Source organism: Rothia nasimurium, from assembly GCF_928381415.1.
Classification (GTDB): domain Bacteria; phylum Actinomycetota; class Actinomycetes; order Actinomycetales; family Micrococcaceae; genus Rothia; species Rothia nasimurium_H.
This window is the reverse complement of the sequence record NZ_CAKMSF010000001.1, coordinates 230,439-288,109: the sequence shown is the minus strand read 5'-3', so window position 1 is coordinate 288,109 and position 57,671 is coordinate 230,439. Positions and strand designations below refer to the sequence as shown.

The window sequence follows — 57,671 nt, the reverse complement described above, 5'->3', positions numbered from 1 at the left end:
GCGAGATTGCAGCTGTGCAGTCAGCCACCGCAGCCCAGCAATCTGCCCTCATGATGCAGGAAACAGATAATTCGCTGGCTGAGACCCTAGGACGCAATCTTTCCGTAGCCACCGGCGGCGACGGCTCCACCCAGGGCGCAATAAGTGCAATCCACGATGCCCTAGCCTCTGCCGGTCTACCCACCAATTACACCCAGATGGACCTCAGCGGCCTTTCCATGAACAACAAGGTCAGTAACGAACTGCTCACCAGCATTGCCCTGCGCGCGGTCAAGGGAAACACCAGCGAACGCCTCGCCCTGCAGGGTCTACCGGTAGCCGGCTACAGCGGAACCTTGGGGCTTGCAACCCGCTTTAACGACGCCGACGAGGTCGGCGGACGCGGGGTCGTCCGCGCGAAAACCGGAACCCTGAACTCCGTGCTGTCCCTCACCGGCTACACCGTCACAGAATCAGGGCGGGTACTGGTTTTCTCGGTTATCATGAACGACCTTGAAGACACCGATTCCGCCAAAAACACCGTGGACCGGTTCGCAGCGACCCTCAGTAACCAGTAGCTGTAGGCGGATACAAGAAGGGCGGCCCCACAGATGTGGGGCCGCCCTTCACATGTAGGTCTAAAAGCGGGGACTAGCTTACCCAGACGCCGCGGGCTTCAGTCCAGTTAATGGTGGTACCGCTAGAGAAGGTCACACGGGTGACGCCATCAATCCAGCGCACCTCATCGGTTACAGGGAAGCCGATAGCTGCGGGGCCACCCAGGGCGTACCAGTGGGCAGAGATAGCTCCAGTCTCCATGATGGCGCGGGCACCGGTGGAGGGGGTCCAGTAGACCGAGGTAACAGAGCCGTTCTTGATGAAGTCCTGACGCATGCTACCAATAAACTCATACTCTGAGCTTGCGGGGTAGCCCCAGCTACCATTTTCGTAGTTTTGACCTGCGTAACGGCCACCAATGGCGCCTCCCCAGTAAACATTCTGAGCGCCAGTTGCAGCAGTCCAGTAGATAGTGCGGTCCTGAGTGAAGTTCTGGACGATGCCACCGTCAACAGAGGTAAAGAAGTTGCCAGCGGGTAGACCGAAGGTCGCCACGCCACCGTTTGCGTTGTAGTGGTCGGCCAGCTTGTCGTTCAGTGCATAGGCGCTTACTTCAGAAGAGCCGCTGGAGAGGGTGCTGACGCTGGTGATGGTAGAGACGTAGTCGTTGGGGCCCTTGCCTGCTTCGTAGCGGTAGATACCAACGTTGCCCAGGACGCGCCAGGGCAGGGAGGTGCCGTGGCCGTAGCAGAAGCCGATGCCGATGACGTTGGCCTGGGGGGCTAGGATAGCGGCACGGTGGGGAGGCGAGCTCTTCCAGAAGTTGAGGAGCTGGTTGAGATCGTCATTGTAGGAAAGAGCAATGACTTCGCGTACGAAGCTGTAGCCCTGCACCTTGGAATTATAAAGGAACTCGGTGCCATGGGAGAAAGCTCCACCCTTGAACTGGCGAATAGCCTCGCCCTCCATGACGGACGCAACGGTGGCTGAGTGCTTGACTGCCCCCAGGCCGTTCTGGGCGCGGTAGGCATTGATGAGGTTGAGCAGGGTCTGCTGATCAGCAGCGCGCTGGGCGGCAGTGACAGTGCGAATGTCTGATGCGGCGGCAGTTGCTGCGGTGATTGCAGTGGTAGCTGCCAGGCCGGTTAGGGCAAGGACGGCCGCCTGGCGGCGAGTCGGCTGAACAGCTCGCGCGGTTTCAAGAATGCTCTTCATTCAGATTCCTCTTTTTCGAGTGGTAATGATGCAAAGGGGGATTTTGCTGAACACAACTTTATAGAATCGTGACCTATTTTTGATCATTTTGTGATGTTTTTTTGGGATTTAATTCAGGTCTGATGATCGACCGAGAGTTGCAGAATCTCCCATTCATTACATACCCGCAAGCCAATCGCAGCAAGCAAGCTCCGCGCAAAAAGAGAGGGGTCTGATATGAGCAAAATTTGTATATATGATTCAGATTACATCTTCAAAGTTTTTGTTCTATACCTGATAGTAACTTATAGAATTTATGTTCTAAATACCTCAAATGGTACGGACCAATTATGCGTGGGGTGAGCGTCCCCTGAGCTCCCTAAAATGTCAGTCTCCCTTGCTAGCCTTGAAGACAGTAACCTCTAGGAGCCCCATGTTCTTCATCGATGCAGATTCCGCACCGTCGCCGCTAGCGTCTGGCCTTGAACCCCTTGGTAAATCGCTGGTCTACTCAGCCTCTGACCTGGTGCTCTCAGCCCAGTGCCAATTTGCCGCCCTCTATGCTCTTGACCAGGCGTTAGGCAGGGTGCCCCGCTTAGAGCGCATTGAAGACCCTCAGCTTCGCAGAGCTGCGGCCCTGGGAGAAGCGCATGAGCAACGTATCCTACAAAACTTTAGAGACACCTACGGCAGCTGGAGCCCTGCAACGGGGCAGGGGGTATATGAGGTGAATCCGCCTCAGGCTTACACCCGGCAGGCCCTTGAAGAGAAGCGGGTAGAGACCCTGGAAGCTCTGCGTGCAGGCGCAGATGTTGTCTTCCAGGCCAGCTTCTTCGACGGGTCCTTTCACGGGCGTGCCGACTTCCTCGTCAAACAGCCCAACGGGAGCTATCGAGTAGTTGATACTAAGCTGGCACGTACAGCCCGCGTCCCTGCTCTCCTTCAGGTCGCTGCCTATGCCGACCAGCTGCATAGAGAGGGGATCCCCTGTGACCCCTACGTCTCGCTCATTCTGGGCAATAACGTGGAGTCCCTACACGAGCTTGCTACCCTTACACCGGTATTCGAGCAGAAGCGGCAGCGTCTTATAGAGCTCCTCACCGCCCATCGGGAGCCAGGGGCTGCCCCGGTGAGCTGGTTTATAGAAGCCGGTAGCCCAGAGGTTACCAGGTGCGGGCGTTGTGATACCTGCCAGGTGATGGTGCGAGAGCACCGAGATATGCTCCTGACTTCGGGTATGACGGCGAAGTCACGGCAGACTATCTACGAGCGCTGTGGTGTTCAGAGTATCGACGAGCTGGCGGCCCTGGCAGGCCAGCCTCAGCTTCCGGCTCTCGTACGCCGCTATGCAGAGCAGGCCGCCCTACAGACCGGCGTATCAGAGCCAGACGGGGCAGTAGTGGTAGAGCGGGAGGGGCAGGAACATACTGTCTCTTACAAGCTCCTGCCCCGGCACTCCTTACGGATGCTTCCGCGAGCGAGCGCGGGCGACCTTTTTATAAGTCTGCGGTCTGACCCGCTCTGGCGCGATGGGAAGGCAGCCCACCCCGAGTTAGCTTGGGGGCTGGTCTATACCTTAGGTGCTGTTCACCTTGCTGATCAGCCTGGCGAGGAGCCCCTCTTTAGCCAGTTTTGGGCGTCTGACCGGGCGGCGGAAGGGCGGCTGTTAGCCGATTTTCTCGGTATGCTGCACCATCAGCGCCAGCTGAACCCCGGTTTGCGGGTCTACTACTTTGGGGCGTCTGTTATAGCTGCTCTTCAGCAGTTAGCGTCGATGCACGGGATTGGCGAAGCTTATCTCACCGATATGCAGCGGGAGGGTGTTTTCATTGACCTTTCTGAGGTGCTGCGCCGGTCGATGCGTTTGAGCGAGGGCACCCGGGCACTGACCGCTATTGAGCCCCTCTACGCTCAGGGGCTTGAGCCTGCCCCTGATATTCCGGTGACGGCCTTTGCCGATGTGGTACAGGCCGAGAAGGAAGGGCGTGCTGAGCAGGCCGAAGCTATGCGCTCTGCACTTGCTCGTAGTCTGTATCGCACGGGTCTGTCTCTATCTCAGTTACGTGCCTGGTTATTGGGGTTAGCGGGCCGATCGGTCGACGATGAGCTGGTGCAGCCCGCTCCCCTGGCTGATCTGAACGAGCTGCTGGTGCAGGCGGGGAGGGCTGAAGACGAGACGGATACCGAGCGGGTTCTACGCGGGTTTGTTGAGGCCCTGGACGCCGGTGGCGAGCTAGAGCCCCAGAAGCAGGCTGTTGCTATGGTGGCTACGGCGACGGGCTACCATCGTCGCGAGCGCCGTCAGTTCTGGTGGGATCATTTCAATCGGCTTACGGCTCCCCGTGAGGATTGGGAGGACGCCCGTGATGTGGTTTTGCTGGGGCGATTGCAGGTGGTTGCCGATTGGCATCGTCCGGAGCGGGCACGGTCCACGGTGCGTTTGCTGAGCGGGGTGGCGAGACTTGCTCCGGGCTCGTCGGTGAAGGTGGGCGCTAGCAACCTCTTTGCCATGTATACGCGCCCTTTTCCGCCTTTTTTGGAGCGGGAGGCTCGGCAGCAGGCTTTAACCTATGCGGCTCTGCATGAAGGGGTACTGCCGGTGGAGGCTGAGCGGGCCGGTGCCTTTAATACCGAGATTGTGGAGTTAGAGGAGATTCCGGAGCATGAGGCGGGTCAGCCTAACCTGGTGCGGATTACGGTGCGGGAGAGTTTGAAGACCTCAGACGGTGAGCCACCTGAAACCTACTCACATCTACCGATGGCGCTCACTCCCGGGCAGCCCATTCCGACACAGGCCCAGGAGCAGGCTCTACTTGAATTGGCGGCGCGTACCGCCCGGGTGCTGCCTGAGTTACCGGCGTCAGCGGGTACCGATATGATTCGTCGTGTTCCGCCGCGGCTGGTTGGGGGCGGTGTTTTGCCGCGTCCGCAGGATTTTGTAGAGACGCACGGTTCTCTTGCGACGGTGCAGGCTATTTATCAGGCGGTGAGCCAGCTGGATCGGTCGTATGTGGCGGTGCAGGGCCCTCCGGGGTCGGGCAAGACCTTTGTGGGTTCGCACGTCATTGGCCGTCTGGTAGCTGCCGGGTGGAAGGTGGGCATTGTGGCTCAGTCGCATGCGGTGGTTGAGAACATGCTGCTGGGTTGTATCAGTAATGGCGGGGTTGACCCCGACCAGATTGCTAAGGGGGCGGGCAAGAGTCAGACCCCGAATTTCCCCTGGCGCGAAGTGCGTAATCCTGAGGTCGCCCGGTTTATGGACGAGCCCGGTGGCCGTATCTTCGGCGGTACGGCCTGGGATTTCGCCTCTGACCGCAAGTTCCGGTTTGAGGGGCTTGATCTTCTGGTCATTGACGAGGCGGGCCAGTATTCCTTAGCCAATACGCTGGCGGTGGCCCGTTCGGCCAAGAACCTGCTGCTCCTGGGCGATCCCGCCCAGCTACCCCAGGTCACGCAGGGCACTCACCCCTACCCGGTGGACGAGTCTGCCCTGGGCTGGCTTTCAGCGGGCCGTACGGTGCTGCCCGAAGAGTTTGGCTATTTTCTCGATGTCACCTGGCGTATGCACCCTGCCCTGTGCGCCCCGGTCTCGGCCCTGTCGTATGAGGGGCGGCTGGCGTCCGCTCCTTCGGGCACTGAGAGGCATCTGGAGGGGTGGGAGCCCGGGGTCTACCTGCGCACGATAGAGCACCGGGGTAACTCAACGGCTTCAGTCGAAGAGGCTGATGAGATTGTGGCTTTGGCCCGCGGCTTCCTGGGGCACCTGTGGACTCCCCACCTGGCTGCCCCCGAGCAGGCAGCGCCCCTGGCCCCCTCAGACATTATTGTGGTGGCAGCCTATAACGCCCAGGTTGATACGATCCGGGCGGCCCTGCTGGAGGCGGGGCTAGCGGACGCCGACGGCGGGGGTGTGCGCGTCGGTACGGTTGATAAGTTCCAGGGGCAGGAGGCTCCGGTGGTGCTGGTGTCGATGGCTGCTTCGAGTGCCGGTGATAGCCCCCGCGGAACCGATTTTCTGCTCTCGCCCAACCGGTTGAATGTTGCCCTGTCCCGCGGCATGTGGGCGGCGGTAGTGGTGTGTTCAACCCGGTTTACCGACTTTCTGCCCACCAGCCCCGAGGCGCTAGCCCTGCTGGGTGCCTTTATCCGCCTTGAGCGGGCAGCCCTACCCTTCCCCGATGAGGGGGAGGCGGGCGTCCGCCCCGATACCCCCACCGTTAGGAGTTAGCATGCCCCTCTCCCCCACCCACCGTAAGCATTCCCCCTATCTCTTTCACTTTGACGGGCAGACCGTGGCCCTGGGCGAGCCCCGCTACCTGCAGCGTATCGACGAGCGCCTGCGCGAGCAGGGGTATGCTACCAGGCCCACCTACTGGGATCAGGCCTACCTGGCTGATTTGGCAGCGTCCAGCCCCGAGGACGCCGAGCACGGCCAGTTTGCGGCGCCGAGCGACCCGGCCCAGCTCAACAGCGTGGGGGTTTCGTGTAGCAGTAGCGAGTTCTGGTCTGCCATGTATGCCCGCAGTTTTGACGCTACGCCCTGGGGCGGGGAGGGCGACACCCTCTATATGCCCCAGCTGCCCGACTGGCTAGAGCGCACCCGGGCCTGGACGCTCGACCCTCTAGCCCCGCAGGACGGCCCCGGCGACCTCGACCCGGCAGGCGGCTGGGTGCGGGTACGGGACCAAGCGGGAGCCGGTGCTCCCCTGGGGCTGTTTCAGCTCACAAGCCCCGACTATTTCTGGGTCTTTGGATCAGCGCCCGACCTCAAACAGGTGGTGCACCTCTGCCGGGATCTGGGGCGGGATCTAGCCGGTTTCGATGCAGCGACCGCCTACCTGGGCTATGACCTGACCTGCAGCAGCATCCGGCTTCCGATTGAGTGCGCCCAGCCGCTCCAGGAGCAGCTCTTCTTAGCTGGGGTGGACGCCGAAACCCTGCTCTGGGGTGAGGGCTAGTTTCCTGCCAGGTCGCTCTAGGGCATACTGAAAGACATGTTTGTACTGACCTTCATCACCCGCTCTGCTCGGGCGGATCTCACCGACCTGGAGAACCGTCTCGAACAGCTGGCTCCCACTGTTGCTTTTACCCGCACCTACCCCGATGAGCTGCAGGGGGCTTTCGATCAGGCCGAGGACGCCCTCACCGCCGCCCTACTCGGGGCCCGTTTTGGTGGCTTCTGGGTGGGTATCGGGGCCGGTGAACTGGTGCGGCCGCGCTTCGCAGCGGCCCTGGGGGCGGTTTCTACCCCGGAGTGTTCGGGCTCTGCCTTGAGCCTATCTCGGTCGGCCGTGGAGCAGGCCCAGACCGGGGCACCGCCGCGCGGTATCTGTGTGCATGCAGCTGGTCAGGGGGTGCGGGCGGATCAGGTGACCGGCCTGTTGCGCCTGCTCTACCGGGTGGCGTCCGCCCGTACCGAAGCCGAGTGGCGGGTACTTGACCTGCTGGTGCCCGGGGTGCGCGGGCAGCAAAAGGCGGTGGCTCAGGCTCTGGGTATTACCTCCCAGGCGGTGAGTAAGACCCTGGTGCGCTCCTACTGGCACGAGGAGATTGCCTCTCACGCGCTGGTCGCCGAGCTGCTTGAGGGCTTGGAGGGGCAGAAGCGGTAGGCCAGGCACCGGCAAACTGTCAGTGCAAGAGGAATGAAATCACCAGAATCACGGGTATAGCACCCAGGGTGCTGAGCAGCACGATATCGCGGGAGAGCGTGGTTGCTACGTTGTACCGCACCGCGTAGTTATACATGTTCTGGGCGCTGGGCAGGGCTGCAAGAATGGTGGCCGCGAAGATATCGCTCTCACTGAGGTGGAAGACGTAGCGGGCCAGCAGGTAGGCAACCAGCGGCATTAGAAGGTTCTTAAAGCTGGCGGCAAGCACGGTTTCGAGGCGCTGGCCGGTAGTATCGAGCACCTTGGAGCCCCGCAGCGACATGCCGAAGGCCGCCAGGATCAGCGGTACGCCCGCACCACCCAAGATGCGGAAGGGCTCCATCACCACATCGGGAACCTGCAGGTTGAGCACGTTAACCAGCAGGCCCAGGGCTGAGCCGATAATCAGCGGGTTTTTGATGGGTTGGGTGGCAACGGCTTTCATGGAGACCGCCCCGTGCGAGATGGCGTCCAGAATGGAAAGCACGATGGGGGCGGCAATCAGGAGCTGGAAGAGCAGGATAGGGGCTACCTGGGCAGCGTCGCCCACGATGTAGGTTGCTACGGGCAAGCCCATGTTGTTGGCGTTGATATAGCCGCTGGCTGCGGCACCCACGGTGACGGTACCGGCGTCCTTTTTGAGCAGGAACCTGGCGATAACGGCAAAAAGCAGGGCGACCGTAGCGAAGCTCAAGATAGCCACGGGAAGGCGGCCGGAGAAGATAACGTGCAGGTCAGCCCCGGCCATGGTCACGAACATGAGCGGGGGCAGGGCTACGAAGAAGGCAAAACGGTTGAGGGAGAGCCCGGAGTTGGGCGGCAGAATGTCGAGGCGGGCGACCAGGTAGCCTACGCCCACCACGACCGCGATGATGGTAAAGCCTTCAAGGACTGCGAGCATGCTGGGCTTCTTTCTGCCGTCGAGCCGTTAGGGCTTGAGCTGGCAGGCGGTGGCGCGGTTGATGGAAATACGCAGGTAGACTCGCTCAGCTAGCGGGCGCAGCAGGGGGTTCTTCAGGGCGGACGCCGCCACCCGCACGGGTGCGTACCGGCTGGTGGCCAGGGCTAGGGCGATGGCGAGCGCCCCGTAGGCCACGTGCCCGGTGGGGGTGATGAAGGGGATTTGGCGCATGAAGCGCTCAAAATCGACGCCGTGCTCTTCTAGGCGGTCGTAGTGGCCAGGGCACACCTGGGCTTCTAGCCCGAGGTGAGTGAGTACCCTTGCGGCTTTTTGGCAGATGCCGCAGTCGGGGTCGTAGAGCAACAGGCCTTTAGCTGGTACGGAGGTGGTCACGGTGGCCCTTTCTCTTCCGGGTCAGATGTAAGACCACCATAGCAAGCAGGGCCAGCAGCACTATAGAGGAGCGCATTATTTCAACGGGTATGATGGGCCAGCCGGCATGAGCTGCTAGGTCACCTAGGTCTGTGAGCTGAGCTAGGCAGGCTAACATCCAGATAATGGCCAGAGCACGTACAGCTCGCCCACGGGTAACCAACACTGCAAGAGTGGGTATAACCCAGACCCAGTGGTGTAACCAGGACACCGGGGAAAGCAGGCAAGTAGCACAACCGAGTACTGCGGCGGCAGCAAAACCATCACCACACGCTAACTCTCGGTGGGCCTGGGAAAACGCTACCGCTACAACAGCTAGCAGTAAGGGTGCTAACAGGAGCAGAGAATGGGTACCAACCCAGCGTTCAGCCACCCCCTGCAGAGAGCTGTTACCCGAAGTAGCAAAGTTGGTTCCTAAATCGACAACATTTTCCAGGCCAGAGAGTTTAGACCCAAAATAGGTTGAACTGGGTTCAGGCAGGAGCAGGACCCCCAGGACTACGGTAGCTGAGGCTGTCGCCGTTGCCGTCAAAGCCGGGTGCAGGCGTCCGCTTACCCAGAAGAAAAGAATAAAAAGAGCCGGAGTCAGTTTGATCCCGGCTGCCAGCCCGATCAGCACTCCGCGAGGTAGATAGCGGGTCTGTGGGCGAACCATGTCGATGAGGCAGAGAGAAACAAGAAGCAGATTAATCTGCCCAAAGATAAGATGCTGAGCTACGACGTTCAGGGGTAGGGCAAGCAGGTAGGTGGCGGAGAGTGCCGCGGCCAGGCGGACGCCGGTGAGGTGCGGGCGCACGTAGATGAGACTGAGCAGGAGCAGGATGCCCAGCGCCAGGCAGTTGAGGAAGGTCCAGCCCCCAATCCCTAGCGGTTCCGGCAGCCAGGCTAAAGGGATCAGTAACAGAGCGGTAAAGGGCGTGTACACGAAGGGGAGCCCCTGGGGTACGTACACCCCGGTAATGTTCTGACTATAAAAGTCAGCCCCGGCAAGCACTGCTACCCCGGTTCCACGGTAGACTCCGTAGTCAGCTGGATTAAAAATGAGGGTTGAATCCAGGAGTAAGCAGCGCGCCCAGGCGGTAGCCAGAGCTAAAAGGCAGAGAGTAACCGCTCCTGCACAATAGTTCTTAAGGACGGAACAGTTTGCCCCCCCCTGAGAGCCCTGATGCTGGTTAGCAATGATGACGCTATCTTCATCAATCATGAGTTCCTACCCATCTGCGCAAGGCCATGCCACAGGGTTAAAATTGGTTTTTACTCTGTATGTCATGGGCTGAATCATAGATAAAGAATATCCCCCTACACCCAATAGGTATAGAGGGGATATATGGGGGCTTATTCATTAGGGTAGGTGGAGCAGGCTCACAGCGAAGCTGCTGGCTCGGCGGCTGGCGTGAATCGCATTGTGAGCGAAGCGAACCATGCGAGAGGGTCGGCAGCGAGCGTGAGCCTGCGGAACCCCTTATGAATAAGCCTCATGGTTTTAGAGCAGGTCCCGCAGGATCGGCACCGTGCCGTCCTCGTAGACCGAACCGGTGACGTCCGTAGCCAGCTCTGCCACCTCGGGTAGGGCCTGGCCCATAGCCACGCCGCGGGCGGCCCAGTGGATCATTTCCTTGTCATTCAGCCCGTCACCGATGGCGATGGTGTGGCGGGGGTCCACGCGCAGTTTGCGGCGGATCTGCTCCAGGGCGGTTGCTTTAGAAACCCCGTGGGCAGCTACATCGAGCCAGGCACTCCAGCCCACTGCGTAGTTGACCCCGTGCAGACCCGAGTCGTAGATAGCGCGCTTGAAGTCATCGGGGGTGTCGGTGGGTGAGCAAACCACCACGCGCACGGCCGAGTTCATAGCAGCCATCTCGGTGCGGGTGGTCTTGACGGTGTTAACCCCAAAGGACCAGTCCTCAAAGTTGTCGGTGGCGTAGACGGTGCCGTCGGGTGCTTCAAGGGCTAGGGAGGCATGTGGCAGCTTAGCTTTGAGTAGCTTAATAGCGTTGGAGGGGTCGAAGCTGACCTTGTCGATAATGCGGTAGCCAGCCTCAAGGGAAGGGTCGATACTGAGAGTAACCGCGCCGTTGGAGCTCACAGCGTAACCGCGGGTCAGCCCAATCATCTCGACGATGGGCAGGGTGGCGCCCAGGGAGCGTCCGGTGGAAATGACCACGTGGTGGCCGGCATCCACGACGTCCTGAGCGGCCTTTTTGACAGCTTCGCTCATGGCGCCGTCATGGTTGACCAGGGTGCCATCAACATCGATAGCGACCAGGTACTTGGCACCTTCTTCTTTCTGCCAGGTGGAGCGGCGTAGTGGCAGGGTTTGCATGTCTTTGATCTCTGAAATCATCGGTGTCTCTTTTCTTCTCGTGTAGACCAGACTATACAAAAGCCGGGTTAAGGCAAGGTGAGCGCCGCGTGAAGCCTAGTGGTGAGGACGCCCCCGCCCCCCCTGACAGAACTCATTGAGTAAGCGCAGTAAAGGCCACCACCTTGACGCCGTCCTTTCGCTGGTAGGACAGGCCGCCGCCCGTCAGTACAATAAGCTCTGGGCTGTACTCGTAGCGGTTAAGGTCAAGCTGGTCTCTGAAGTTCTTTAAAGAGGTAGCTGCCTTCTCCACCGTTTCGTCGCGGGAACCCAACTTGATTTCTACGAGGGCCCATCTGCCATCGTGTCGCTCTAGCACGGCATCCACTTCCCTGCCTGAAGAATCTCGGGCATGAGACACGGTGCCCTGATCTCCCATATACACCGAAAGGTCATGCACGACCTGCGATTCAAAGAGCTGCCCCGCAAAATCGAGGTCCTGCAGCACCTTCTGAGGCGTGGCTCCCAGGGTGGCGACTGCCAGAGCGGGGTCGGCCATATGACGTTTGGGGGAGTTCCGCAGGGTCGCTTTAGACCTCAGGTGGGCAGACCATGCGGGTTGTTCGACCTGAATAAAAATGCGAGAGAGCGCAGCGATATAGTCAGTGGCTGTATCTCTATTGATTCCAGCGTCTTGCGCCAGCGTAGAAAATTTGAGTTCAGTGCCAACGCCCCTCCCCAGGGATCTCAGCAAACGCCGCACCTGGGCAGGGTCACGGCGTACCCCATCAGGTGTGCGGATATCTACGTCGGCAACGGTTGATACATAGTCCCGAAGGTTCTCTAAAGCCGCATCTAGGGGTAAGTGAATAAAGGCGGGCCAGCCGCCCCTGCACATGCGGTCTACAAGTTCGCTGATACTCACGTCCGGGGCTGCGGCCCGTGGAGCCTGCCCCTCCAGCAGTTGCCCTAACGAGACCTGGCGCGTTGACTCTCCCGATTCGGTATTTGAATGTACTGTCCGGGCACGCCTATACCCCTATTCCGCACTTTGCAACAATTTCATTGGGCAGTTTAGAGATATTTTATTCCGCACTTTGTGATTAATCTATTCCGCACTTTGATGAAGTCCTGTTGGGCAGTTTAGAGATATTCCGTTCAGCTCTTTGCCTAGCCCTGCCCGGCCTCCACCGCCCGCTTAGCCCGGGCAGCGGCCAGCAGGCCGTGGCGGGGGGCGAAGAGGTAGGCCAGGCCGAAGAGGACGCCGAGGGCCAGGACGACGGTACCGCCGGCTGAGATATCGAGCAGGTAGGCCAGGAAGAAACCGGCCAGGGCCGCCAGCAGGGAGACCGCCGACGAGATCAGCAACATGGACGTGAAGCGGTCGGTCAGCAGGCGGGCTGTTGCCCCGGGGATTACCAGCAGGGCAACCACCAGCACGACGCCCACAATCTGAAGGGCCAGAACAGAGGTCAGGGCCAGGGCGACCAGCAGCAGGCTGGAGAGCAGGCGGGGGCTAAGCCCAATGGCGTGGGTGTAGCCGGGGTCAAAGGCGTAGAGCACCAGGTCACGGCGTTTGACCAGCAGCACGGCAACGACCAGCACAGCCAGCAGACCGATCTGCCAGACGTCCGCCCACGATACGCCCAGCACGTTACCGAAAATCACCGAGTGCAGGTCAACCTGGGAGGGGAAGGCTGAGAGGAGCACCAGCCCCAGGGCGAACATGACGGTAAAGACGATGCCGATGGCGGCGTCCTCCCGCACGCGCCTGCGGGCGGCAACCGAGCCGATAAGGGCAACGGCTACCAGGGCGGCAAGTAGGGCGCCCAGGGCGAAGGGGGCACCCAGAATGTAGGCGAGGGCAACACCGGGCAGGACGGCGTGGGAGATACCATCTCCCATGAGCGACCAGCCCATGAGCACCAGCCAGCAAGAAAGCAGGGCGCAGACTAAAGCCGCCAGTACGGTGACCAGCAAGCCCCGCTGCATGAAGCCGTAGGTAAGGGGTTCGATGAAGAGTTCGTACATTAGTTTTCCTCTGTCAGCGGGTTCATTCCGAAGGCTCGCACGATGTTCTCGGGGGCCAGCACGGTAGCGGGGTCGCCGGTGAGCAGCACTTCGTTGCGGAGCAGGACGGCGGTGTCGGCCAGGTCTGCCAGGTTGGCCAGGTCGTGGGTTGAGATGAGTATGCCAGCGCCGTCGGCGCGTAGCTCTTTGAAGAGACTCACGAGCATGGCTTCGCTCTTTTTATCGACGCCGGCGAAGGGTTCATCGAGTAGCAACAGACGGGCTCCCTGGGCCAGCCCGCGGGCAACGAAGGCGCGTTTGCGCTGGCCGCCGGAGAGGTTGCCGATTTGCCGGTGGGCTAGGTCGGTGAGCCCGACCCGTTCGAGGGCGGTATCGACGGCGGCCCGGTCGGCAGCGCCCAGGTGGCGGGTGATGCCCAGTCGGCTGTAGCGCCCCTGGCTGACCACGTCGCGCACCGAGACCGGAAAAGTGAAGTCGATGTCCTCGCTCTGGGGCACGTAGCTGACCAAGCCCTGTTTGCGGGCCTCACGCGGGGCGAGCCCGTCAACCCGGACGCTGCCCGATGCGGGCACCACGCCCATGATGGCCTTGAAGAGGGTGGACTTGCCAGAGCCGTTCATGCCGACCAGCCCGCAGATGCTCCCCGGGGCAACGTGCAGGGACGCCCGGTTCAGGGCGCGTACGGCCCCGGAGCCGGGTGCCCCGTAGGTGACAGTTACATCGGTGAGCTGGAGCAGCGGTGGTGCAGTCATAGAACCTCAGTTTAGGGCGGTTATTGGCTGAGGGCCTCAGCCATGAGGCGGGTATCGTAGCGGATTAAATCGAGATAGGTGGGCACGGGGCCGTCGGCGTCAGACAGGGAATCGACGTAGAGGGCTCCGGCGTAGGTTGCGCCGGTGTCGGTGGCGATTTGTTCCATGGTGCGGGTGGGCACGGTGGATTCGCAGAAGACGGCGGGCACGGCGCTGCCCGCTACCTTGTCGGAGAGTTCCATCATGCGGCGGGCACCGGTTTCGCCGTCGGAGTTCACTGCCCAGAGGTAGGCTTCATCGAGACCGGCGTCGGCGGCCAGGTAGGAGAAGGCGCCCTCGCAGGTCACCAGAAGCCGCTGGTGTTGGGGGAGATTACTGATGGCGGAGATGAGTTCTTGGTGTACCTGGCTGAGTTCCTGCTTGTAGGCTTCGGCGTTGGCCCGGTAACTGTCGGCGTGGGCCGGGTCGAGGTCGGCCAGGGCCGCCGCGATGTTATCGGCGTAGGTTTTGGCAGCAACCGGGCTCATCCAGGCGTGGGGGTTGGGGTAGCCCTCCCCCTCCCCTTCGGCGATGCTGAGGGGCGTAATTCCCTCGGTGACGGTAACAGCCGGGGCGTCGGCGTCCTGCAAAAATTGCTCAAGCCAGGCTTCGAGGTTGAGGCCGTTGGCGAGGATCAGGTCGGCGTCCGCTGCCTTGCGCACATCCGATGGGGTGGGCTCGTAGCCGTGGATTTCAGCCCCGGCTTTGGTGAGAGATTCAACCTCAACGTGCTCGCCGCCGATGGCGCTAGCCATGTCTGCGAGTACGGTGAAGGTGGCAAGCACCCGGGGCTTTTCCTGAGTTGCGCTCTGCGCGGACGCCTGCCCGGCGGCGTCCTGCCCGGTGCCGCTCGGGGTGCAGGCGGCAAGGACGCCCGCCACCAGCACCAGCACACTGGCCAGTAGGGCACGGGTACGGTTGGGCATGGGAGCTCCCTTCCTCGGTCACGCTTAAAAGCAGAAGGTACCATCTACGTCGGTTATACCCACAAACGAGGTGGTCTTTTCCGAAGTAGATGGTACCTTACGGGGTTAGGCTGCTACGGGGATAACCTCAAGGCCGCCCATGTAGGGGCGCAGGGCCTCGGGGATACGCACGGAGCCGTCTGCCTGCTGGTGAGTTTCCAGGATTGCAACCAGCCAGCGGGTGGTCGCCAGGGTACCGTTCAGGGTGGCGACAGTGCGGGTGCCGCCCTTCTTGGTCTTGCCATCTGCGGTGACGGTGTCGGGCATGCGCTCACGCACGTTCAGGCGGCGGGCCTGGTAGGTGGTGCAGTTGGAGGTTGAGGTCAGTTCGCGGAAGGCGCCCTGGGTGGGTACCCAGGCTTCGCAGTCGAACTTGCGGGCGGCGGACGAGCCCAGGTCACCGGCAGCGGTATCGATGACGCGGTAGGAGAGCTCGCACTTGGCCAGCATTTCTTCTTCCCAGGCCAGCATCTTGGCGTGCATGTCTTCTGCCTGCTCGACGGGGCAGTAGACGAACATTTCGGCCTTGTTGAACTGGTGCACGCGGATGATACCGCGGGTGTCCTTACCTGCGGAGCCGGCTTCGCGGCGGTAGCAGGAGGACCAGCCCAGGTACTTCTTGGGGCCCTTTTCGAAGTCGATGATTTCGTCGGCGTGGTAGCCGGCGATAGCGACCTCGGAGGTGCCGACCAGGTAGAGGTCGTCGCGCTCGAGGCGGTAGATTTCGTCGTCGTGTTCGACGTTGAAGCCGGTGCCGTTCATGGTTTCGGGGCGCACCAGGGTGGGGGTGGTGAGCATGGTGAAGCCGTTGGCGGTGGCCTGGTCGAGGGCCATCCACATGAGGGCCTGCTCCAGGCGGGCTACGTGGCCCTTGAGGAAGTAGAAGCGGGAGCCTGAGACCTTGGCGCCACGCACCATGTCGATGCCGTCAACCAGTTCGCCGATTTCAAGGTGGTCGCGGGGTTCAAAGCCGTCTGCTTCGAAGTTGCGGGGTTCGCCTACCTGCTTGACGACCACGTAGTCGTCCTCGCCACCGGCAGGAATGCCGTCAATAATCAGGTTGCCTACGCCGGCGACCAGTTCTTCCTGGCGGGCGGCAGCGGCGTCGGCGGCAGCCTTGGCTTCTGAGACCTTCTGGGAGAGTTCCTTAACCTCAGCGAGCAGGGCCTGCTTTTCTTCCTTGGCGGCCTTGCCGATCTTCTTGGAGAAGACGTTCTGTTCGGCGCGTAGCTTCTCGAACTCGTTGATGGAGGTGCGGCGGGTGGCGTCCGCTTCGAGAATCTGGTCGATGACGGTTTCGTCAGCGCCGCGAGCGCGCTGGGAGGCGCGGAAGGCGTCGGGGTTTTCACGCAGGAGGTTAATGTCAATCATGCCTCTAAATTTACCGTAGTTGTCGCTGCGATGACAGGCGCGCGGACGCCGGGCGGTGGCACACGGTTTTCTTCAGTATGCTGGTGATATGGTTTCGCGTACAACTCTCGGTGTATCCCTTACTGCTGCTTCTGCTCTTGCCCTGGGCGGGGTGGCGCTGTCTGTGCGCAAGGGCAGGCGGGAACGTCCTGATCTTTTCCCGGTCTACCGGCCCCTGCACCGTATGTTGGAACCGGGTGAACCGAAGCAGGTTGCGGTGGTCTATAACCCCACCAAGGATCGGGCTGATTCGGTGATTCGCATGATTACAGCCGAGCTGGGCCTGGCTGATTGGCCTCGGGCTAGGTTCTATGAGACTGAGGCGGACGACCCCGGCTTTGGTATGGCCCAGCAGGCTGTGGCGGACGGGGCTGAGATTGTGCTGGCTGTCGGTGGTGACGGCACCGTACGCGCTGTAGCGGACGGCCTGGCGGGCACCACTGCCACCTTAGGCATTGTGCCCTTGGGCACGGGTAATCTGCTGGCTCGCAACCTCGACATGGACGTCAATGACCTGCACGCCTGCATCAATATTGCCCTGCACGGGCAGAGCCGCACCATCGATATGATTCGTATGGATATGAAGGGTGAGCAGGATTTGCCCCCCGTTAATTTTGTGGTCATGGGCGGGGCCGGGTTCGACGCCCAGATTATGACTGATACTCGCGAAGATTTGAAGGCTCGTATCGGCTGGCTAGCCTATGTTGAGGCCAGCACCCGGCACATGTTCACCCGCCGCCGCCCAGCGGTGATTACGGTGAATAACGGTGCGCCCGTTCGCCGCAAGATTCGGGCTGTGTTGGTTGCCAATACCGGCAAGATTCAGGGTGGGGTGAATCTTGCGCAGACAGCTCAGCTCTCCGATGGGCAGCTTGAGGTGATTGTGCTGACTCCGCGCAACCTGGGTAGCTGGGTGCGTATGGCGGCTCAGTTTATTCTGCGCCCCACCCGGGTGCGCTACCCGGTTGTCGAGCACTTTGTGGGTACGGACGTCCGCGTCTACTTCCCCAATACCAGCTTGCCCGTTGAGGTGGACGGGGACGTGCTCGGTGACGTCAGCGATTTCCACGCCCAGGTGCTCCCCGCTGCGGTCAAGGTGCAAGTTTACCCTGATGACATGCAGATTCGTTCGCTCAGTGATTTTGTGAATGCCCGCGAGGAGCTAGTAGAGCAGCAGCGCCTCTGGTGGCAGAGGCTCTTGCGGCTCTAGATATTGTGCTTGAGCGCCTCGGGCCGCCCGCCCGGGAAGAGGGTTTCCACCCAGTCGCGGGCAGCGTTGAAGGACTCTTCATCGTGCATGGGGTCTACCGCTGCCAGGCGCTTGTCGGCTCGCGGGTAGGAGCCCAGGTAGAGCACGCCGGGTGAGACCCTGTGGATGCCGCGCAGGGCATCGCGCACGCGGGCGTCGTAGAGGTGGCCGTCGATGTCGATAGAGAAGAAGTAGGCTCCCAAGAATTCGCCGGTGGGTCGGGACTCAATGCGGGAGAGGTTGATTCCCCGGGTGGAGAACTGTTCGAGCAGGTCGAGCAGGGCGCCGGGGCGGTCCTGGGGTAGCGGGATGACCAGGGTGGTTTTGTCGGCCCCGGTCGGTGCGGGAGTTTCAGCGTCGCGGGCGACGAGCACGAAACGGGTGACAGCGTTTTTATTATCGCCGATATTGTGGGCCAGCACCTGCAGCTCGGGGTGAGCCTGGGCCACAGCGGGCGAGCAGATAGCAGCCTCGTAGCCGGGATTCTCATTCAGCAGCCCCAGGGCGGCACCCGCGGTGGACGAGCCCGGCAGGTAGTTCACGCTGGGCTTGTTCTCAGCCACCCAGGAGCGCACCTGAGCCCAGGCATGCGTATGGGTTGAGATAGTTTTGACGCTCTCTAGGGTGGTGCCGGGGCGGGCAACCAGCACAAAGGTGATGGGCACCAGCACCTCCCGGACGATACGCAGGGACCCATCGAGGGCTGCGATGGCGTCGAGGGTTGCGGTCACACCACCTTCAACAGAGTTTTCGATGGGTACCATGGCGGCGTCGGCGGTGCCGTCGCGCAGGGCGTCGAGGGCTGCGGGGACGGACGTTGCGGGTATGCGTTCGGCGTCGGGGGCACCGGGGACGGTGAGGAGGGCTGCTTCGGTGAAGGTTCCGGACGGGCCGAGGTAGGTGTAGCGCATGGGGTCTAGTTTAGCGGGTGGACGCTGCACCCCGGCTTCTTGCCGGAGGGTTAGTGGAGGTTTGTACCGGGGGCTGCCCATATAGCGGGATCAGAAGTTTGAAAGAGGTGAAACAGGCTTACGCTCGCTGCCGATTCTCTCACCCGGTTCGCTTCGCTCACGAGGCGATTCACGCCCCGCCTTGCGGCGGATTCCATTCGCTCTTGTGTGCTCGCATGCTCGCACCCGCTCACTCCATCGAACCAGCAGCTTCGCTGTAAGCCTGTTTCATCTCAATGCCTCTGCACGTCATAAAGCCACTCCATAACGCAATCTGTATAGCTAGTTTCTCTCAGCACAGTGTTAGAACATATGAAAAGACCAACCGACTTCATTCTGTTACCCAGAACACTTAGTATTGATGTTATGTCAGCCCAGTTCACCAAGCCTCAGCCCATACTCGATAAGAGCCTTCTACAGTCTGGGGCAAAGACTTCATCAGCACCTCGCATCATGGGTGTTTGGCTAGCAGCAAATCTCGTGGTTACGACGATGCTCACAGGCACCTTATTTGTGCCTTCTCTAACCTATGGGGCAGCACTTCTTGTGATTACGTTAGGAACCCTTCTAGGCGCTCTAGTTCTAGTTACCGTAGGCAGTATGGGAACAAGAACTGGGTACGCCACCATGGAGCTCACGAAGTTCTCATTTGGTATAAAAGGTAGCCTTATTCCCGCAGTGGGCAATATTGTGGTCCTAATGGGCTGGAGCTGGGTTCAGGCTATCCTTGCCGGTGTAACAGTAAACGCGCTAGTTGCAGGAGCGACTGGATACTCTAATCCGGTGCTTTGGTCTGTAATCTGCGAAGTAGTAGTTGTTGCGCTGGCACTGTTTGGCCATAGCGCTATTGCCAAAGTAGAACCTGTTTTTGCCGTGCTGATTCTCGCGTGCATGGGCTATGTGCTGTGGCTATGCTTCAAAGAGGTCCCTCTAAGCTCATTTCTTTCAGTCTCAGCGACTGAAAATCCTTACACTTCTCGCCTAGCATTCGATGCAGTCTTTGCAACAGCTATTTCCTGGACGGTACTTTCAGCAGATTTCAACAGATTCGGTTCTCATACGGCTAAGACATCTGCGGGTAGCTTCATCGGTTACTGTGCATCAACAATTCTTGCAATGTCTTTAGGTGCGACTTTGGCCCTCTATTTAGTCATTGCACGCGGTGTTGAAGCGCCTTTTGACCCTGTTCCGCTTGTAGAGGCTTTTGGGCCTGCTTTTGCTGTTGCCGTATTTCTATCTGTGATGGCAACAAATTCTATGGTGGTCTATGGGATGGTGAACTCAGCCATGACCGTACTGCCGAGTAAGGCACAAAACTATAAGATAGTCGCTTCCGTTATTGGCTTGATTTCTATCCTGGGGGCGAGTCAGATAGCTTTGCTTGACCACTTTACAAACTTCTTACTACTCATTGGGGCTTTTTTCGTGCCCGTATTTGCTGTCATGATATGCGACTACTACTTGGTTAAACGTGGTGAATATTTGCCCCTCACCACATATCGATTTGCAGTTGGGTACCCTGCAGTAGGAGCTTGGGTGCTGGGGTCACTGACAGCCTGGGTTTTTGCATATAGCCTCTTGTCTCCGATAGGCGCCACCATGACGTCCTTCCTCGTTACAGCACTTGTATATCTAGCAATAGACAAAGTTACGTCCGAAAGACGCTCATAAAGTAGTTATAACAGCTATGTAATCGGGCAGGGGCGCCAGCCCATCTCGTAAAGATACTTCTAGATATCAGGGTGATGCTATGTCGGTTGATTTTAATTTGAACCAGAAAATCTCAAACTCACTCAGCGCACTTAAAGAAGATGGTTTCAAGGATGCTGAACAAATTGTAGATTATGCGAAGCTCCTCAGAGGTCTGACCTTCGAGGATGTCCTTTCGCTCAAGCTCTCAGAGCACTTGCCAGCTCCGAACTACACAGACAAGAATCGTAAAGGTGCACTAGGCAACCTACTTGAAGAGCACTACTTCGGTTATACAGCTAACTCAGAGTCGGCTCCTGACTTCGCAGAAGCAGGCATGGAGCTCAAAGTTTCCCCGGTAGAGTACGGCAATAACAGAAAAAAGCAGAGAGTTATCAAAGCCGGTGAACGCCTGGTGCTCTCCATGATTCCAAATAACTCTGAAATTCCGCTCGACTACGAAGATTCTTCGCTAAAGAAAAAGTCCTCCGATATTCTGCTTATCAGCTATCTTCGAGACCGCTCCGTCAAAAGTACCGAGCAACGCATCAGCCTCATCAATAGACTTCAGATTTCGGGTGAGGACCTTGAAATTATCAAAGAAGACTACAGAAAAATCGTGAGCATGATTCAAGCTGGCCGAGCTCACGAGTTGAGTGAGGGTATGACTAACTACCTTGGGGCTTGCACGAAAGGGGCTACGGCTGAGAAAAGTTTACGAGCCCAGTTCTACCCACTAGTTCATGAAGATGGGTCTCTTGAATACATACCGGCGAAGAGCCGCGCTTTTTCTTTCAAGCAGTCGTATATGACCGCCCTAGCTCAACGATTTGAGAAGGAGCAGGAAGAGGCTGATCGACTCATCAACGATTCTCAGCTTCTTGAAGATAACACCTTTGATGATGTTGTCCTGCAGATGCTGGCACCTTTTGAGAACCGGTATTCCCATGAGCTAGCGACAGAGATAGCCCCAGACCTCGACTCCACTGCCAAAAACTTTCACAATGCACTCACTTGGCGTCTCTTTGGCTCAAAGAGGGAACGTATTGAGGAGTTCGAGAAAGCCGGTATCAGTGTTCGGACTGTTCGAGTTCAGAAGAATGGGACGATTAAGGAGAAGCTAAAACTTAAAAACTTCAAGTTTGCTGACCTTCACGCTGAGACCTCGTGGGAAGACTCCGAATGGTACTCGCTGCTCGCAGGCCAACGTTATCTGTTCGTAGTTTTCCAGGAGGACGATAATGGGTACTACCTTCGGGGTGCTTTCTTCTGGTCTGTTCCAGTTCACCTAATTGGCGGTGTGGAATTCAAAGATAACACCGGCACTGCCTATGAATACTGGCTTGATACCAAGCAGAAACTTCGAGATGGCGTCAAGATACGCCTTGAAGGCGGAACCTACAAAAACAACTTCATGAAAGCATCGGAAAACCCTGTATGCCATATCCGTCCCAGCGCCAAGAAAGCAGCATACCGTTTTACAGATGGAAGGCCTGATGTAGGTAATGTAGAGCGTGATGCCAATCAGCTACCTGACGGCCAACGACTAACAAACCAGGCCTTCTGGATTAATACAAACCTTATCAAGCAAAAAATAGCAGAAGAGATATAGAAAAGAGATAATCATGAAGTACGAACTATATTCACACAGATATGGATTGGAAATAATTAGAGGCGACAAGGAAGCCAAAAAAGTTTTTGAAAAACTTGAAAAAATAATTCAAAATATCAATGAGGATGAAATTTTAGATAAATTTATCAAACGAATAAGAGACGATAAGAAAAACGACAAAAGTATTTCTATAATATTAAACGAAACACTAAGAAATAAGCTTCTGGAAAACGGATGGGAAAAAGAAGTTTACATATTCAAAGACAAAAATTACTCAGATGTAGAAAAGGGATCTAAGAATAAAGCATGGCGCCTTGATTTCGCATATCCTGGACTATTCTCACTTGAAGTTGCCTTCAACCACAGCAGTGCAGCATTGGTAAACCTGATGAAACCAGTCCTAGCTTCTGAAATAAACCATGTGCAAAAAGCTCTCGATGGAGATAAACGAACAAAATTTGGAATAGTAATTACCGCCAAAAGCACACTTCAGGCGAACGGTGGGTTCGACGGCGCAATTGGAACCTACGAAAAATATATAAAACAGCTCAAACCTCATATGAATTTCTTGATTACACCAACAGTAATTATCGGATTGGAAGGTCTTGAAAATTATCTGGTTGAAAAGATAAAAAACACAAAATCCAGGAACACATCAACGATAGTTAAGAAAAAAGTTGCAGGCAGCTCAGAATACAAGGTTATTTACGGCTCAAGCCAATCAGACAGCACTGTGCCTCAAAACTCCTCCGAAAATCTTGATCAGAACACCCGTTCTGATCTATAATCATTGAGACCAACTATCCCCAACAGGAGGCTCCAGAGTGGCCGACCAGCCGATTCGCATAATCGAACTCTTCGCGGGCGTTGGCGGCTTCCGCCTGGGCTTCGAAGGCTACAACAAAGATGGGTTTACCCTGCCCTCAGCTGGCAGCTTTGAGACAGTCTGGGCTAACCAGTGGGAACCCCCAGGAACACCCACCAAGCAGTTTGCTGCCCGTTGCTATGTTGCACGTTTTGGTGAAGAAAACTTCCTCAACGAAGACATCAATAAAGCTCTCACCATGGCCGAGAATGGTGAAATCACTATTCCAGACGCAGATATGCTCGTTGGCGGCTTCCCCTGCCAAGACTACTCTGTCTCCAAGCCCTTATCTCAATCACACGGCATTGAAGGCAAAAAGGGCGTACTCTGGTGGGATATCTACCGTGCGCTAGAGATGAAGAAGCCTCGCTACGTTGTCCTCGAAAATGTAGACCGACTACTGAAATCACCCTCGAAACAGCGTGGTCGTGACTTCGCAATTATTCTTTCATGCTTCTACTCGCTGGGGTATTCCGTTGAGTGGCGCGTTATTAACGCAGCTGACTATGGCCACCCCCAGAAGCGTAAACGTGTATATATCTATGCAGAACTTACCGACACAACGTGGAACCTAGAAACAACCCTGCGTACCGAAGGGGTTTTTGCTGAGGCCTTCCCTATTACCCAGAACCTGACTCGCGAAGATAACTTCAGCATTAGTATTGACCCCTTTGAAGTGACTCAAAACTTTGGTCTAGGTGCAAAAACCTCACGGTTCCAAGATGCCGGCGTAATGCAGCAGGGTAAAATCTATACCGCGAAGCCAGAAGCTCTGTACACAGGCAAATGTCTTACTCTCGGCGATATCGTGGTCGACGAAACCGAAGTGCCAGACCAGTTCTTTATTGAACCTAGCAAAATCCAGGCCTGGGAATACCTTAAGGGTGGAAAAAAGGAAGAACGCATTAATAAAGCTAGTGGATTCAAGTACACCTACTCAGAAGGTAGTATGTCCTTCCCCGACCCCCTCGACCGCCCGGCACGCACCATTTTGACCGGCGAGGGCGGAGCAGGTGCCTCACGATTTAAACATGTTGTGAAGACGAAATCAGGTCGCCTACGCCGTCTTATTCCCGATGAACTAGATCAGATTCAGGGTTTCCCCAAGGGCTGGACTGATGCGGGCTTAACTGATGGACATCGTGCTTTCTGCATGGGCAACGCATTAGTCGTGGGCATCCCTAACGCACTTGGCAAGGCTATCAATCGCCGCCACTACGGGCTAGAGCGCGAGAATGCATCTCTCACTAATACGGTAGATAGTTCTTCCGATACCCTTTTCTAGCCAATGCCCTAATTACTACAAGCGCCCCTCACACCACCATGTGAGGGGCGCTTTGCTCGTTATATTTTGGAGCACTGTTAGATAGAGAAACAGGATGAACAACAGGTTCAGCTTCCCCCCTGACCCGCTTGCTTTCTTACCTGCTCAAATGCTTTCATAGGCCCTTCTCTGTAGGCCTATTAGCCCACGTCAGACGCAAGACCTGTGGATAACTGGCCGTCTTCAGCGTAATCTGCTGTCAAAAACCGGGCAAGCGGGCCGAAACTCTTGCCATGGCACAAACCCAGCACTATAAACACACATAAGACCTAGTCACAAAGATGTCACCAGGAGACCCTTATGAAACACACTCCCACCCGCAGTCTTGCCCTAACAGCTATCGCGCTACTAGCTCTTACCGGTTGCGGTGCGCAGGCCACAGGGTCGGTTCCCGAACCAAATTCAAGCACCACGACCTCCGCAGTAGCAGCCACCTCTGCGAGCGCCGTTGAGGAAACTGCCAGCGCAGAAGAAACCAATTATTCGGGTGGCTCAAAAGCACCCGAAGGTGAATACCGCGCTGCTGACGAGCACGGCCCCGCCCAGAACGTGCCCAAACCGGTTGCTCCAGAAGGCATGAATATTGAGTCGCCAGAGGCGATGGAAAAATTTATTGTGTACTGGCAGGAGATGCGCAATTATGCTTACCAGACCGGCGATACCTCAGAGGTGAAACTACTAGTCGACGAATCCCATACTAAAGAACATGAATTCTATCAATCACTGGAAGAAATCTATGCTTCAGGGGGGTGGGTTGTCGCTGGTGGACTTACCATCCACTACAACAAAGAGCTCATTGTCTCTCTAGGAAACGGAGAATACTCAGTCGGGAGCAACTTTGAAGCAGAAGACTCTGTTCTCTGGTATGACGGTAAAGCAATCTATAACGACAACTCAGATTCAATAAGTAAGGGCGTAGATTTTCGCCTGAAATTCCAAGATGGGGGTTGGAAGGTACTCAGCACAAAGGAGATTAACTAGTGCGGATTAAAGTATTTTCAATCTCTTGTGCGCTTTTACTAGCTGTTTTGAACGTATCTCCGGGGGCTCATGCTACCTCATCAGGTGAGGCAGACGATGATGGATTTAAAATCGATATCATTGAGAGCTTTATCAAGTCTGAAGATGGTGTAGATAGTTCGGATGAGGCTCCTCCTGAGTATCAAGTCCACGATGAGGGTCTCCCATCTGCGGTTAAACTCATCTACTTCGATAAGCCCCGAGGCCCCAACCGCGCAGCCCTCCAAGTAGGAGGCGCGCCCTCCCCGGGAACCTACTGCCTAGCAGGCAACGGTGACCTCGGCGTCCTCTCCCTCGTCCCAGCCGACTGGGCCGACGGCGCAGACACCCCCTATAACACTCCCCAAGGCCCCATCGGCTGCGTCCCCCTCACCCCAGCAGAACTCGAAGCTGCAGGCCTAGAAATCGCCGAAGAAAACGGGCAAACCGTACTACGCACCATCCGCGTCACCCTCACAACCCACGACTTCGACACCTTCCCCATCGCAGCCGCCACACCCCACCAAGAACGCGCACCTCACACCCTCAAAAACTACAACACCAACTTCTGGGCCGACCCCAACCCACAAGAATTCACGCGCACCATCAACGGCCAAAACGTCGTACTTCGCGCAACCCCCATCTCCTACACCTTCGACTACGGAGACGGCGCCGCCCTCGGGCCAATAACCTACCCCGGCTACCAGCTCGGCGCGGACGTCTGGGACCAACCCACCGACACCTCCCACCGCTACACAGACCCCGGCGACTACTACTTCGCCCTGACCACCACCTACCGCGGTGAATACTCCGTCGATGGCGGGCCCTGGCAGGTCATCGACGGTACAGTCAGCCGTACCAGCGACCCGCAGCTGGTGCGAGTCTGGCGCACCAAGGTTGGCCTGGTTGCCGAGGACTGCGCTACAGGTGCGGACGCCTGGGGCTGCACCAGCGGCTAACCCAGCCCCTCACCCAAGAAACTTCACAAGAAAAGTATTTTCTTAGGTTTCGCACAGGTTCCCCGAATTGAGTTCAAAGGTTAGGGTGCCATAGTTAAAGACATGAGGACGAGGAGAGAAAACCTCGCAACCTCAAGAGACTGAGAATCTCACCGTGACGATGAGTCACCTCTTTCAGAGAAATGTGTGTAACCTCTGAAGCTCCTCCCCTAGGGGATAGGTGCGAAAGAAATGTGTGTGTATGAGAAAAGGTCGCAACCAAAAGGTTGCGACCTTTTCTCTATCCTCCCAAATAGTAAGCAATGATATAATTGGGTGGAGTAGGCAGACAACAAGGAGGTTACCGCCATACACAACAACAAATAGCGGGCAACCCTAGCCTGACTAGAGCCCACAGTTCTACAATGGTAGAAATCTCAAGGAGGAGATTCTCATGACCGAACAGACCATCCAGTCCCGGCCAGCCGTGCAGCAGGCGTCCGCGCCCTACACCCACGAGGAGCGCATCGGCAACCGCTGGGCACCGACCCTGCTCTACACTGCAGGAGTAGCGTTCGTGGCAACCGCTATCATGTACGAGCTTTACCCGCTAATGTTTGTGGGGCTCGGTTGCGTCATGGCGTACAGTTTCGTGTTTGCGCGCCAGCCCGCGCAGACTGCCCCCTCCGACATCAAACCCAGCTACAAGATAGCGAGCAATCTGATTTATATGATTGCCATCATTGCTCTTTTAGAGCCCGCCATTAATGGCAATGCGCAGGAGACCTGGCGCCTAATTGCCATTATCGCCCTGGCTTTCACGTTTAGCCGTTGGGTCATGACCGGCTACCATCCCCTCAGCAGGGAGCAGGAATGACAAGCACCCCGGCACACGAACCAAGCCAAGACCCCATCATGATCGGGGCTTCTCCCGCAGCTGCCCTGGTCATTGGCCTAGGCTATGGGTCTATAGCCTGGGGCATATACGCCGACAGCAACTGGCTGGGATTCGTCTCTATCTTCCTCGGCGGAGTCGGCCTTGAAATGGCTCGTGTTCCCTGGCAGGGCAAGTACGCCTGGCACGGGGCCGGGATTCTCTTTCTCGGCCTGGCAGGCACAATGCTAGGAACCTTCCTCTTCTACACCCTGCTACCGGAATCACTCGCGCTCACGGTGTGGGGCACAGCGTCCCTCCACGCCGCGCTAGCGTACATGCTCTACCTCTTGGCGCGCAGACTCCTGCCGGTGCGCCCACCCTACACAGGCAAGCACAGCAAGTAGCCCGAAAATAAACAAGGACGCCCGCCCCACTCCCCTGCCGCAGGGCAGGAAGGTGGGGCGGGCGTCCGCACCCTTAAGCTACCTCTAAAACCTAGGCGGCAGGCAGCTCAGGGAAGGCCTCAGCAACGCCGGCAAAAGTAATCTTGCCAGCGTCGGTATTCAGGCCCAGGGCCAGGTCGGGGTTATTCTCCAGAGCCTCGTCTACACCAGCAGCTAGCTTCAGCACATAGGGCAGGGTTGCGTCAGTCAGGGCGATCGTCGAGGTGCGGGGCACAGCACCGGGCATGTTGGCAACGCAGTAGTGACGGATGCCGTCCACCTCAAAAATCGGGTCAGCATAGGTGGTGGGGCGGGAGGTCTCAAAGCAGCCGCCCTGGTCAATCGCGACGTCAATCAGCAGGGTGCCGGGCTTCATGGTCTTCAGGTGCTCACGGCGCACAACCTTAGGAGCCTTAGCGCCGGGAACCAGAATCGACCCAATCACCACATCGGCCTCAGCGATTTCACGCTCAATGTTCGCGGGGGTGGAGTTCAGCACGCGCGCGCTGGAGCCAAACAGGTCAGACAGTTCACGCACGCGGGGGCCATAGCCCTCAAGAATGGTAACCTCAGCACCAGCGCCAACAGCGAGCTTGGCGGCGTGGGTACCCACGTTACCGCCACCCAGAACCACAACGCGGCCGGGGGCAACACCGGGCACGCCACCCAGCAGAATACCCTGACCACCCTCGGTAGCCATGGTGTACTGGGTCGCAGCCTGAGCAGCCAGACGGCCCGCAACCTCACTCATGGGAAGCAGCAGGGGCAGGGCACGGCCGTTACGCACGGTCTCGTACGCGATACCGCGGGTCTTCGCAGCCAGCAGGGCCTCGGTCAGGGGCTTGTCAGCAGCCAGGTGCAGGTAGGTGAAAAGGGTCAGATCCTCACGCAGGTACTTGTACTCGGGCTCAATCGGCTCTTTGACCTTGACGAGCAGTTCGGCCTTAGTCCATGCCTCTTCCTGGCTGACCAGGGTAGCCCCGGCCTTCTCGTATTCCTCATTGGAAAAGCCTGCGCCGAACCCGGCGTCCTTCTCAATCAGCACGTCGTGGCCAGCCTGAACAAGAGCCAGCACGCCGTCGGGGGTGAGGCCAACGCGCTGTTCCTGGGGCTTGATTTCGCGGGGTACGCCAATGCGCATGAGGGGGTCTCCCATTCATTTTCGTCGTTGAAAAATGTTGCATTAATCAGCCTACGCCCTTTTGCTGAACAAAAACAACCCGCCCCGGGTTTTCTTCATATTCATAGAAAACCCGGGGCGGACGGCGACTAAGCGAGCTCGGCAGCGGCGGTGGGGTCGGAAATCTGAAGGCATCTATAGAGACGGGAAAAGCATTCCTTCTTCATACGTTGCATCGCTACTGATAAGCCGCCATAACTCAGTTGAATACGTCTGGTCTCCTTGAATATGGTCCACCCAATCAGACAACAGACGCAGAATATGAGCGGGAGCTTCCACCGGTAATCCCGAATACTCTAAACCTGTTGCTCCTTTCCACGGTGACTTTGCAACAGGACGAGTAAGACGCCTACCCCACAATCGGTTGTGGTGAGCAGCTAGGTTCCGAAAGAAATTTACGTTACCAATAGCTCGACGTAGTTCCTCAGCTCGTGTAAACCCTAAATCATCCATCAGACGCTGTATCTGGTTGGTATCTTTCCAGGTGCTCACCATCTTTGAGAGATCCCCGAGAGACATCGCCTCAACCATTGCCCACAAAGGAACCTGCTGCCCCTGATTCACAAAGTGCTGAAGATACAGTTCCTCGCGACTCAAGGTGTCTTCAATACTTCTCATCAAAGATTCACGGCTACGAGTAAGACCCGCGTGTTTAGCCTGCCAATCAGCCAGAGGCATTCCACGAGGCGGCAGATTACTTGGGCGAGACGGCTCGTAGGCGCTTCTCAAAAGATAACGGGTAGGCCCGTTTTCTGGTCCTTCAGCCAGGCGAAAAGCTACCCGTGTTCTAATAATTGGTTCAATTACCTGCACACCACGAAAAACCAGTAGCCGCACCTGATTATCAAGCGAGTAGACCGTTAGAAGCTGTTCGAGAGTTGTTCCCGGCTTGAACTTATCAGCCTGACCAGGTTCCATAAACTGCTTAAAGTAACCACTGAAACGGTAATAGTTCTGGTGTGCAAGGAAGCTAGCCAAAAGAACCCGCTGCGAATCGTCTAAAGACAACCCACGCATCTCTAGTTTGGCTACCTGTTGGTCTATATCAAGCCATGGTTTGGTACGTTGCGGAGGGTGTTTTGTTGCCAGGTCTGAAGGCAGAATCATGTCTAAATTTTATAGAAAAATCCCCGTAGCGTACACGGCTAACGGATCAGCCAGTCACAAAGGACCGTACGCAACGGGGATGAATGTTGCTCTATAGTCTACCCGATTTCTGCTCGCGTGTTGAGCCTGCTCAAGGTAATCTGCTCAACATCTAGAGCCACTGGAGAACCTAGATACAACCTAGGCCAGCTCGGCGGCGGCAGCCGGGTCGGAGTCGTTCAGGAACTTCTCGATACGCTCAGCCTCGTCCGTCTCACCGATCGCTGCTGCGGTCTGACCCAGAATCAGCAGGGCCTTCAGGAAGCCCCGGTTCGGTTCATGGCTGACCGGAATCGGGCCGTGCCCGCGCCAGCCATTGCCGCGCAGGGCGTCCAGACCGCGGTGGTAGCCCACGCGCGCATAGGCGTAGGCTTCAAGGGTCCTACCGGCGCTCAAGGTTTCTTCGGCCAGCAGGGCCCAGGCCAGCGACGACTTGGGGAAGGCCTGCGCAAGATCAGCGGGAGCCTCACCGGCGCGGACGCGGGCCGTCAGCTCAGGCTCCTCAGGCAGCAGGGTGGGGGCGGGGCCATCTAGCAGGTTCTTACCGGCAAGTGACATGGGTACTCCATTCAACTCAAATTCTTGTAACTACAAAAAGTCTACGCGTGCCCGGGGAAAAGGAGGGCCTTACCGGTCTCACTCAACCGCACGCGCAATGGGCGGGACGAGGTGCGCTCAATGAGTTTTTGCTGCTCTAGCTCCTCGAGATAGGCCCTAACTGTGTTACGTGATTTCTCAAGCATCTGGGTCAGCTCATCCCAGGTAAGCCCGCGGGCACCGCTCAACAGGTAGGTCTGCCCTACGATGAGAAGCACTTCACATGCACCAGACGCCAGTTCAAAACTACCGTCTTTGAGACCATCAACCCGTTCCCGCAGTGACTCTATCAGCTCTCTCTTCTGCCCAAAATCATGCAGAAGCTCACGTTGGGCAGCATAAATAAAACCTAGAATGACATGCGCAAAAGAGGTAACCTCACCGTAGTTAAGGGGCTCTTCAACATCGCTAAAGGCCCTGTGGTACTCCTCTTTTTTCTGGTTCACAACGCGTGAGAGCGTAAGCACCGTGTAGGTAGAGAGCACCTCCTGCAGCTGGGCGCTCAACAGAAAACGCCCAAACCGCCCATTACCGTCATAGAAGGGGTGGGCCGCCTCAAACATAAAGTGAGAAACAGCCCGCGACAGAAGAAAAGGAACATCAGCACTCTCAAGATGGTCCAACATAGCCTGCAGCTGCTGTTCGAGGACCTCTTCACCTCGGGCACCGGCATGAATGATTGCACCTGAGCCATCATGCACATAGACAGGACCAGCCCTAAAAAGCCTGCCATCAGGCCGATCCTCATCGGCAATCTCTGCGCCGAAGAGACGGTCGTAGGTTGCTCGTATCTCTTCTAAAGAGCGCGGCACATTCACTTTGCCCTGTGAGAGCTCCACGTAGAGACGGGCTATCTCTCTAAACTTTTTATTGTCAGAAGGTTCAGCGTCGAGGGCCTCTTGTATCTCCTGCCGAGTGGACCGAACCCCCTCAATCTCGTTCGTCGCTGAGATTTCCTGAGTAATAAGTTCATAGAGATAACTCGCCCGGGCAGTCGCGGGAAGGCTAGCTGCTAGTTCTTCAAGCGTTCTCTCATTCAGCAGGATCTGTTCCTGCAGAAGAAGAAGCTGAGGGGTCACCGCATAGAACAGGCTATGCTCGCCCACCATAAAGCCAGTTTCGTAGCCCATCTCGCGGCGGTCTTGCGCGTACTTTTCAGCGGTCTGCCGGTCGAACTGGTGAAAAATGGATTTGAGGCTCCGGTATTTTTTCATGCTCCCCTATCTCCCAAAATCTCATCTTTTTGGTAGTTACAGGAAATCTTATGCCACCCCATCTCCCAAAAACACCCCATTTTGGGAGATAGCACCACAACCAAACGCCCCTAACTCCCAAAAACACCCTTTTTTGTATTTAAGCCTCGCGCCACCCACCAGCTACTCCCACGCCTGCCGACGGCAGGCGTCCGCGCACCCCGCTGTGACGAAAACCCAGCCGCACCACACCGAGGTGTCCCGTATAGTGTGAGAGGTCAACTTCGCCGACGAAGTGGAAAACACACACGATCACATAGATACAGAGAGACTCCTATGACGCTTGAACTCACCATGGTTCAGTCCGCCGGCTGGGCAGTGATGCTGCTGCTACTCGGTATGTGGATTAAGAACCGCTTCTACTTCTTCCAGCGCTTCGCTATCCCCTCGCCCGTCATCGGCGGCTTCCTCTTCTCCCTGGTCAACCTGGTCCTCAACCAGACCGGGGTGCTGACCATCAAGTTCGACACCACCCTGCAGAGCTTCTTCATGGTCATCTTCTTCACCTCGGTCGGCTACGGCGCCTCGCTCAAGGTGCTCAAGTCAGCCGGCTCAAAGGTAGGCCTCTTCCTGCTGGTCGCAACGGGTCTCTGTATCGCACAGAACATCGTGGCCGTCCTGGTCGCCCCCGTGGTCAACGTCGACCCAGCCCTGGCGCTCATGACCGGCTCCACCCCCATGACCGGCGGCCACGGCGTCTCCGGCGGTATCGCCCCGCTCGTTGAAGCCTCCGGCGTCACCGGTGCAGAAACCGTCGCCTACACCGCCGCAACCTTCGGCCTCATCGCCGGCTCACTCATGGGTGGCCCCGTCGCCAACCGCCTAATCATCAAGCACAACCTGCTCGAGAAGGAACCCTCCCACCAGGTCAACATCAACACCGCCCTGCTGACCGTACGCCCGCGCAAGCTCAACGCCGACAGCATCCTGCACGGCTTCATCATGATCCTGGTCGCCATGTTCATCGGTAGCTACCTCACCGAGGCCCTCAACTACCTGGTTGGCCAGCTCACCGACCGCGCCGCCTTCCCCAGCTACATGGGCCCCATGATCATCGCCATCGCCCTGCGCTACATCAGCGACCGCCGCAACTCCAAGGAATACCACGAGCTCGTGCCCGAGCAGGAGGTTGAAGTGCTGGGCAACATCGGCCTCAACGTCTTTTTGGCGATGGCCCTCATGAATATTCAGCTCTGGCAGCTGGCCGAGCTGGCTATCCCGCTCATCGTGCTCCTGCTAGCCCAGATTGCACTCATGTGGGTATGGGCTAACTTCGTTACCTTCCGTGCCATGGGCGCAGACTACGACGCAGCTATCCTCACCGCCGGCCACTGCGGCTTCGGCATGGGCGCAACCCCCAACGGCATCGCCAACATGGCTTCCCTGGTCACCAAATACAAGGCCTCCAAGCTGGCCTTCTTCATCCTGCCCATCGTCGGCGGCATGTTCATCGACTTCACCAACCTGGTGAACATCATGACCTTCCTGTCCATCGTCTAGCCGGGGCCGGCGTCCGCACTTCGCGGCACATTCACCACCACAACACAAAGGCACCGGACGCACCCGCACAAGCGGGAGCGTCCGGCGCCTTTGTTCTAGGCTAGCGAACCTAGCTACAGGGCTTACTTGCCGGAAGTACCAGCGGAGCCGAGCTGCTGAGCAGCCTCAACCACGCGAGCGGCCATGCCAGCTTCAGCAGCTGCACCCCATACGCGGGGGTCGTAGGTCTTCTTGTTGCCGACCTCGCCATCAACCTTAAGCACGCCATCGTAGTTGCGGAACATGTGGTCCACAACGGGGCGGGTGTAGGCGTACTGGGTGTCGGTGTCGATGTTCATCTTGATAACACCGTAGGAAACTGCATCTGCAATCTCCTGCTCGGTGGAGCCTGAACCGCCGTGGAAGACCAGGAAGAAGGGCTTTTCGCCCTTGCCGTACTTGGCGCCAACCTCGGTCTGGATTTCCTTGAGCAGTTCGGGGCGCAGGTGAACGTTACCGGGCTTGTAGACGCCGTGAACGTTACCGAAGGTCAGGGCTGCCATGTAGGTGCCCTTTTCGCCCAGGCCGATGGCCTCAACGGTCTTGATGGCGTCCTCAACGGTGGTGTAGAGGGAGTCATCGATAGCGCCTTCAACGCCGTCTTCTTCGCCGCCAACTGCGCCGATTTCAACTTCGAGAACCTGGTGGTTCTTGGAGGTGCGCTCGATCAGTTCCTGAGCGATCTTGAGGTTCTCTTCGAGGGAGATAGCGGAGCCATCCCACATGTGGGAGTTGAAGATGGGGTCTTCGCCGCGGGCTACAGCCTTCTCTGACTCTGCGAGCAGGGGCAGCACGAAGTCGTCGAGCTTGTCCTGGGGGCAGTGGTCAGTGTGCAGGGCGATGTTGACGTCGTACTGCTTGGCAACTTCGCGTGCGTAGGCAGCGAAGGCGAGAGAGCCGACAACCATGTTCTTCTTGTTGGGGCCTGACCAGTAGGCGGCGCCACCGGTGGAGGCCTGGATGATGCCGTCTGAGCCTGCTTCTGCGAAGCCGCGGATAGCTGCGTTCAGGGTCTGTGAAGAGGTGACGTTTACTGCGGGGTACGCAAAGCCCTTGGCGCGGGCGTTTTCGAGCATTTCTGCGTAGACTTCAGGGGTTGCAATAGGCATGCTGACTCCTTGGTTGTCGGTGGGGCCACCCGGTTGGTGGCCTGGTGTGAGTTGGTGCTGCACCCGGTGCGTGTAAGGACGCGGTGGGGCGAGCGCCTGCCTGCTTTTCAGTTTACCAAGGGCACGGCGGTAAAGGGTAGGTTTCCCACACTAATTTCGGACATAAACCCACAGAAAACCATGTGTTTCTGGGGGTCTTAAGCACCCTAACACCGGCTTTTGGTGCTTGCCGGTGTTAGGGTGTTGGGTTTTTATGGGTTTAGTGAGGAGTATTCAAAAGGTGAGTGAGGCAGGGTCGCAGCGCAGCTGCTGGCTCGGCGGCTGGCGTGAATCGCCCATGTGAGCGAAGCGAACCAGGCGAGAGGGTCGCAGCCAGCGCGAGCCTGCCAAACCTTTTGAATACGGCCTACAGCGCGAAGATCCACATGGCCAGGGTCATGGTCACTGCGGTGATTGCCACGATGGAGAAGAGGTTGAGCCAGAGGCCGCCCTTGACCATCTGCCCGATGGTGACGTAGCCCGAGCCGTAGGCGATGGCGTTGGGCGGGGTCGCTACGGGGAGCATGAAGGCGCAGGTGGCGGCGAGGGCGACGGGGATGGCGAGCAGCATGGGGTCGTAGCCCATGCCCATGGCGATGCCGCCGGCGACGGGTAGGAAGGTGGCTGCGGTGGCGGTGTTACTGGTGAGTTCGGTGAGGAAGATGACGCCGGTGGTCACCAGCAGCACGATGACGAGGATGGGCAGGGTGCCGAGGGCGCCGACGGAGTCGCCGATCCACTGGGTGAGGCCGGAGCTGGTGAACTGGCCGGAGAGGGCTAGGCCGCCGCCGAAGAGGAGCAGGACGCCCCAGGGCAGCTTGGTTGCGGTTTCCCAGTCGATGAGGCGCACGCCCTTGTTGGCGGTGCCACCGGCGGGTAGCGCAAAGAGCAGCAGGCCAACGGCAACGGCGATACCGGCGTCAGTGATGGGCGGTGACTTAGACCAGATGATAGGGACGAAAATCCAGGCCAGGGCGGCAGCGATAAAGATAATGAGCACGCGCAGTTCACCCGAGCTCATGGCACCGAGTTTGGCGTATTCGTTGGCGATGAGTTTCTTACCGCCGGGAATCTCTTTGATTTCGGGCTTGAAGAGCACCTTGGTGAGCAGGAACCAGCAGACAAAGAGCACGATCACCGACAGGGGTACTCCCACCAGCATCCACTGACCAAAGCCGATGTGCACGTCGTGGGTGTCTGCCATGTAACCGGCGAGCAGGGTGTTGGGCGGGGTGCCGATCAGGGTGCCGAGGGAGCCGATGGAGGCGGCGTAAGCGATACCCAGCATGAGGGCGGTTCCGAAGTCGGACTTGATCACAGCGTCCTTGACGGCCTGGTCGTCGGGGGATGCGCCGTCCTCAATTTTAATGTCGGTGGTGCCGCTGGCCTGGGCAATCAGCATGAGCACGGAGACACCGATGGGAATCATCATGACGGCGGTGGCGGTGTTCGAGACCCACATGGAGAGAAAGCCGGTGGCTACCATGAAGCCCGCAACCATCATGGAGGGCTTGGTGCCCATGACCTTGAGGGTCAGCAGGGCGATGCGGCGGTGCAGGTTCCAGCGCTGCATGGCCAGGGCGAGCAGGAAGCCGCCCATGAAAAGGAAGATGATGTTGTTGCCGTAGCTAGCGCCAATATCGTTGATTTTCACGTCACTGTTGAAGACCGGGAAAATCACCAGCGGCAGCAGGGCTGTGGCGGGGATGGGCAGGGCTTCGGTCATCCACCAGGCACCCATCAGGACGGCGGTGGCTGCGGTCAGGCGCGCGGCGTCGGGTACGTCGCCGGGCATGATGACGTAAACCAGGGCGGCTGCAAGCAGGCCGCCGAAGAGGCCGATGAGGCGCTTTTTGCGTTCGCCGGCTTCAACCTCTGGCGCCTGGGAGCCGCGCGAGCGGTGAATCTGGTCGATGGCCTGGGTGGGAGCTGCACTGTATTTTTGCAGGTGGTCACCCGTGATGTGGGGCTTGTCCATATCAACCTCACTCCATTGTGTGTGCTGATGCCGTAGGTAGCTGCTCTGGTTAAGAAACGGCTAACCTAGGCGGAATGTGTGTACAGGGAATGTTTTTACTGTACCTGATAAGCACTTTTATGAAGCGGGCGCGGGCTAGTGTTACCCCTCGCGCAGTTCGCGGCGACGGTCAGCGATAGTGAAGGTCAGACCGAGCGAGAGGGTGAGCACGATAGCCCCGAAGGAGGCAATCAGCCCCACGTTCCAGTGGGCACCCGATTCAACTAGCCCGTAGAGAATCGAGGGAATGATAGCTGTACCGATTGCCGTGCCCATACGCTGGCCCAGGGACAGCACGCCTCCGGCCACACCGCTAATAGCGGGCGGAACGGAGGCCAGTGTGAGGGTCTGATTGGGAGAAATCACCAGACCACCACCGGCACCAATCAAGATGAGAGGCACCGCCAGAGCCCAGACCGGCAGCAGCCCCTGCTCAACCGGGGTGACGGTAAGCATGGTGGCAAGAATCGAAGTGAGCGACAGCCCGAACCCCAGCATCACCATGCGGCGGCCCATAGCCAGCACGCGGCGTCCTGCCCAGGGAGCAGCAAAAGCAGACAGCAGGGACGAGGGAATCGTAATCAGGGCGGCGGTCAGCGCGCTTTGACCCAGGTGGTTCTGCACGTAAATGGGGATCACCAGCCAGACGCTGGTATTGCCCAAGAAGTAGAGGGTCACGATCATAATGCCGTTGCGGAAAGCCGGCTTGGTCACCAAATCAATGTCGAGCATGGGCGGGCGACCTGCCTTCTTGTAGCGCTTCTCCCAAGCGATGAAGAAGGCCAGCAGGGCTAGGCCGGCCGGCAGGGTGACCCAGACCAGCAGATTGCCGCTGCGCTCCACGAAGGGGAAGAGAACCGCGAAAATAGCTAGGGCAAGGGTTGCCATGCCCACGGGGTCAAGGTCGAGGCGGGTTCCGTGCGAGGGTGCGGACGCCCGGTCGTTGGGCACCCAGAGACGGGCCAGCAGGAGCCCGGCTAGGCCGATAGGCACGTTGACCAGGAACATCATGCGCCAGCCGAGAGCATCGCCGAAGATTTGTATGAGGAAGCCACCGAGCACCGGGCCCACAATGACGGCGAGCGCCACCACGGTACCGAACATGCCGTAGGCGCGGGCGCGGGCTTGGCCGGTGAAGTTGGCCTGGATGATGCCCGTGGTTTGGGGGTTGAAGAAGCCTGCGCCGAGGCCCTGGAGCACGCGGGCGGCGATGAGGATTTCGATGGTGGGTGCAATAGCGCTGAGCAGGGAGCCTAGGGTGAAGAAGGAAACGCCGATCATGAACATGCGGCGGCGGCCGGTGGCGTCACCGATGCGTCCTGCCGCAACCAGGGGCACGCCGAAGGCCAGGGCATAACCCGAGACTACCCACTGGGTCTGACTGGAGCCTGCGTTCAGGGAGTTCCCGATGGGGGTGAGGGCAACGTTGACCACCGAAATAGCCATGAGGGCCATGAAAAGCGGGGTGAGCAGGGCCGTCATGAGCTTGCGCGGGCTGCTGGTGGTGGGCAACTGGGTAGCGGGTGCACCCTGGGGGTTCTTGTTGGGTTCTGGTTTCGTAGCCATGCTGCACCTCTTTGCTCTCGTCTTTCACCTACAGAGCTATTCTAGACCCGCTAGTACATTAATAAAATACTTCAGGGGGAAAGTTTTTGCAGAAATGCAAGTGCTTATGAAAATCGCGGAGTGCCCACAAGAATTGTGGGCACTCCGCGACTCTCGTGGACACTCAGCGGATTGTTGGTGTACGGACGCCGGTGGGCACGAACGAACTGGCACAGCAGGCAGGCGCGACGGACGCCGTTGGGGCGGGCATCCGCTCCCAGGTCTAGCTCACCCGCTGGCCGAACTCGTGACGGCGTATCCAGGCATGCATGGCGATGCCGGCAGCGGTTGCTGCATTCATAGACCGGGTGGAGCCGTACTGCTCGATAGACAGGGTTGCCTCGGCGGCCGCGTGAATCTCCTCTGACAGGCCGGGCCCCTCCTGGCCAAAGACCAGGACGCAGTCCTTGGGCAGGTCGTAGGTTTCCAGCTGCTTGGAGTCGGGGAAGATATCAATGCCGATGATGGCAAGCCCCTCACCTTTCGCCCAGGTCACAAAGTCCTCGACGGTAGGGTGGTGGCGCACGTGCTGGTAGCGGTCAGTCACCATAGCCCCGCGTCGGTTCCAGCGCTTCTTGCCGATAATGTGCACTTCTTTCGCCAGAAAGGCGTTAGCGGTGCGCACCACGGTGCCGATGTTGAGGTCGTGCTGCCAGTTTTCGATGGCTACGTGGAAGGAGTGGCGGCGGGTATCAAGGTCGGCGATGATGGCGTCCATGGTCCAGTAGCGGTAGTGGTCAAGGACGTTGCGGCGGTCGCCCTCGCGCAGCAGCTCGGGGTCCCAGTGGTCGCCTTCTGGCCATTCGCCTTCCCAGGGGCCGACGCCGATTTCCCGCTCCGGGCTCTCGCTTTCGGGCTCGGTTGCTTCTAGGTCTGCCACTTAGTCCAGGCCCAGGTCGGTCTTGGAGTAGGCGTAGAGGCAGGGAACGCCCGCAACCTCTTCGATGTGCTCCTTGGCGCCGGTTGCGCGGTCAACGATAACGGCAACAGCTACAACCTCAGCGCCTGCCTTGCGCAGGGCTTCGACGGCAGTGAGAGCGGAGCCGCCGGTGGTGGAGGTGTCCTCGACAGCTACCACGCGGCGTCCTTCCACTGAGGGGCCCTCAACCTGACGGCCCATGCCGTAGGACTTCTGAGCCTTCCGCACCACGAAGGTGTCGATGGCGCGGCCCTGGTCGCCAGCGGTGCGCATGATGGCGTGACCGACGGGGTCAGCACCCATGGTCAGACCGCCGGCGGCGTCAAATTCGATTCCGGCTGAGTCGAGCAGGTCGAGCATGACCTGGCCAACCAGGCGGGAGGCCTCGTGGTGCAGGGTGATACGGCGCAGGTCGACGTAGTAGTCGGCTTCCTTACCGGAGGCCAGGGTGACCTTGCCGCGCACGACGGCTAGTTCGCTGATGAGCTCGCGCAGGCGTTCGCGGGCTTCTTCGATGGGGAGGGTGGTGGAGAGGTTAGTCATGCCTTTTAGTCTAGTAGACCGGCAGATATTTACCCCGCGAAAAGTGCAAGTGCCCCGTGAAAAGTGACAGGCACTTGCACTTTTTAGGGGGTAGCAGGCAGGGCAGGTTAGCGTAGGGACGCTCGGGCCCAGCTCACAGCGGAGAGCAGGTAGGCGGCGCAGAGGGGGAAGACGAGCAAACCGTACTTCCACACGATCAACTCAAGGGGAGGATGATCAAATACAGAGATATCCCGGTCAGCGACGCCGCCCTGAGCTGCAGCTAGCTCCCAGACGTTGTAGGTATCGTAATCGGAATGGAACTGGCCCCAGAGGGTGCCAATACCCATATCCCAGGCAGTTGCACCGAAGAGCTGACGGGAAATATTGAAGATGAGCAGGACCACTACACACAGCATCAGGCACATCGCCAGAGACCCCCAGCGTAGGGAGACTATGGCAATAAAGAGGGCTGCCACCTGCACAGCCAGCAGGACGATAAACCAGGTAGCTAGGTAATCTGTTACCGCGTATGCCCGCCCCAGGGTGCTGTAGGTCTTATCAAAGGCAAACGACCAGGTATCGAAGTCCTGGTTGAACACCTGCCACCCGCGCCCATAGCCCTTGTTCAGCAATTCGAGGGCAAGGGTTACAGCGTAGACCAGTGTGGCAAGGGCTGCCCGGTAGAGGGCTAAGGAGAGGTAGCCACGGAAGTAGTCCCAGCGCCCTAGTCCCATCCCCAGTATGAGCCGGGCATGTGACCGGTAGCTGAGGAGCATAGTCACACCCAGAACCAGGGGCAGGATAATGACCTGCATAGAGTTGTGGTTAATGAAGCCGCTGTAGTCCGCCAGCGGGTGGCCGGTCAGAACCGCATGAACCCAAGCGAGTCCCAGCATAAGTACTGCAACACCGAGCGGCAGGAACAGGGGAAGCAGAATGCTGGTAGCCCGCTCGCTCAGGAGCATACGGAAAACGGTACGAGTACCTCCCCCGGTACGGGTGGGCTGTGCTTCCGGTAGAGCTGGGTAGAGGGGCTCAGCGTGAAGTGTGCTAGTCATGGCGACCTCCTTGGGGCTCAAGTAGGGGTGAGTAGGTGGCGTCGCTGTGTACGGCCAGGGAGTCCTGCAGGCTGACGGGTTGAATGTGAACTCCGAGCGAGACCGCAAGCTGTTCGTTCGTTTCGGTGAGCGGGGCGGCGAGTAGGGCTGTGACCAGCGAACCGATTGCGCGCTGCCGGGCGACGGCGTCCACTAGTCCAGTACGGGCTAGGTAGACGTTGATAGCGTCTTGACTACCGGCAATTTCGTGGGCGCTGGTGGCAGCCTCGTCGTGGGACCCGTCGAGTACGAGGGCGCCGTCACGGAGCATCAGCACGCGGTCTAGCAGGGGCGCAATTTCATTGAGCAGGTGGGTGGAGAGGACGATGGTGCGTGGGTTGAGGGCAAAGTCAGTTAGGAGCCGGTCATAGAAAATGGTGCGGGCGACAGGGTCCAGGCCGGAGTAGGGTTCGTCCATGAGGGTGAGTTCTGCCCGGCTGGCGAGGGCAACGATGATTCCTAGGGCGGATGCCTGCCCATCGGATAGCTTGCGAGCCTTGGCCGCAGGGTTGAGGGCAAAGTCCTTGATGAGGGTATCAGCCAGGGTTTCGTTCCAGGCTGGATACGCTAGGCTTGCCAATCTCAGGACGTCCCGCACTTTCAGTCCGTCGGGGTAGGCCAGGTAGGTGCGTTGAAAGTGGGTTCGGGCAAGGATGCGCCCACTCGGCTTGGCACCAAAGAGTTCAACAGAACCGCTGGTGGGGGTAACCTGCCCGACGAGGGCAGCGAGCAAAGTGGTCTTACCGGAGCCGTTTCGCCCGGCCAGACCGTAGATAAGCCCCTCCTCCAGGGTGATGTTAATGTCTGAGAGGGCTGCGGTGGAGCCGTAGATTTTGGTGAGGCCCTGGGTGCGTACTACTGCCGTCATGACTGCTCCCCGCTTTCGCCGAGGGTCTGCAGGGAGCTCGCGCCTCCACCGCCCTCAACATTGAAACCGGCGCGGAGGGCCGTGAGAACCTCGTCCTGGCTCAGGCCCAGGGTACGGGCCTCATCAATGAGCGGGGTGATGTAGCCGGCAATGAAGTCGCGCCGCCGGTTAGTGCGCAGAATGTCTTGTGCCCCCGTTGCCACAAACATGCCTATACCTCGTTTCTTGTAGAGAACGCCCTGGTCGACCAGGAGGTTGACGCCTTTACCGGCGGTTGCAGGGTTGATCCGGTAGAAGAGAGCGAATTCGTTGGTGGAGGGAACCTGGCTTTCTTCGGCATAGGTTCCTGCCAGAATTTCGCTGCTGATATGGTCTGCAATTTGTTGGAAGATCGGCTTGTCACCGGTCAGCATGAGCACCTCCTTCTGTGTGGTTACCTAACCTGCCCAGCGGGCAGGCTAGTTGGTTAGTTACTCATGTAATTAACCTAAGTTGCAGAGCGGGGAAGCGCAAGAGTTTTTTAAAAAAAGAGGGGCAGGCTTCCGCCTACCCCACAGCTCACAGGGTTATTTACCTTATCGCAGCCCCTACCAGGTGCTACCTGGGCACAGCCGCCCGGAGCTTGGTGACCATCTCGTCATATTCAGCGGCCGGGTCGGAGTCAGCGACAATTGCCCCACCCGCGGCCAGGGTGATAAGGCCGCCCGAGTGGGCTACCAGCGTCCTAATGACGATGGAGAGGGCGGCTGAGCCGTCCGCTCCCAGGTAGCCCAGGGCACCGGAGTAAACCCCGCGGGCCCTGCCCTCAAGCCGGTCGATAATGGCCATGGTGGCGGCCTTGGGCGCCCCGGTCATGGAGCCGCCGGGGAAGCAGGCGGCGACCGCATCTAGGGCGGTGATGCCCGGACGCAGCTGGGAGACGATGGTCGAGACCAGCTGGTGCACGGTCGAGTAGGATTCCACCCCCATCAGCACCGGCACCCGCACGCTCTCGGGGTGGGAGACCAGGGAGAGGTCGTTACGGAGCAGGTCCACGATCATGAGGTTTTCGGCCCGGGTTTTGGGGTCATGCGCGAGCCAGGCGGCCGCCTGGGCATCTTCATGAGCGGACGCACCCCGCGGCACAGTGCCCTTGATGGGCTTGGCTTCGGCGCGGCCCTCAGCGGTGACGGTCAAGAACTTCTCGGGCGAGGACGAGAGCACCGTGAAGTCATCGCACCGCAAGAAGGCGGCATAGGGGGCGGCGTTAGCCTGCCGCTGGGCCAGATAGAGGCTCAGAAGTTCATCGGCACCCAGTGGGGTGGGCAGCTGCTGGGAGGTCTCAGCCGTCAGGCACACCTCGTAGCTGTTGCCCTCAGCAATCTCGGCCTGGGCGGTGGCAATAGCAGCTAGATAGTCCGTTCGATCGGGCAGGGGGAAGTCGGGTAAAACTACCCGCGAAGCATATTCTTGACCGGCTATAGATTCAGGTGAAGTGCTGGTTTTAAGCAGTTTTTGTGCGGTCTCTTCAACCCAGTCAGCGGGCCCAACCAGCCAGGCTTTCCCGCTATCGTGCTCGTAAATTAGGTAGTGGGTGGCGGGCATCCAGAGGGCGTCGGGGGTGCGGGCCACCCGCTGGGGGTGTTCGCTGTGGAAGGCGGTGACTTCTAGGTCTGCGTGAGCCTCATAGCCCATAAACCCCACATAGCCGCCCAGTAGGACGTCGGCAGGCGGGGCGTCCTTACCCTCGCCAAGTTCGGGGCGCGGCGCGGACTCCAGGAAGTCGGGAAGCACCTGCCAGATGCTGCCGCGGTAGGTCTGCTGGGGGCGTCCACTCACATCAAGTAGGTCCACCTGCCCCGGCTGCGCGTAGCGCAGCACTCCCCCACTCAGGGGCGCCCCCAGGTAGGAGTAGCGGGACATGGGAGACTCGTCGCGGGCCGAATCCAGCCAGAAAGCATAGGGAGAACTATCAGCCAGTAGAGGAAAAGCGGCGGCGGGGTCTACCGGGAAATTCAGGGCACGACAGGTTAGAGAAGTCACCGACTCATTGTAACGGGGTAGGCAGGGGTTTTACCTGCGCAAGCCTGGCTCGAGGCTGACGCCCAAGGGTGGCTTGCGCAGGTAAAACCGCAGCTACCCGCCATCAAGCTAGCGAACCTGCGGGGTTTCGCCGTTTTCTGAGACCATGGGTTTCTCGGCGTCCTGCCAGGCACCCATACCGCCGATAACGTTGATGGCATCGAAGCCGTACTGGGTCAGGTAGGCTGCGGCGCGCAAGGAGCGGCCACCAGCGCGGCAGATGACGTAGACGTCCTCATCGAGGGGAACTTCGCCGTAGCGCTCGGGCACCTCACCCAGGGGAATGTGCTGGGCGCCTTCGATATGGCCTTCTACCCACTCGTAATCTTCGCGCACGTCCAGAATTTTGGCCCCTGCGGGGATTTCATCGACGGTGACCTGACGTAGATCCTCGTTCATAGCGTTGCCTTTCGGTTGGTTATTTCGCCCCTTACTCTAGCCCTAGATAGCTCTGCATGGCTAGCCGTTTCACCCAACGCCAACAGGTACGGACCCTACCTTTGCATCTTTAAATATATGCACTCTGAAGTTTAAATATGCTAAGTAACAGGAGTATTGTTGAGGCTGGTTTCAGAAGCAGCTCCACCTGAAACGCACCGCATTGGCATATTTTTTGGAAACGAGTTGATCTTGTCCTCACGTAAAGTAGAGGCACCAGCCCCCACTGGTTCCTCCAGTCCCATCCGCGAGTTTACGCTCCGCGCTGTTATCCTCGGTGGTCTTATCACCCTGGTCTTCACGGCTGCGAATGTCTACCTGGGCCTCAAAGTTGGCCTCACCTTCGCCACTTCTATTCCCGCTGCCGTTATCTCCATGGCAATTCTGCGCAATTTTAAGAACCACTCCATCATGGAGAACAACATTGTGCAGACCATCGCTTCGGCAGCCGGTACCCTTTCAGCAATTATCTTCGTTCTGCCCGGCCTGGTCATGATTGGCTGGTGGGCGGGCTTCCCCTACTGGACCACAGCATTTGTCTGCGCTATCGGCGGCGTCCTGGGCGTTACCTATTCCATCCCTCTACGCCGTGCACTGGTCACCGGCTCAGATTTGCCCTTCCCCGAGGGCGTAGCAGCAGCTGAGGTGCTCAAGGTCGGCAATGACCAGGGCTCTGCCGAAGAGAATCAGAAGGGCCTGCGCATGATTGTGTGGGGTTCACTGGCATCTGCTGGCTTCGCCGTCCTGACCTCGCTGAAGGCTGTAGCAGGCGGCTTCACCCAGTTCTTCCGCCTCGGCGCGGGTGGCACCATGATCAGTACCTCCTTCTCCCTGGCTCTGATCGGCGTTGGCCACCTGGTTGGCCTGGCCGTCGGTATCTCAATGATCGTTGGCCTGCTCATCTCCTACGGCGTGCTACTGCCCATGCGCACCTCAGGCCTGCTACCGGCGTCCGGCGATATCTCAGACGTTGTCTCCTCAACCTTCTCCCAGGACGTCCGCTTCATCGGTGCGGGTACCATGGCTGTTGCTGCGGTCTGGACCCTCGTCAAAATCATCGGCCCCATCGTTAAGGGCATCAAAGATTCTCTTGTTGCTTCACGCGCCCGCCAGGCTGGCCAGACCGTTGATATCACCGAGCGTGACATCCCCTTCTCCACCGTCGCCGGTGTAACCATTGGCGCCATGATCCCGGTCGGTCTGTTGCTCTGGCTCTTCGTCAAGGACACCGCCATTGCCCACCACACCGGAACCCTCATCGTTCTCTCCATCGTCTACGTGCTGCTTGTGGGTCTGATTGTAGCTTCTATCTGCGGCTACATGGCAGGTCTGATCGGCGCATCGAACTCACCCATTTCAGGTGTGGGCATCATCGTCGTCCTGTCTGCGGCCCTGCTCATCAAGACCGTCATCGGCAACGACGCAGACACCGCCTCCCTGGTCGCTTACACCCTCTTCACCGCTGCCGTGGTTTTCGGTATTGCCACGATTTCTAACGACAACCTGCAGGACCTCAAGACCGGTCAGCTCGTCGGCGCTACCCCCTGGAAGCAGCAGGTTGCCCTGATTGTCGGTGTTCTCTTCGGCTCTGCCATCATCCCGCCCGTTCTGCAGCTGCTCCTGACCGGTTTCGGTTTCGCTGGCTCCCCCGGTGCTGGTGAGGAGGCCCTTTCGGCGCCTCAGGCTGCCCTGCTCTCCAGCGTAGCCGAGGGTATCTTCGGCAACTCCCTCAACTGGGAACTGCTGGGCCTCGGCGCTATTATCGGCGTGGTTATTATTGCCATCAACGAGGTTCTGACCGCTACCACCAAGGGTAAGTACTCCTTGCCTGCCCTGGCTGTCGGTATGGGCATGTACCTGCCTATCGCTCTGACCCTCATCATTCCCGTTGGCGCCCTGCTGGGCTTCCTCTACAACCGCTGGGCTGCCAAGCAGCGTAACGCTGAGGGCGCCGAGCGCATGGGCGTGCTGGTAGCAACCGGCATGATCGTGGGCGAGTCACTGTGGGGCGTTATCAACGCCGGTATTATCGCAGCGGCGGGCAACCCCGATGTCCTGGGCATCTTCGGTGACCAGTGGGTTGAGGGTGGCGGCTATTACCTGGCTCCGGTCGTCTTCATCCTGATTATTTGGGCCCTCTACCGCAAGGCAAAGAAGGACGCCGTAACCTCCTAACTTTCTGCCCTTCGCCACTTCTTCTGAAAGGGGACCGCAGAACCAAAAAAGGACCGCATATTTCGCGGTCCTTTTTTGGTTCTGCGGTCCCCTTGCGGGGTAGGGACGGACGGACGCCCCAGGCTAGGTTCGCTAGTTCCCCTCCACCTCATCGACCAGGGCACGCAGGTCGTCGTGGCGCAGGTCGTCCTTGCGGAAGTGCTTGTTGCGGTAGCCAGAGCGACCCATCATGTGCCCCGAGATGGGGATGGTGAGCATCTGCAGAAGCAGGATAACCAGCAGTACGGGCAGGAGCGCCAAGGAACGGAAGTGGAAGGCCACAGCCAGCAGCATGAGAATCATGCCGAAAACCTGGGGCTTAGTGCCCGAGTGCAGGCGGGTGAGCAGGTCGGGGAAGCGCACCAGGCCAATAGCGGCACCCAGCGACATGAGGGCACCCAGAATCATGCAGATGATGGTCAGGGCATCGAAAACGGTATCAAGATTCACGGTTTACTCCCCCAGGTCCTTGCTCGCTCGCACGGGGTGGGCACCATCGTGCCCCTGCTTATCGGTGTCCTCTGCCAGCTCCCCGGGGGCGTACTTGCTGCCCTTCTTGCGGGAGCGGCGGCGGGGGCGTCCTTCATTCAGACGGGAAACCGGAGTGCTCTCGTCCGCCTTGGAGTTATCGGCGAAGCGGGCCACGGTCACCGACCCCACGAAGCCGATCATGGCCAGGGCCACCAGCAGAATCAGGAAGAACTGGCTGTCGGTATAAATCATGAGCACGCAGAGCGCGGCCGTGAGAATTGAGAGCAGCACGTCGCTGGCGAGCACACGGTCTAGCAGGGCAGGGCCCTTCCAGACGCGGTAGACGGTGCCCCAGGTGGCTAGGGTCAGAATCAGGCCGGTGGCCCAGATAGCCCAGGTCATGCGTGCTCCTTTCGGCTGGCTGCGCGGTCGGCTTCTTCGTCCTGTTTGAGGGCGTCGTATTCTTCGCGGCTGCCGGCGGCCTTGATAATCAGGTCTTCAAAGTAGGCCACCTGGCGGGTGAACCGCTCGATTTCCTCCGGGGTGGAGGTGTTGAGCACGTGGAAGTAGAGCACCGACAGGGAGCGATCCACTTCAACCACCACGGAGCCGGGAATCAGCGACATGGTGTGCGAAACGGCGGTCAGTAGCAGGTCAGAGCGGGTGCGTAGCTGTACGGCCACTACCGAGTTACGCAGGGGCGGACGGAAGGTGGCAGCTAGCCACATGACCTCAATCGATGCTTTGGCGATGTTCCAGAAGAGCTCCACCACAAACCTCGCCGCGTAGAAGATGTTGAAGCGGTTCGACAGGTAGAGGGTTGGCAGCCGGAAGACCGACATGGTCAGGGCCGCCAGCACCGCGCCGAAGGCGATGAAACGCAGGGAGAAGTCCTGCCAGAGGGCGCACCAGACAAAGACCAGCCAGAGGAAGGGCGGGATAGCGTGAATCAGGCTCTCGTGTGAGAGGTTGGGCTTTTTCACTGGTTCACCTCCTGGGAGTTGTTATCGACGATTTGCTGTTCGAGGTACTCGGCCCGGCTGGGGGCGTCGGGGCCAAAGACCGAGCTGATGTAGACGTCGGGGTTGAAGAGGTTGTCGGAGGCGTTATCTGCCAGCTGGAAGAGGGGGCCTGAGAAGAGGGTGATCAGCACACCCACCACGACCAGGGAGACGGTGGAGGCCATCATGGACGCCGGAATCGGCTTGGTCTCGTAATGGGCGGGGTCGTCGGAGTGCTCGGCCATGACCAGTTCGGGGGTGGGTTCTTCGGCTTCCTTGGCGGGGCGCCAGAAGGCCTTGTTCCAGACACGGGCCAGGGCCAGCAGGGTCAGCAGGGAGACCAGGACGCCCACGCCCGCGTTGATGTAGGCCAGGGCGCTACCGTTCTCTACGGACGCCTCGATAAAGCCGACCTTACCGATAAAGCCGGAGAAGGGCGGGATACCGCCGAGGTTGATGGCGGGAATGAAGTAGAGCAGGGCCAGGACGGGGGCAGTCTTCATCAGGCCGCCCAAACGGCGCACGTTGGTTGAGCCGGCCCGGCGTTCTACGAGGCCAACCACCATGAAGAGGCCGGTCTGAATCACGATGTGGTGGGCGATGTAGAAGACCACGGTGGTCAGACCCAGCTCGTTACCCAGCGAGATACCCCAGATCATGTAGCCGATGTGGCTAATCAGGATGAAGGAGAGCAGACGCTTGATATCGCCCTGGGCCAGGGCACCTAAGATGCCCACGAACAGGGTCAGACCTGCCACGACCCCCAGAAGCGTATCCAGGCGTCCTTCGGGGAAAAGCAGGGTTTCGGTACGGATAATCGCGTACACACCCACCTTGGTAAGCAAGCCCGCGAACACGGCGGTCACGGGCGCCGGGGCTGTGGGGTAGGAGTCAGGTAGCCAGAGGGAGAGCGGGAAGACCGCAGCCTTGATACCGAAAGCAATCAGCAGCATGAGGTGCAGCTGCATCTGGGTGCCCTCGGGCAGGGTACCCAGCTTCAGTGACAGGTCAGCCATATTGATGGTGCCCACCGAGGCATAGACAAAGCCGATAGCGGTGAGGAAGAGCATGGATGAGACAACCGAAACCACCACGTAGGTCACGCCCGCCCGGATACGCGGGGTGTTAGCGTTCATGGTGATCAGCACGTAGGAGGCCATGAGCAGGATCTCAAAGCCCACGTAGAGGTTGAAGAGATCTCCCGCCAAGAAGGCGTTAGAGACGCCCGCCAGCAGCAGCAGGTAGGTGGGGTAGAAGACCGAGATGGGTACTTCGTCGTCCTCGTCCTGCAGGTTCTGACCGGTGGCAAAGACCAGCACCGCCAGGGAGATGGTCGAGGAGACCACCAGCATGAGGGCTGAGAGCTGGTCAACCACCATGGTGATACCGAAGGGGGCCTCCCAACCTGCCAGGTGCACGGTCTGGGGCGTTGCGTCCCACACTGCGGCCAGCAGTAGACCCTCAAACACCAGGGTAATAGCTACCGCGGCGAAGGCAATGACGCGCTGCACGCTGTCCTTCTTCGAAATGAAGGTAATGGCGGCGGCCAGGAAGAGAATGATGATGCAGAGGGGGGCGAGCTGGGCAATATCCACGGGCTAGTCCCCCTTCCTTGACACGGTCTGTTGGGCGCTTGTCTGGCTAATTTTCTTCTTCTCTTCTGCTTCGTTGAACTCTTTTTCGCGGGTCGCTTCGTCGGCGTCGAATTCAGAAGAATCGAACTCGGCGGCGGCGTCTTCTTCCTTATCGAAGGCGTCCTGCTCCGCCACGCGAATATCTTCGGCGTCGTCGGTAATTTCATCGGCCTTAGAGAGCAGCCAGGAGCGGTAGATAATACCCAGAATCAGGGCGGTCACCGCGCAGGAGATCACGATAGCGGTCAGAATCAGGGCCTGCGGGAGCGGGTCGGAGTAGTCTTCAGCGGCAATGTCTTTGCTGTAGAAGGGGGCCAGACCCGCAGGGCCGCCCGCGTGCAGAATCAGGATGTTGGTCGCGTTGGTCATGAGCATGAGGCCCAGGAGCACGCGGGTCATGGAGCGGTCAAGAATGAGGTAGACCCCCACGGCGTAAAGCACGCCCATGACCAGGATCAGACTGAGGTCAATAATCATGGTTTATGCCTTTCGTGCCTTGTCGCGGGCCTGCTTTTCTTTCTTACGGCGCTCGGCAACCAGCTTGAGGTCGATGCGTTCACCCAGGCTGCGCAGGATGTCGAGCACCAGACCGACGACCAGCAGGTAGACGCCGATATCGAAGATGGTGGCGGTGACGAAGTGGACGTCGCCAAAGACCGGCAGCCAGAAGTCCAGCACGTAGCTGGAGAAGATGGGGTCGCCCCATAGGGCCGGAGCCAGGGCGTAGAGGGTGGCAATGCCCAGGCCAGCGCCCAGGAAGGTGCCGGCGGAGAAGGGGGACGCCGCCCGCAGCTCCGCGCCGCCACCGGCCAGGTAGCGCACGGCGAAGGCCAGGCCCACCATCAGGCCGCCTGCGAAACCGCCGCCGGGCAGGTTGTGGCCGGCAATCAGCATGTAGAAGGAGACGATGATGAGGGTGTGGAAGAGCAGGCGGGTCATAACCTCCAGCAGAATCGAGCGGGACTCGGGGGGCAGGGTACGACCTGCCACGATGAAGGGGTCGCGCTCTACCGATGAGAACTGGCCGGCCACGCGCTGGGCCACAGTGATCTGGGTGCGCTTGGCGAAGGAGCTCTCGATTTTCTTCATGGCCTGGGTGTCGAGCCTGCGCGCGGACGCTGAGTCGGCGCGTCCTTCGATGAAGAGCAGGGAGGCAACGCCGGTAGCTGCCAGAGCCAGCACCGAGATTTCGCCGAAGGTGTCCCAGCCACGCATATCGACCAGGGTCACGTTGACCACGTTGTAGCCGTGGCCAATTTCGTAGGCCAGGCGGGGCATCTCGAGCGAGATGGGGTCGAGGGAGCGGGACGAGAAGGTGAACATGGCCAGGGCCATCATCAGGGCCGAGAAGCCCAGGGCGATGATGACGCGCAGGGTCTTATGGGCCCCGTCCTTGCCGTCCTTGGAACGGATGCGGGGAATCTGGCGGGGTAGCACACGCATAGCCAGCACGAAGGCCACCAGCACAATGGTTTCAACCAGCAGCTGGGTGGTCGCCAGGTCGGGGGCGCTGCGCAGGGCGAAGAGAATAGCCATGCCGTAGCCGGTCACCGAGACCATCATGATGGCCAAGAAGCGCTTGCGCACGAAGACCACGACCAGGGCCGCCACGATCATGACCACGGCGATAGCCCACTGGGCCGGGGACTCAGACACGCGCACGTTAGCCAGCGGCGGGGTTTCGTTGACGAAGAGGGCCGCGAAGGGCACCACCACCGCGGTAATCAGAATGACGCCCAGGTAGAAGCCCAGGGAGCCTCGCTGGGTCATACCGGTGACCCACACGGCCAGGCGATCCAGCGCGTCAATCACGTCGCGGTAGACGATAGATGCGCTGGGGGCCGAGGGCAGAATACCCTGCAGCTCTTCAATCTGCTTGCGGAAGATAAAGAGCAGGGCGCCGATGGCCATGATGACCAGGGAGGTCAGCAGGGCGGGGGTGACGCCGTGCCACAGGGCCAGGTGGAGCTCAAGTTCGGCGGCAGTTTCGGGGAATGCCTTCAGGAAGGGTTTGACGAAGAGGTGCACCGGCTCGGGGTAAAGGCCGTAGACAAGGGTCAGGACGGTCAGCACCGCCGGGGCAAAGAGGAAGGTAAAGGAGACCGGGTGGAAGGCCGTATCGGGGCTGAGCTTCTGGCCGCGGCGGTTGCGGGCCAGGGCCCGGGTGTTGATATCGATATCGCCGTTGTCGACCTCTTCGAAGTCTGCAGTGCCCTTTTCTACGCGGCAGTACTTGACGCCTTCCTTGTGCATGTAGGCGTAAGGCTTGACGGCAAAGGCACCCCAGACAAAGCGGGCTGAGTAGGCGAAAGTGAGAATAGAGCCCAGGACGATGGCGATCAGGGTGGTTGCCCCCTGCCAGCCGGTGGTGTGGGAGAGGTAGGTTTCGAGTACCGCTTCCTTGGCCACAAAGCCGGCCAGGGGCGGAATACCCGCCATGGAGGCCGCTGAGATGGTGGCGACGGTAGCCAGCTTAGGGGCGCGGCGGTAGATACCCGAGAGCTTGTGGATGTCGCGGGTGCCGGACTGGTGGTCGATAATACCGACCGAGAGGAAGAGGGTTGCCTTGAACAGGGAGTGAGCCACCATGAGCGCCATAGCCGCGTAGATGGCGTCCGGAGTTCCCCCGGAGATCACCAGGGCCAGGAAGCCCAGCTGCGAGACGGTACCGTAGGCCAGAATTAGCTTGAGGTCGGTCTGCTTGAGGGCGGCCCAGCCGCCGAACACCATGGTGAAGGCGCCGAAGATAATCAGGACGTTCTGCCAGATTGCCACCTCGCCGTAGCCGGGAGCCAGGCGCAGCAGAATGTAGATACCGGCCTTGACCATCGCCGCCGCGTGCAGGTAGGCAGAAACGGGTGTGGGAGCAGCCATAGCCCCGGGTAGCCAGAAGTGCAGAGGGAAGATAGCTGACTTAGAGAGCGCACCGCAGAGAATCAGAACGAGGGCAGCGGAGAGAAGACCGTAGCTGAGGGGGCCGTGACCACCCTGGGCGGCGGCAAGGACGCTCGGGCCCCGCTCCACGAGTTCGGCCAGAGAGTAGGTGCCCAGGCTGTAGCCCAGCATGACGATACCGACCAGCATGGCCAGGCCACCAGCGGTGGTGACCGTGAGGGCCTGCAGGGCGGAACGGCGGGCTGAGAGGCGGTGGCGGGAATAGCCGATGAGCAGGTAGGAGAGAATGGTGGTGATTTCCCAGAAGATGAACAAGAGAATGAAGTCATCTGCGGTAATCAGACCGAACATAGCACCGGCAAAGCCGAAGAGGTAGGCCGCGAACTGGCCGTTATCGCCGGTGGAGTGCTTGAAGTAGCTGGCGCAGTAGAAAAGCACCAGGGAGCCTACACCCAGGACCAGCAGGCTCATGACCCACGAGAGGGTGTCCATGCGGAAGGTGAGCGCCATGTCCAGCTCGGGAATCCACTGGTAGCTCTCGCTCCAGGGAGTGCCGCCAAGAATCTGGCCGGTTTTAGTCAGCACCAGGGCGAGCACGGCAGCTGGAATAGCGGCCAGCAGGTAGAAGGTTGAGGTGCCCATGCGGCGGTAAAGCCAGGGGGTCACTATGGACACAAGCAGGAAAAGCGCAAGAACTGTGGTCACGTATCGGCCCTTAGGGTCGGCGGCGGTAGGAGCCGTCACCCGCGGGGCAAGGACGGCAAGACTCTCTCCTTTTAAAGAGTAGGCATACTTAGTTTACCTGTCGATGACCCCGGTCTCATAGAGCCTGTAATATTTCATTTATTTCTGTGCGGTTCGCACGGTGCAAACCCTGATACATATTTTGAGTTGGTCTGCGCTACGCAGAATCTCAGCCAACATCACACATACCCGCTGAAACCACAGCCGTCCGCGCACCTCTTCCACGGCGTAAAATAAGGACGATTTACCCACACACTGCGAAAGCATCTCATGTCTAACGGTTCCCAGCCCGAAAAGGGCTCCCAGCTTGGCCTCGCCTGGTCCCTGCACGGCGACGGCAAGAACATCACCCCCGGCGGGGTCGTCCGCCCCCTCGAACGCCTCACCTGGGGCCGCACCATCGGCATCGGCGCCCAACACGTCGTTGCCATGTTCGGTGCGACCTTCCTGGTGCCCCTGCTGACCGGCTTCCCACCGGCCACCACCCTCTTCTTCTCGGGTATCGGCACCATGCTCTTCCTGCTGATCACCGCAGGACGCGTGCCCTCCTACCTGGGGTCGTCCTTCGCCTTCATCGCACCCCTGGCAGCGGCCACCAACCAGTACGGACCCGGCGGCGCCCTGGGCGGTATCGTCATGGCAGGTGTCTCCCTGTTCATTGTTGGCCTGATTGTTCAGGTCGCCGGAACCGGCTGGCTAACCAAGCTCATGCCCCCGGTCGTCACCGGCTCCATCGTGGCGCTGATTGGCTTCAACCTGGCACCGTCCGCCAAGAACAACTTCATGGAAGCGCCCGTTACCGCCCTGGTAACCCTGAGCTCCATCATCCTGATTTCTGTACTCTTCAAGGGCATGATTGGCCGCTTGTCGATCCTGCTGGGCGTTATTATCGGCTACATCACCGCCGTACTGCGCGGCGAGGTTGACTTCACCACCATCGAAAAGACCTGGGCTGAGCAGGGCCTCATTGGCCTGCCCCACTTCCAGCACCCCGAATTCCACTGGAACCTGGCCGGCCTCTTCATTCCCGTCATTCTGGTGCTGGTTGCTGAGAACATCGGTCACGTGAAGTCCGTTGCCCTCATGACCGGGGATAATCTCGACAAGTACTCCGGCCGCGCCCTCATGGCGGACGGCCTTGCCACCACCCTAGCCGGTACCGGCGGCGGTTCGGGTACCACCACCTACGCCGAAAACATCGGTGTTATGGCGGCAACCAAGGTCTACTCCACCGCCGCCTATTGGGTCGCTGCGATTTTCGCCGTCCTGCTCTCGATCTTCCCAGTTTTTGGTGCCGCTGTGGCGTCTGTGCCTGCCGGTGTGCTGGGCGGCGCTGCCACCGTACTGTACGGCATGATTGGCATGCTGGGTGTGCGTATCTGGGTTGAGAACCGCGTGGACTTCTCAAACCAGGTCAACCTGACCGCCGCGTCTGTGGCCCTGATTGTGGGTATTGCTGACTACACCTGGGATATTGGCGACCTACAGTTCGCCGGTATTGCCCTGGGTACTGCCGCAACCCTGGTGGTTTACCACCTGATGGCGGCGCTCAATAAGGCTTCCAAGGCCCACCCCGAGCCGCTGACCCCGACCGAGGCTAAGGGAGACGTCCACTAGCCTCTCCCCTGCCCCGGAGCGCTTACAAGGGGACCAGATTTCCAAAAAGGGACCGCATATTATGCGGTCCCTTTTTGATTTTGCGGTCCCCTTGTTGCTGTTTAGGAAGCGAGGACGCCCGCGAGCAGGTCGCTGCGGTTGGTGACGATTCCGTCAACCCCCAGGGCTATCAGTTCCCGCATGGTGCGTTCATCGTCGATCGTCCACACGTGCACCTCCACTCCCGCGCGGCGGGCAGCTGCCAGCAGTTTACGGTCCACAATACGCAGGCGGCGGCCAGCTACCCGGTGATAGGCAGGGACCTGTACCGCATCAAAGGGCAGCATAAACTTGCCAGTTAGCGGCTTCAAAACACCCCACAGGCTAGGGTGTATGCGTGATAAGACATAAAAGAAAGTAAATGCGGGCTGTGAGGCGCTCAGGGGAATCTGCACCCCTAGATTCTGGGCCGCCCGTTGCGCCTGCCGCAGGCGGCGCTCCGAAAAGGACGCCAGTCGCACCCGTTCTACCGCACCGGCAGCTACCAGCACCCGCGCAACCTCGGCCGCCGAGCCGGCGTCCTTCAGGTCAATGTTGAAGCGGGTCTCGGGGAAGGCCTCGAGCATGTCGCGCAGGCGAGAAATCCGACCGCCGCCCACCAGGCTCAGGTCGCGCAGCTGATCCCAGGTCATCTCAGCCACCCGGCCCGGGCGGCCCACCAAACGATTGAGGGTGGGGTCGTGAAAGACCAGAACCTGGCCGTCCGCAGTGGTATTCACATCGGTCTCAAGCCAGTGCGCTCCGGCAGCCAGTGCACTGCGGAAGGCACCCTCGGTGTTTTCAGCCTGCCCTACAGCGAGCCCCCGGTGGGCATAAATCTGGGTACGGGCAGGTGAAGACGATGAAAATGCGTGTGAAGGCATAAGAACCAGTATATTACCGGTCAGTAACTTAGGCCTGGCGACCCTCGCGTTCAGTCAGCATGCGCTCGATAATCTGGGCAACGCCGTCCTCTTCAAACCCCGGGCAGATACGCCCCACCCGGTCTTTGAGTTCCGGCAGGCCCGAGGCCATCACATAGCCGTGGCCCGCCCAGTCCAGCATCTCAAAGTCATTGGGCATATCACCAAAAGCCGCCACCTCATCGGGGGCAATGCCCAGCGAAGCTGCGAAGTCAGCCAGAACCCGACCCTTATTCAGCCCCCGCTGCGCAATTTCCACCAGGGGCTGGTAGGGGGCAGAGCGCGTTACAGATACCCGCTCCCCCACGATCTCTTGCACGCGGACCAGCAGGTCGGCAGGTACCGCGTCATCCCGGAACAGCAGGTACTTAACAACCTCAGCCTCGGGCACCAGTATCTCTTCCAGCCGCCCCTCAACCACCTTGCTGGTATCTTCCTGCACGTGCGGGTCATAGGTTCCCTGCACGTAGACATGCTCCAGGGTCTCCGCGATATAGAGAGCTCCCGGGAAAGCCTGCTCCAACTCGGCGTGCAGGGCCAAAGTTTCAGCCCCGCTGATAGTACGGGTGGCAACCACCTGCAAACGGGCAATATCGAACGTCACCGCACCGTTAGAGCAGAAGGCAAAAGAGTTCTCGCCGTTCCACTCCTCGCCCAGCTGCTCCAGCACGGGAGCCAACCAGCGCAAGGGGCGGCCGGTCACAAAGACGATACGGACGCCAGCATCCGCCGCCGCGTGCAGGGCCTGCAGGGTGCGGGGGCGGAACCTGAAATCACTCCCGATGAGGGTGCCGTCCAGGTCGCTGGCAATCAGTTTAATCATGCTTTACATTCTAGAGGCTTGCTAGAAAGATTCCGCAGACTCACGCTCGCTGCCGACCCTCTCGCTGGTTCGCTGACGCTCACAAGCGATTCACGCCAGCCGCCGAGCCAGCAGCTTCGCTGTGAGTCTGCTTCATCTATCTTTAGGCAAGCCCTCTAGTTCTCTTCTTCGTAGGTCGCCGTTAAGAAGGCTCGGGCGACGCCGTGGAAGAAGAGGTTGAAGTTGACCACGGCGGGGCTGGCGTTTTCGTCGATGTCGAGTTTTTCCACGTCAACGGCGGTGACGCAGAAGATGTAGCGGTGGGGGCCATGGCCAGCGGGTGGGGCTGCGCCGACGAAACCGCGGGTACCGCCGTCGTTGAGATGCCCCAGGGCCCCTTCGGGCAGGTTTTCGGCGGCGCCGGTGGCCAGTTCGGTGACCGAGGCGGGGATGTTAGAGACCGCCCAGTGCCAGAAGCCTGAGGGGGTGGGGGCGTCCGGGTCAAAGCAGGTCACCACAAAGGACTTGGTTTCTGCGGGGAAGCCGCTCCAGGAGAGCTGGGGCGAGACGTCCTCACCGCCTGCTCCCATGATGCCGGAGACCTGGGCGCGGGGCAGGGTCTCGCCTTCGCTGATATCGGCGGACGTCAGCGTAAAGGTGGGTAGGTCGGGCAGGTCTGCGTAGGGGTCGCGGTTGAGCATGGGGGCTTCATCCTCCTTGATTGGCTGTGACCATGTACTACCCAGTCTACTGACTATCACCCCTGCCGAAAAGGGACCTGAAAATCAAAAAAGGACCGCGTATTATGCGGTCCTTTTGAAGTTATGCGGTCCCCTCGGAGTAGAGAACGGCATTCAGTTCCTCACGGGTGGGCGGGTTCGCACCCGCGCGAGAGACGGTGATGCCGGCAGCAACCGCTGCGAAAGCCAGGATCTCCTTGAGGTCGTCCTTGCTCAATAGCTCAATAGCGGCGCGGGCGCCCTTGCCCTTGATGTCGCGGTCAAGCAGAGCCGCGATGAGGGCTGCCATGAGGGAGTCACCTGCACCCACGGTATCGGCAACCTCTACCCGGTAGGCGGGCAGGGCGATGCCGTCGGGCGAGGTCTTGCGGGTGATAGCCCAGGGGCCCATCTCGCCTCGGGTTACAACCACCAGGGAGGCCCCCAGCTCCAGCCAGGCCCGAGCTGATTCTTCCAGGGTGCGGTTGGGGTAGAGCCACAGAAGGTCCTCGTCAGAAGCCTTCACCACGTCCGAGTGACGCACGATGCTCTCAGCCCAGGCGCGCGCTTCTGCAGCGTCGGGCACGATGGAGGGGCGGCAGTTGGGGTCGTAAGAAATCAGGGCGTGGGGGGCTGCCTGCTTGACGGTGTTGAGCACAGCGGACGCACCGGGCTCTAGCATGGCACCGATAGACCCCACGTGCACTGCGGTGGCGTTCTTGCCCACCTCGTCGAGCGCCGCCTGGGCAGCGTCGAGTGACCAGTCGATATCGAACTCGTACTCAGCGGCGCCGGTTTCGCCAATAGTTGCCTGGGCAACGGAGGTCTTTTTGGCGTCAGCACCGACAGGGAGCAGGACGCCCGAGGCGCGCAGGTGCGCGTCGATAAGTTCACCGTAGGCGTCCTTGCCGTAGCGGCCAATGAACTGGGCCTCGTGGCCCAGACGGGAGACGCCAACGGCAACGTTCATGGGGGAACCGCCGGGGTGGGCGTGGGATTCGGCGCCGGGGCGCTGGACAACATCTACGAGGGCTTCGCCAATGACAGTGAGCATGCCCTTATTTTACCGGTTGTGGCCCTGAC

The 57,671-nt window shown here is 59.2% G+C and carries 51 protein-coding genes (1 of these 51 only partly in view); 16 read left to right on the top strand and 35 right to left on the bottom strand.

Features of this window, described 5'->3' with window-relative positions; genetic code table 11:
- Window positions 1-557, top strand: partial view of a D-alanyl-D-alanine carboxypeptidase/D-alanyl-D-alanine endopeptidase gene (gene dacB / locus L7A20_RS01350; RefSeq protein WP_237222133.1) — the 3' end only. The gene continues 844 nt to the left of window position 1, outside the view; 557 of the gene's 1,401 nt are visible here — the last part of the coding sequence; the start codon falls outside the window, past its left edge; its stop codon occupies window positions 555-557.
- Window positions 558-630: 73 nt separating this feature from the next.
- On the opposite strand, the gene L7A20_RS01345 is transcribed toward dacB, so the two are convergent.
- Window positions 631-1,752 carry a CAP domain-containing protein gene (locus tag L7A20_RS01345; RefSeq protein WP_237222132.1) on the bottom strand — a complete coding sequence of 374 codons (1,122 nt, stop codon included), beginning with the start codon at window positions 1,750-1,752 and terminating at the stop codon, window positions 631-633.
- 412 nt (window positions 1,753-2,164) lie between these two features.
- Between L7A20_RS01345 and L7A20_RS01340 the strand changes: the two genes are divergently transcribed.
- The 3 genes from L7A20_RS01340 to L7A20_RS01330 are packed head-to-tail and all read left to right on the top strand — an operon-like array spanning window position 2,165 to window position 7,340.
- Window positions 2,165-5,959, top strand: a complete 3,795-nt coding sequence (locus L7A20_RS01340) for an AAA domain-containing protein (RefSeq protein WP_237222131.1) — start codon at window positions 2,165-2,167, stop codon at window positions 5,957-5,959.
- A 1-nt stretch (window position 5,960) separates the two neighbouring features.
- Window positions 5,961-6,689 carry a hypothetical protein gene (locus L7A20_RS01335; RefSeq protein ID WP_237222130.1) on the top strand — a complete coding sequence of 243 codons (729 nt, stop codon included), beginning with the start codon at window positions 5,961-5,963 and terminating at the stop codon, window positions 6,687-6,689.
- Between the two features lie 36 nt (window positions 6,690-6,725).
- Window positions 6,726-7,340, top strand: a complete 615-nt coding sequence (locus L7A20_RS01330; protein ID WP_237222129.1) for a recombinase RecJ — start codon at window positions 6,726-6,728, stop codon at window positions 7,338-7,340.
- A 19-nt stretch (window positions 7,341-7,359) separates the two neighbouring features.
- Here L7A20_RS01330 and L7A20_RS01325 read toward each other — a convergent pair whose 3' ends face one another.
- The 9 genes from L7A20_RS01325 to serS all read right to left on the bottom strand — a co-directional run bounded on the left by L7A20_RS01325 (window position 7,360) and on the right by serS (window position 16,172).
- Entirely contained in the window at window positions 7,360-8,280 is a 921-nt protein-coding gene (locus tag L7A20_RS01325; RefSeq protein ID WP_237222128.1) for an AEC family transporter, read from the bottom strand.
- A 27-nt stretch (window positions 8,281-8,307) separates the two neighbouring features.
- On the bottom strand, window positions 8,308-8,673 hold the full coding sequence (locus L7A20_RS01320) for a DCC1-like thiol-disulfide oxidoreductase family protein (protein ID WP_237222127.1): 366 nt from the start codon (window positions 8,671-8,673) through the stop codon (window positions 8,308-8,310).
- A complete protein-coding gene (locus L7A20_RS01315) occupies window positions 8,651-9,916 on the bottom strand; it encodes a glycosyltransferase 87 family protein (RefSeq protein WP_237222126.1) in 1,266 nt (421 codons plus the stop codon). Before L7A20_RS01315 ends, L7A20_RS01320 begins: the two co-directional genes overlap by 23 nt.
- A gap of 279 nt (window positions 9,917-10,195) precedes the next feature.
- On the bottom strand, window positions 10,196-11,056 hold the full coding sequence (locus tag L7A20_RS01310) for an HAD family hydrolase (protein ID WP_237207324.1): 861 nt from the start codon (window positions 11,054-11,056) through the stop codon (window positions 10,196-10,198).
- 112 nt (window positions 11,057-11,168) lie between these two features.
- Window positions 11,169-11,912: an ATP-binding protein gene (locus L7A20_RS01305; protein WP_237222208.1), complete on the bottom strand. Its 744-nt coding sequence runs from the start codon at window positions 11,910-11,912 to the stop codon at window positions 11,169-11,171.
- 272 nt (window positions 11,913-12,184) lie between these two features.
- A complete protein-coding gene (locus L7A20_RS01300; RefSeq protein WP_237222125.1) occupies window positions 12,185-13,045 on the bottom strand; it encodes a metal ABC transporter permease in 861 nt (286 codons plus the stop codon).
- Window positions 13,045-13,797: a metal ABC transporter ATP-binding protein gene (locus L7A20_RS01295; RefSeq protein WP_237222124.1), complete on the bottom strand. Its 753-nt coding sequence runs from the start codon at window positions 13,795-13,797 to the stop codon at window positions 13,045-13,047. Before L7A20_RS01295 ends, L7A20_RS01300 begins: the two co-directional genes overlap by 1 nt.
- Before the next feature lie 20 nt (window positions 13,798-13,817).
- Window positions 13,818-14,762: a metal ABC transporter substrate-binding protein gene (locus tag L7A20_RS01290; RefSeq protein WP_237222123.1), complete on the bottom strand. Its 945-nt coding sequence runs from the start codon at window positions 14,760-14,762 to the stop codon at window positions 13,818-13,820.
- Window positions 14,763-14,867: 105 nt separating this feature from the next.
- Entirely contained in the window at window positions 14,868-16,172 is a 1,305-nt protein-coding gene (gene serS / locus L7A20_RS01285; protein ID WP_185173977.1) for a serine--tRNA ligase, read from the bottom strand.
- An 88-nt stretch (window positions 16,173-16,260) separates the two neighbouring features.
- On the opposite strand from serS, the gene L7A20_RS01280 reads away from it, so the two are divergent.
- A complete protein-coding gene (locus tag L7A20_RS01280) occupies window positions 16,261-17,421 on the top strand; it encodes a diacylglycerol/lipid kinase family protein (protein ID WP_237222122.1) in 1,161 nt (386 codons plus the stop codon).
- Here L7A20_RS01280 and pheA read toward each other — a convergent pair.
- On the bottom strand, window positions 17,418-18,371 hold the full coding sequence (gene pheA, locus L7A20_RS01275) for a prephenate dehydratase (RefSeq protein ID WP_237222207.1): 954 nt from the start codon (window positions 18,369-18,371) through the stop codon (window positions 17,418-17,420). The genes L7A20_RS01280 and pheA overlap by 4 nt on opposite strands.
- Window positions 18,372-18,776: 405 nt before the next feature.
- Between pheA and L7A20_RS01270 the strand changes: the two genes are divergently transcribed.
- The 8 genes from L7A20_RS01270 to L7A20_RS01235 all read left to right on the top strand — a co-directional run bounded on the left by L7A20_RS01270 (window position 18,777) and on the right by L7A20_RS01235 (window position 27,118).
- On the top strand, window positions 18,777-20,081 hold the full coding sequence (locus tag L7A20_RS01270; protein WP_237222121.1) for a purine-cytosine permease family protein: 1,305 nt from the start codon (window positions 18,777-18,779) through the stop codon (window positions 20,079-20,081).
- Window positions 20,082-20,160: 79 nt separating this feature from the next.
- On the top strand, window positions 20,161-21,711 hold the full coding sequence (locus L7A20_RS01265) for a Sau3AI family type II restriction endonuclease (protein WP_237222120.1): 1,551 nt from the start codon (window positions 20,161-20,163) through the stop codon (window positions 21,709-21,711).
- Window positions 21,712-21,724: 13 nt separating this feature from the next.
- Window positions 21,725-22,498: a hypothetical protein gene (locus tag L7A20_RS01260; RefSeq protein WP_237222119.1), complete on the top strand. Its 774-nt coding sequence runs from the start codon at window positions 21,725-21,727 to the stop codon at window positions 22,496-22,498.
- A 37-nt stretch (window positions 22,499-22,535) separates the two neighbouring features.
- Entirely contained in the window at window positions 22,536-23,861 is a 1,326-nt protein-coding gene (dcm, locus tag L7A20_RS01255) for a DNA (cytosine-5-)-methyltransferase (protein ID WP_237222118.1), read from the top strand.
- A 339-nt stretch (window positions 23,862-24,200) separates the two neighbouring features.
- The gene (locus L7A20_RS01250; protein ID WP_237222117.1) at window positions 24,201-24,881 is read left to right on the top strand and encodes a DUF6318 family protein; all 681 of its coding nucleotides are present in this window, start codon (window positions 24,201-24,203) and stop codon (window positions 24,879-24,881) included.
- Between the two features lie 47 nt (window positions 24,882-24,928).
- Window positions 24,929-25,858 (top strand): hypothetical protein, encoded by a 930-nt coding sequence (locus L7A20_RS01245; RefSeq protein ID WP_237222116.1) that lies wholly within the window; start codon window positions 24,929-24,931, stop codon window positions 25,856-25,858.
- A 433-nt stretch (window positions 25,859-26,291) separates the two neighbouring features.
- Window positions 26,292-26,714 carry a hypothetical protein gene (locus L7A20_RS01240; RefSeq protein WP_237222115.1) on the top strand — a complete coding sequence of 141 codons (423 nt, stop codon included), beginning with the start codon at window positions 26,292-26,294 and terminating at the stop codon, window positions 26,712-26,714.
- The gene (locus L7A20_RS01235) at window positions 26,711-27,118 is read left to right on the top strand and encodes a hypothetical protein (RefSeq protein ID WP_237199628.1); all 408 of its coding nucleotides are present in this window, start codon (window positions 26,711-26,713) and stop codon (window positions 27,116-27,118) included. Before L7A20_RS01240 ends, L7A20_RS01235 begins: the two co-directional genes overlap by 4 nt.
- A gap of 91 nt (window positions 27,119-27,209) precedes the next feature.
- Here the strand turns inward: L7A20_RS01235 and ald are convergent, their stop codons facing one another.
- The 4 genes from ald to L7A20_RS01215 form a co-directional block, all read right to left on the bottom strand.
- Window positions 27,210-28,298: an alanine dehydrogenase gene (gene ald / locus L7A20_RS01230; protein ID WP_237196287.1), complete on the bottom strand. Its 1,089-nt coding sequence runs from the start codon at window positions 28,296-28,298 to the stop codon at window positions 27,210-27,212.
- Window positions 28,299-28,472: 174 nt separating this feature from the next.
- Complete coding sequence (locus L7A20_RS01225) at window positions 28,473-29,444, bottom strand: Abi family protein (RefSeq protein ID WP_237222114.1); 972 nt, start codon at window positions 29,442-29,444, stop codon at window positions 28,473-28,475.
- A gap of 180 nt (window positions 29,445-29,624) precedes the next feature.
- Window positions 29,625-30,041, bottom strand: coding sequence for a DUF3151 domain-containing protein (locus L7A20_RS01220; RefSeq protein ID WP_135012220.1), 417 nt, complete (start codon window positions 30,039-30,041; stop codon window positions 29,625-29,627).
- Between the two features lie 41 nt (window positions 30,042-30,082).
- A complete protein-coding gene (locus L7A20_RS01215; RefSeq protein WP_237222113.1) occupies window positions 30,083-31,210 on the bottom strand; it encodes a Fic family protein in 1,128 nt (375 codons plus the stop codon).
- A gap of 399 nt (window positions 31,211-31,609) precedes the next feature.
- Here L7A20_RS01215 and L7A20_RS01210 point away from each other — a divergent pair, with 399 nt between their 5' ends.
- On the top strand, window positions 31,610-32,833 hold the full coding sequence (locus L7A20_RS01210) for a sodium/glutamate symporter (protein ID WP_237222112.1): 1,224 nt from the start codon (window positions 31,610-31,612) through the stop codon (window positions 32,831-32,833).
- Between the two features lie 122 nt (window positions 32,834-32,955).
- Here the strand turns inward: L7A20_RS01210 and fbaA are convergent, their stop codons facing one another.
- The 10 genes from fbaA to L7A20_RS01160 form a co-directional block, all read right to left on the bottom strand.
- Window positions 32,956-33,981 carry a class II fructose-bisphosphate aldolase gene (gene fbaA / locus L7A20_RS01205; RefSeq protein WP_135012224.1) on the bottom strand — a complete coding sequence of 342 codons (1,026 nt, stop codon included), beginning with the start codon at window positions 33,979-33,981 and terminating at the stop codon, window positions 32,956-32,958.
- A 406-nt stretch (window positions 33,982-34,387) separates the two neighbouring features.
- Window positions 34,388-35,998, bottom strand: coding sequence for an SLC13 family permease (locus tag L7A20_RS01200; protein WP_237222111.1), 1,611 nt, complete (start codon window positions 35,996-35,998; stop codon window positions 34,388-34,390).
- 141 nt (window positions 35,999-36,139) lie between these two features.
- Entirely contained in the window at window positions 36,140-37,603 is a 1,464-nt protein-coding gene (locus L7A20_RS01195; RefSeq protein WP_237222110.1) for an MFS transporter, read from the bottom strand.
- A gap of 262 nt (window positions 37,604-37,865) precedes the next feature.
- Complete coding sequence (locus L7A20_RS01190; RefSeq protein WP_237199168.1) at window positions 37,866-38,522, bottom strand: TrmH family RNA methyltransferase; 657 nt, start codon at window positions 38,520-38,522, stop codon at window positions 37,866-37,868.
- A complete protein-coding gene (pyrE, locus tag L7A20_RS01185) occupies window positions 38,523-39,104 on the bottom strand; it encodes an orotate phosphoribosyltransferase (RefSeq protein ID WP_237187354.1) in 582 nt (193 codons plus the stop codon).
- Window positions 39,105-39,211: 107 nt separating this feature from the next.
- Window positions 39,212-40,144 (bottom strand): hypothetical protein, encoded by a 933-nt coding sequence (locus L7A20_RS01180; protein ID WP_237222109.1) that lies wholly within the window; start codon window positions 40,142-40,144, stop codon window positions 39,212-39,214.
- On the bottom strand, window positions 40,137-41,051 hold the full coding sequence (locus tag L7A20_RS01175; RefSeq protein ID WP_237222108.1) for an ATP-binding cassette domain-containing protein: 915 nt from the start codon (window positions 41,049-41,051) through the stop codon (window positions 40,137-40,139). Before L7A20_RS01175 ends, L7A20_RS01180 begins: the two co-directional genes overlap by 8 nt.
- Window positions 41,048-41,464: a GntR family transcriptional regulator gene (locus tag L7A20_RS01170; RefSeq protein ID WP_237206040.1), complete on the bottom strand. Its 417-nt coding sequence runs from the start codon at window positions 41,462-41,464 to the stop codon at window positions 41,048-41,050. Before L7A20_RS01170 ends, L7A20_RS01175 begins: the two co-directional genes overlap by 4 nt.
- Before the next feature lie 184 nt (window positions 41,465-41,648).
- Complete coding sequence (locus tag L7A20_RS01165; protein ID WP_237222107.1) at window positions 41,649-43,073, bottom strand: anthranilate synthase component I family protein; 1,425 nt, start codon at window positions 43,071-43,073, stop codon at window positions 41,649-41,651.
- A gap of 108 nt (window positions 43,074-43,181) precedes the next feature.
- Entirely contained in the window at window positions 43,182-43,511 is a 330-nt protein-coding gene (locus L7A20_RS01160; protein ID WP_237222106.1) for a rhodanese-like domain-containing protein, read from the bottom strand.
- 231 nt (window positions 43,512-43,742) lie between these two features.
- Between L7A20_RS01160 and L7A20_RS01155 the strand changes: the two genes are divergently transcribed.
- Window positions 43,743-45,725 carry an OPT family oligopeptide transporter gene (locus L7A20_RS01155; protein WP_237222105.1) on the top strand — a complete coding sequence of 661 codons (1,983 nt, stop codon included), beginning with the start codon at window positions 43,743-43,745 and terminating at the stop codon, window positions 45,723-45,725.
- Window positions 45,726-45,857: 132 nt separating this feature from the next.
- Here the strand turns inward: L7A20_RS01155 and mnhG are convergent, their stop codons facing one another.
- Genes mnhG through L7A20_RS01125 form a run of 6 tightly spaced genes read right to left on the bottom strand, consistent with a single transcriptional unit; the run spans window position 45,858 to window position 52,470 of the window.
- Window positions 45,858-46,214, bottom strand: coding sequence for a monovalent cation/H(+) antiporter subunit G (mnhG, locus tag L7A20_RS01150; protein ID WP_237222104.1), 357 nt, complete (start codon window positions 46,212-46,214; stop codon window positions 45,858-45,860).
- A 3-nt stretch (window positions 46,215-46,217) separates the two neighbouring features.
- Window positions 46,218-46,637, bottom strand: a complete 420-nt coding sequence (locus tag L7A20_RS12035) for a monovalent cation/H+ antiporter complex subunit F (protein ID WP_336603560.1) — start codon at window positions 46,635-46,637, stop codon at window positions 46,218-46,220.
- Complete coding sequence (locus L7A20_RS01140) at window positions 46,634-47,218, bottom strand: Na+/H+ antiporter subunit E (protein ID WP_237222103.1); 585 nt, start codon at window positions 47,216-47,218, stop codon at window positions 46,634-46,636. The genes L7A20_RS12035 and L7A20_RS01140 overlap by 4 nt, the downstream gene beginning before the upstream one ends.
- Window positions 47,215-48,831, bottom strand: a complete 1,617-nt coding sequence (locus L7A20_RS01135) for a Na+/H+ antiporter subunit D (RefSeq protein ID WP_237222102.1) — start codon at window positions 48,829-48,831, stop codon at window positions 47,215-47,217. The genes L7A20_RS01140 and L7A20_RS01135 overlap by 4 nt, the downstream gene beginning before the upstream one ends.
- 3 nt (window positions 48,832-48,834) lie before the next feature.
- On the bottom strand, window positions 48,835-49,347 hold the full coding sequence (locus tag L7A20_RS01130; protein WP_237222101.1) for a Na(+)/H(+) antiporter subunit C: 513 nt from the start codon (window positions 49,345-49,347) through the stop codon (window positions 48,835-48,837).
- A gap of 3 nt (window positions 49,348-49,350) precedes the next feature.
- Window positions 49,351-52,470, bottom strand: a complete 3,120-nt coding sequence (locus L7A20_RS01125) for a Na+/H+ antiporter subunit A (protein WP_237222100.1) — start codon at window positions 52,468-52,470, stop codon at window positions 49,351-49,353.
- Between the two features lie 309 nt (window positions 52,471-52,779).
- Between L7A20_RS01125 and L7A20_RS01120 the strand changes: the two genes are divergently transcribed.
- Window positions 52,780-54,126: a uracil-xanthine permease family protein gene (locus L7A20_RS01120; RefSeq protein WP_237222099.1), complete on the top strand. Its 1,347-nt coding sequence runs from the start codon at window positions 52,780-52,782 to the stop codon at window positions 54,124-54,126.
- Window positions 54,127-54,227: 101 nt separating this feature from the next.
- Here the strand turns inward: L7A20_RS01120 and L7A20_RS01115 are convergent, their stop codons facing one another.
- From L7A20_RS01115 to L7A20_RS01100, 4 genes are all read right to left on the bottom strand, one after another.
- Window positions 54,228-55,028 carry a glycerophosphodiester phosphodiesterase family protein gene (locus L7A20_RS01115; RefSeq protein WP_237222098.1) on the bottom strand — a complete coding sequence of 267 codons (801 nt, stop codon included), beginning with the start codon at window positions 55,026-55,028 and terminating at the stop codon, window positions 54,228-54,230.
- Window positions 55,029-55,056: 28 nt separating this feature from the next.
- Entirely contained in the window at window positions 55,057-55,890 is an 834-nt protein-coding gene (locus tag L7A20_RS01110) for a Cof-type HAD-IIB family hydrolase (protein WP_237222097.1), read from the bottom strand.
- A gap of 155 nt (window positions 55,891-56,045) precedes the next feature.
- On the bottom strand, window positions 56,046-56,570 hold the full coding sequence (locus tag L7A20_RS01105; protein ID WP_237222096.1) for a YbhB/YbcL family Raf kinase inhibitor-like protein: 525 nt from the start codon (window positions 56,568-56,570) through the stop codon (window positions 56,046-56,048).
- A gap of 121 nt (window positions 56,571-56,691) precedes the next feature.
- Window positions 56,692-57,642: a carbohydrate kinase family protein gene (locus tag L7A20_RS01100; RefSeq protein WP_237222095.1), complete on the bottom strand. Its 951-nt coding sequence runs from the start codon at window positions 57,640-57,642 to the stop codon at window positions 56,692-56,694.
- Window positions 57,643-57,671: the final 29 nt, after the last annotated feature.

Bases quoted from the DNA above. Each gene is read 5' to 3' on its own strand.
- L7A20_RS01310 (WP_237207324.1), bottom strand. From the start codon at position 11,056: ATGATTTCAGAGATCAAAGACATGCAAACCCTGCCACTACGCCGCTCC.
- L7A20_RS01330 (WP_237222129.1), top strand. From the start codon at position 6,726: ATGTTTGTACTGACCTTCATCACCCGCTCTGCTCGGGCGGATCTCACC.
- L7A20_RS01300 (WP_237222125.1), bottom strand. From the start codon at position 13,045: ATGTACGAACTCTTCATCGAACCCCTTACCTACGGCTTCATGCAGCGG.
- L7A20_RS01265 (WP_237222120.1), top strand. From the start codon at position 20,161: ATGTCGGTTGATTTTAATTTGAACCAGAAAATCTCAAACTCACTCAGC.
- L7A20_RS01250 (WP_237222117.1), top strand. From the start codon at position 24,201: ATGAAACACACTCCCACCCGCAGTCTTGCCCTAACAGCTATCGCGCTA.
- fbaA (WP_135012224.1), bottom strand. From the start codon at position 33,981: ATGCCTATTGCAACCCCTGAAGTCTACGCAGAAATGCTCGAAAACGCC.
- L7A20_RS01280 (WP_237222122.1), top strand. From the start codon at position 16,261: ATGGTTTCGCGTACAACTCTCGGTGTATCCCTTACTGCTGCTTCTGCT.
- L7A20_RS01180 (WP_237222109.1), bottom strand. From the start codon at position 40,144: ATGACTAGCACACTTCACGCTGAGCCCCTCTACCCAGCTCTACCGGAA.
- L7A20_RS01200 (WP_237222111.1), bottom strand. From the start codon at position 35,998: ATGGACAAGCCCCACATCACGGGTGACCACCTGCAAAAATACAGTGCA.
- L7A20_RS01335 (WP_237222130.1), top strand. From the start codon at position 5,961: ATGCCCCTCTCCCCCACCCACCGTAAGCATTCCCCCTATCTCTTTCAC.
- L7A20_RS01115 (WP_237222098.1), bottom strand. From the start codon at position 55,028: ATGCCTTCACACGCATTTTCATCGTCTTCACCTGCCCGTACCCAGATT.
- L7A20_RS01225 (WP_237222114.1), bottom strand. From the start codon at position 29,444: ATGATTCTGCCTTCAGACCTGGCAACAAAACACCCTCCGCAACGTACC.
- L7A20_RS01120 (WP_237222099.1), top strand. From the start codon at position 52,780: ATGTCTAACGGTTCCCAGCCCGAAAAGGGCTCCCAGCTTGGCCTCGCC.
- L7A20_RS01345 (WP_237222132.1), bottom strand. From the start codon at position 1,752: ATGAAGAGCATTCTTGAAACCGCGCGAGCTGTTCAGCCGACTCGCCGC.
- L7A20_RS01100 (WP_237222095.1), bottom strand. From the start codon at position 57,642: ATGCTCACTGTCATTGGCGAAGCCCTCGTAGATGTTGTCCAGCGCCCC.
- L7A20_RS01195 (WP_237222110.1), bottom strand. From the start codon at position 37,603: ATGGCTACGAAACCAGAACCCAACAAGAACCCCCAGGGTGCACCCGCT.
- L7A20_RS01105 (WP_237222096.1), bottom strand. From the start codon at position 56,570: ATGCTCAACCGCGACCCCTACGCAGACCTGCCCGACCTACCCACCTTT.
- L7A20_RS01260 (WP_237222119.1), top strand. From the start codon at position 21,725: ATGAAGTACGAACTATATTCACACAGATATGGATTGGAAATAATTAGA.
- L7A20_RS01130 (WP_237222101.1), bottom strand. From the start codon at position 49,347: ATGATTATTGACCTCAGTCTGATCCTGGTCATGGGCGTGCTTTACGCC.
- pyrE (WP_237187354.1), bottom strand. From the start codon at position 39,104: ATGACTAACCTCTCCACCACCCTCCCCATCGAAGAAGCCCGCGAACGC.
- L7A20_RS12035 (WP_336603560.1), bottom strand. From the start codon at position 46,637: ATGACCTGGGCTATCTGGGCCACCGGCCTGATTCTGACCCTAGCCACC.
- ald (WP_237196287.1), bottom strand. From the start codon at position 28,298: ATGCGCATTGGCGTACCCCGCGAAATCAAGCCCCAGGAACAGCGCGTT.
- L7A20_RS01315 (WP_237222126.1), bottom strand. From the start codon at position 9,916: ATGATTGATGAAGATAGCGTCATCATTGCTAACCAGCATCAGGGCTCT.
- L7A20_RS01340 (WP_237222131.1), top strand. From the start codon at position 2,165: ATGTTCTTCATCGATGCAGATTCCGCACCGTCGCCGCTAGCGTCTGGC.
- L7A20_RS01170 (WP_237206040.1), bottom strand. From the start codon at position 41,464: ATGCTGACCGGTGACAAGCCGATCTTCCAACAAATTGCAGACCATATC.
- L7A20_RS01160 (WP_237222106.1), bottom strand. From the start codon at position 43,511: ATGAACGAGGATCTACGTCAGGTCACCGTCGATGAAATCCCCGCAGGG.
- L7A20_RS01210 (WP_237222112.1), top strand. From the start codon at position 31,610: ATGACGCTTGAACTCACCATGGTTCAGTCCGCCGGCTGGGCAGTGATG.
- pheA (WP_237222207.1), bottom strand. From the start codon at position 18,371: ATGCGCTACACCTACCTCGGCCCGTCCGGAACCTTCACCGAAGCAGCC.
- L7A20_RS01305 (WP_237222208.1), bottom strand. From the start codon at position 11,912: ATGTGCAGGGGCGGCTGGCCCGCCTTTATTCACTTACCCCTAGATGCG.
- L7A20_RS01175 (WP_237222108.1), bottom strand. From the start codon at position 41,051: ATGACGGCAGTAGTACGCACCCAGGGCCTCACCAAAATCTACGGCTCC.
- L7A20_RS01325 (WP_237222128.1), bottom strand. From the start codon at position 8,280: ATGCTCGCAGTCCTTGAAGGCTTTACCATCATCGCGGTCGTGGTGGGC.
- L7A20_RS01215 (WP_237222113.1), bottom strand. From the start codon at position 31,210: ATGGGCTACGAAACTGGCTTTATGGTGGGCGAGCATAGCCTGTTCTAT.
- L7A20_RS01240 (WP_237222115.1), top strand. From the start codon at position 26,292: ATGACCGAACAGACCATCCAGTCCCGGCCAGCCGTGCAGCAGGCGTCC.
- L7A20_RS01270 (WP_237222121.1), top strand. From the start codon at position 18,777: ATGTCAGCCCAGTTCACCAAGCCTCAGCCCATACTCGATAAGAGCCTT.
- L7A20_RS01290 (WP_237222123.1), bottom strand. From the start codon at position 14,762: ATGCCCAACCGTACCCGTGCCCTACTGGCCAGTGTGCTGGTGCTGGTG.
- L7A20_RS01235 (WP_237199628.1), top strand. From the start codon at position 26,711: ATGACAAGCACCCCGGCACACGAACCAAGCCAAGACCCCATCATGATC.
- L7A20_RS01110 (WP_237222097.1), bottom strand. From the start codon at position 55,890: ATGATTAAACTGATTGCCAGCGACCTGGACGGCACCCTCATCGGGAGT.
- L7A20_RS01295 (WP_237222124.1), bottom strand. From the start codon at position 13,797: ATGACTGCACCACCGCTGCTCCAGCTCACCGATGTAACTGTCACCTAC.
- serS (WP_185173977.1), bottom strand. From the start codon at position 16,172: ATGATTGACATTAACCTCCTGCGTGAAAACCCCGACGCCTTCCGCGCC.
- L7A20_RS01220 (WP_135012220.1), bottom strand. From the start codon at position 30,041: ATGTCACTTGCCGGTAAGAACCTGCTAGATGGCCCCGCCCCCACCCTG.